The organism is Pseudomonas cichorii, assembly GCF_018343775.1.
In the GTDB taxonomy this organism is placed as follows: Bacteria; Pseudomonadota; Gammaproteobacteria; order Pseudomonadales; family Pseudomonadaceae; genus Aquipseudomonas; species Aquipseudomonas cichorii.
On record NZ_CP074349.1, the window covers coordinates 1260055 to 1317725 of the forward strand.

Annotated in this window: 47 protein-coding genes (1 of these 47 running past the window's edge); 33 read left to right on the plus strand and 14 right to left on the minus strand. The window is 58.2% G+C overall.

Translation table 11 applies throughout. The features are described 5' to 3' along the window. From hscB to KGD89_RS05725, 16 genes are all read left to right on the plus strand, one after another. A protein-coding gene (gene hscB, locus KGD89_RS05650) for a co-chaperone HscB (RefSeq protein ID WP_025258835.1) crosses the window boundary here: on the plus strand, positions 1 to 492 show its 3' portion. Its footprint begins 30 nt before the window's first position; 492 of the gene's 522 nt are visible here — the last part of the coding sequence; the start codon falls outside the window, past its left edge; the stop codon is at positions 490 to 492. A gap of 44 nt (positions 493 to 536) precedes the next feature. Further along, positions 537 to 2399: a Fe-S protein assembly chaperone HscA gene (hscA, locus tag KGD89_RS05655; RefSeq protein ID WP_025258836.1), complete on the plus strand. Its 1863-nt coding sequence runs from the start codon at positions 537 to 539 to the stop codon at positions 2397 to 2399. 3 nt (positions 2400 to 2402) lie between these two features. Beyond that, on the plus strand, positions 2403 to 2744 hold the full coding sequence (gene fdx, locus KGD89_RS05660) for an ISC system 2Fe-2S type ferredoxin (protein ID WP_025258837.1): 342 nt from the start codon (positions 2403 to 2405) through the stop codon (positions 2742 to 2744). 14 nt (positions 2745 to 2758) lie between these two features. Next, positions 2759 to 2959, plus strand: a complete 201-nt coding sequence (iscX, locus tag KGD89_RS05665; RefSeq protein WP_025258838.1) for a Fe-S cluster assembly protein IscX — start codon at positions 2759 to 2761, stop codon at positions 2957 to 2959. A gap of 93 nt (positions 2960 to 3052) precedes the next feature. Then, positions 3053 to 3478: a nucleoside-diphosphate kinase gene (gene ndk, locus KGD89_RS05670; RefSeq protein ID WP_025258839.1), complete on the plus strand. Its 426-nt coding sequence runs from the start codon at positions 3053 to 3055 to the stop codon at positions 3476 to 3478. Positions 3479 to 3510: 32 nt separating this feature from the next. Then, positions 3511 to 4659 (plus strand): 23S rRNA (adenine(2503)-C(2))-methyltransferase RlmN, encoded by a 1149-nt coding sequence (rlmN, locus tag KGD89_RS05675; protein ID WP_025258840.1) that lies wholly within the window; start codon positions 3511 to 3513, stop codon positions 4657 to 4659. Positions 4660 to 4673: 14 nt separating this feature from the next. Beyond that, positions 4674 to 5432, plus strand: coding sequence for a type IV pilus biogenesis/stability protein PilW (gene pilW, locus KGD89_RS05680; RefSeq protein ID WP_025258841.1), 759 nt, complete (start codon positions 4674 to 4676; stop codon positions 5430 to 5432). Then, positions 5432 to 6451: a RodZ domain-containing protein gene (locus KGD89_RS05685; RefSeq protein ID WP_025258842.1), complete on the plus strand. Its 1020-nt coding sequence runs from the start codon at positions 5432 to 5434 to the stop codon at positions 6449 to 6451. Before pilW ends, KGD89_RS05685 begins: the two co-directional genes overlap by 1 nt. Positions 6452 to 6454: 3 nt before the next feature. Beyond that, the gene (gene ispG / locus KGD89_RS05690) at positions 6455 to 7564 is read left to right on the plus strand and encodes a flavodoxin-dependent (E)-4-hydroxy-3-methylbut-2-enyl-diphosphate synthase (RefSeq protein ID WP_025258843.1); all 1110 of its coding nucleotides are present in this window, start codon (positions 6455 to 6457) and stop codon (positions 7562 to 7564) included. 22 nt (positions 7565 to 7586) lie between these two features. Next, entirely contained in the window at positions 7587 to 8876 is a 1290-nt protein-coding gene (hisS, locus tag KGD89_RS05695; protein WP_025258844.1) for a histidine--tRNA ligase, read from the plus strand. A 39-nt stretch (positions 8877 to 8915) separates the two neighbouring features. Continuing rightward, a complete protein-coding gene (locus tag KGD89_RS05700) occupies positions 8916 to 9557 on the plus strand; it encodes a YfgM family protein (protein WP_025258845.1) in 642 nt (213 codons plus the stop codon). Then, positions 9550 to 10701: an outer membrane protein assembly factor BamB gene (bamB, locus tag KGD89_RS05705; RefSeq protein ID WP_025258846.1), complete on the plus strand. Its 1152-nt coding sequence runs from the start codon at positions 9550 to 9552 to the stop codon at positions 10699 to 10701. The genes KGD89_RS05700 and bamB overlap by 8 nt, the downstream gene beginning before the upstream one ends. 139 nt (positions 10702 to 10840) lie before the next feature. Next, positions 10841 to 12310 carry a ribosome biogenesis GTPase Der gene (der, locus tag KGD89_RS05710; RefSeq protein WP_025258847.1) on the plus strand — a complete coding sequence of 490 codons (1470 nt, stop codon included), beginning with the start codon at positions 10841 to 10843 and terminating at the stop codon, positions 12308 to 12310. A 125-nt stretch (positions 12311 to 12435) separates the two neighbouring features. Next, on the plus strand, positions 12436 to 13584 hold the full coding sequence (locus tag KGD89_RS05715; RefSeq protein ID WP_025258848.1) for a pyridoxal phosphate-dependent aminotransferase: 1149 nt from the start codon (positions 12436 to 12438) through the stop codon (positions 13582 to 13584). After that, positions 13572 to 14363, plus strand: coding sequence for an amidohydrolase (locus KGD89_RS05720; RefSeq protein ID WP_025258849.1), 792 nt, complete (start codon positions 13572 to 13574; stop codon positions 14361 to 14363). The genes KGD89_RS05715 and KGD89_RS05720 overlap by 13 nt, the downstream gene beginning before the upstream one ends. 58 nt (positions 14364 to 14421) lie before the next feature. Beyond that, entirely contained in the window at positions 14422 to 14856 is a 435-nt protein-coding gene (locus tag KGD89_RS05725) for a hypothetical protein (RefSeq protein WP_025258850.1), read from the plus strand. A gap of 64 nt (positions 14857 to 14920) precedes the next feature. On the opposite strand, the gene KGD89_RS05730 is transcribed toward KGD89_RS05725, so the two are convergent. The 4 genes from KGD89_RS05730 to xseA form a co-directional block, all read right to left on the minus strand. Further along, positions 14921 to 15790: an isocitrate lyase/PEP mutase family protein gene (locus KGD89_RS05730; RefSeq protein WP_025258851.1), complete on the minus strand. Its 870-nt coding sequence runs from the start codon at positions 15788 to 15790 to the stop codon at positions 14921 to 14923. A gap of 360 nt (positions 15791 to 16150) precedes the next feature. Beyond that, positions 16151 to 17821, minus strand: coding sequence for a 2-isopropylmalate synthase (gene leuA / locus KGD89_RS05735; RefSeq protein WP_025258852.1), 1671 nt, complete (start codon positions 17819 to 17821; stop codon positions 16151 to 16153). Between the two features lie 371 nt (positions 17822 to 18192). Then, entirely contained in the window at positions 18193 to 19017 is an 825-nt protein-coding gene (locus KGD89_RS05740; protein ID WP_025258853.1) for a M23 family metallopeptidase, read from the minus strand. A gap of 7 nt (positions 19018 to 19024) precedes the next feature. Beyond that, entirely contained in the window at positions 19025 to 20404 is a 1380-nt protein-coding gene (xseA, locus tag KGD89_RS05745) for an exodeoxyribonuclease VII large subunit (RefSeq protein WP_025258854.1), read from the minus strand. Positions 20405 to 20570: 166 nt separating this feature from the next. Here xseA and KGD89_RS05750 point away from each other — a divergent pair, with 166 nt between their 5' ends. The 6 genes from KGD89_RS05750 to KGD89_RS05775 all read left to right on the plus strand — a co-directional run bounded on the left by KGD89_RS05750 (position 20571) and on the right by KGD89_RS05775 (position 30345). Next, a complete protein-coding gene (locus KGD89_RS05750) occupies positions 20571 to 21269 on the plus strand; it encodes a sulfite exporter TauE/SafE family protein (protein WP_074569097.1) in 699 nt (232 codons plus the stop codon). 66 nt (positions 21270 to 21335) lie between these two features. Continuing rightward, positions 21336 to 21884 carry a hypothetical protein gene (locus KGD89_RS05755; protein ID WP_025258856.1) on the plus strand — a complete coding sequence of 183 codons (549 nt, stop codon included), beginning with the start codon at positions 21336 to 21338 and terminating at the stop codon, positions 21882 to 21884. A 95-nt stretch (positions 21885 to 21979) separates the two neighbouring features. Next, positions 21980 to 23449 (plus strand): IMP dehydrogenase, encoded by a 1470-nt coding sequence (guaB, locus tag KGD89_RS05760; protein ID WP_025258857.1) that lies wholly within the window; start codon positions 21980 to 21982, stop codon positions 23447 to 23449. A gap of 120 nt (positions 23450 to 23569) precedes the next feature. Further along, entirely contained in the window at positions 23570 to 25147 is a 1578-nt protein-coding gene (gene guaA / locus KGD89_RS05765; protein WP_025258858.1) for a glutamine-hydrolyzing GMP synthase, read from the plus strand. A 143-nt stretch (positions 25148 to 25290) separates the two neighbouring features. Continuing rightward, positions 25291 to 29154, plus strand: a complete 3864-nt coding sequence (locus KGD89_RS05770) for an ATP-binding protein (RefSeq protein WP_025258859.1) — start codon at positions 25291 to 25293, stop codon at positions 29152 to 29154. A 40-nt stretch (positions 29155 to 29194) separates the two neighbouring features. After that, positions 29195 to 30345, plus strand: a protein-coding gene (locus KGD89_RS05775; protein ID WP_117148206.1) for an IS3 family transposase whose coding sequence is annotated in 2 segments (ribosomal slippage) — positions 29195 to 29429 and positions 29429 to 30345 — 1152 coding nt in all. Because the reading frame shifts where the segments join, the coding sequence is not laid out codon by codon here. Between the two features lie 202 nt (positions 30346 to 30547). On the opposite strand, the gene KGD89_RS05780 is transcribed toward KGD89_RS05775, so the two are convergent. Then, positions 30548 to 32494 (minus strand): putative bifunctional diguanylate cyclase/phosphodiesterase, encoded by a 1947-nt coding sequence (locus KGD89_RS05780; protein WP_038399758.1) that lies wholly within the window; start codon positions 32492 to 32494, stop codon positions 30548 to 30550. Between the two features lie 341 nt (positions 32495 to 32835). Next, a complete protein-coding gene (locus tag KGD89_RS05785) occupies positions 32836 to 33213 on the minus strand; it encodes a winged helix-turn-helix transcriptional regulator (RefSeq protein ID WP_025258861.1) in 378 nt (125 codons plus the stop codon). 101 nt (positions 33214 to 33314) lie between these two features. On the opposite strand from KGD89_RS05785, the gene KGD89_RS05790 reads away from it, so the two are divergent. Beyond that, on the plus strand, positions 33315 to 34439 hold the full coding sequence (locus tag KGD89_RS05790; protein WP_025258862.1) for an NADH:flavin oxidoreductase: 1125 nt from the start codon (positions 33315 to 33317) through the stop codon (positions 34437 to 34439). 195 nt (positions 34440 to 34634) lie between these two features. Continuing rightward, a complete protein-coding gene (locus KGD89_RS05795) occupies positions 34635 to 36455 on the plus strand; it encodes an amidohydrolase (protein ID WP_025258863.1) in 1821 nt (606 codons plus the stop codon). A 71-nt stretch (positions 36456 to 36526) separates the two neighbouring features. On the opposite strand, the gene KGD89_RS05800 is transcribed toward KGD89_RS05795, so the two are convergent. The 4 genes from KGD89_RS05800 to KGD89_RS05815 all read right to left on the minus strand — a co-directional run bounded on the left by KGD89_RS05800 (position 36527) and on the right by KGD89_RS05815 (position 43663). Further along, complete coding sequence (locus KGD89_RS05800) at positions 36527 to 38947, minus strand: TonB-dependent siderophore receptor (protein WP_025258864.1); 2421 nt, start codon at positions 38945 to 38947, stop codon at positions 36527 to 36529. Between the two features lie 112 nt (positions 38948 to 39059). After that, positions 39060 to 40025: a FecR family protein gene (locus KGD89_RS05805; protein ID WP_025258865.1), complete on the minus strand. Its 966-nt coding sequence runs from the start codon at positions 40023 to 40025 to the stop codon at positions 39060 to 39062. Between the two features lie 47 nt (positions 40026 to 40072). Further along, positions 40073 to 40570, minus strand: a complete 498-nt coding sequence (locus tag KGD89_RS05810) for an RNA polymerase sigma factor (protein ID WP_025258866.1) — start codon at positions 40568 to 40570, stop codon at positions 40073 to 40075. A gap of 201 nt (positions 40571 to 40771) precedes the next feature. Further along, positions 40772 to 43663: a membrane-targeted effector domain-containing toxin gene (locus tag KGD89_RS05815; protein ID WP_143008709.1), complete on the minus strand. Its 2892-nt coding sequence runs from the start codon at positions 43661 to 43663 to the stop codon at positions 40772 to 40774. Between the two features lie 177 nt (positions 43664 to 43840). On the opposite strand from KGD89_RS05815, the gene KGD89_RS05820 reads away from it, so the two are divergent. Further along, positions 43841 to 45214, plus strand: coding sequence for a multicopper oxidase family protein (locus KGD89_RS05820; RefSeq protein WP_025258868.1), 1374 nt, complete (start codon positions 43841 to 43843; stop codon positions 45212 to 45214). Continuing rightward, entirely contained in the window at positions 45214 to 45702 is a 489-nt protein-coding gene (tadA, locus tag KGD89_RS05825) for a tRNA adenosine(34) deaminase TadA (RefSeq protein WP_025258869.1), read from the plus strand. Before KGD89_RS05820 ends, tadA begins: the two co-directional genes overlap by 1 nt. A gap of 6 nt (positions 45703 to 45708) precedes the next feature. On the opposite strand, the gene mltF is transcribed toward tadA, so the two are convergent. After that, a complete protein-coding gene (gene mltF, locus KGD89_RS05830) occupies positions 45709 to 47193 on the minus strand; it encodes a membrane-bound lytic murein transglycosylase MltF (protein WP_074569039.1) in 1485 nt (494 codons plus the stop codon). Between the two features lie 213 nt (positions 47194 to 47406). Between mltF and purL the strand changes: the two genes are divergently transcribed. Then, positions 47407 to 51303, plus strand: coding sequence for a phosphoribosylformylglycinamidine synthase (gene purL / locus KGD89_RS05835; protein ID WP_025258871.1), 3897 nt, complete (start codon positions 47407 to 47409; stop codon positions 51301 to 51303). A 6-nt stretch (positions 51304 to 51309) separates the two neighbouring features. Then, positions 51310 to 51621, plus strand: a complete 312-nt coding sequence (locus tag KGD89_RS05840; RefSeq protein ID WP_025258872.1) for a Nif3-like dinuclear metal center hexameric protein — start codon at positions 51310 to 51312, stop codon at positions 51619 to 51621. Positions 51622 to 51737: 116 nt separating this feature from the next. On the opposite strand, the gene KGD89_RS05845 is transcribed toward KGD89_RS05840, so the two are convergent. Both KGD89_RS05845 and KGD89_RS05850 read right to left on the minus strand, forming a co-directional pair. Beyond that, positions 51738 to 52301, minus strand: coding sequence for a L,D-transpeptidase family protein (locus KGD89_RS05845; RefSeq protein WP_025258873.1), 564 nt, complete (start codon positions 52299 to 52301; stop codon positions 51738 to 51740). Positions 52302 to 52337: 36 nt separating this feature from the next. Next, positions 52338 to 52889: an NUDIX hydrolase gene (locus KGD89_RS05850; protein WP_025258874.1), complete on the minus strand. Its 552-nt coding sequence runs from the start codon at positions 52887 to 52889 to the stop codon at positions 52338 to 52340. Positions 52890 to 53039: 150 nt separating this feature from the next. Between KGD89_RS05850 and KGD89_RS05855 the strand changes: the two genes are divergently transcribed. The 5 genes from KGD89_RS05855 (at position 53040) to purT (ending at position 56290) form a co-directional block, all read left to right on the plus strand. Further along, a complete protein-coding gene (locus KGD89_RS05855) occupies positions 53040 to 53636 on the plus strand; it encodes a CoA pyrophosphatase (protein ID WP_025258875.1) in 597 nt (198 codons plus the stop codon). 57 nt (positions 53637 to 53693) lie between these two features. Beyond that, positions 53694 to 54218 (plus strand): gamma carbonic anhydrase family protein, encoded by a 525-nt coding sequence (locus KGD89_RS05860; RefSeq protein ID WP_025258876.1) that lies wholly within the window; start codon positions 53694 to 53696, stop codon positions 54216 to 54218. Beyond that, a complete protein-coding gene (locus KGD89_RS05865) occupies positions 54218 to 54433 on the plus strand; it encodes a DUF1289 domain-containing protein (protein ID WP_025258877.1) in 216 nt (71 codons plus the stop codon). Before KGD89_RS05860 ends, KGD89_RS05865 begins: the two co-directional genes overlap by 1 nt. Before the next feature lie 105 nt (positions 54434 to 54538). Continuing rightward, positions 54539 to 55006 (plus strand): VUT family protein, encoded by a 468-nt coding sequence (locus KGD89_RS05870; protein WP_025258878.1) that lies wholly within the window; start codon positions 54539 to 54541, stop codon positions 55004 to 55006. A gap of 102 nt (positions 55007 to 55108) precedes the next feature. Next, entirely contained in the window at positions 55109 to 56290 is a 1182-nt protein-coding gene (gene purT / locus KGD89_RS05875) for a formate-dependent phosphoribosylglycinamide formyltransferase (protein WP_025258879.1), read from the plus strand. Between the two features lie 66 nt (positions 56291 to 56356). Here purT and KGD89_RS05880 read toward each other — a convergent pair whose 3' ends face one another. Next, positions 56357 to 57667, minus strand: a complete 1311-nt coding sequence (locus KGD89_RS05880) for an MFS transporter (protein WP_025258880.1) — start codon at positions 57665 to 57667, stop codon at positions 56357 to 56359. Positions 57668 to 57671: the final 4 nt, after the last annotated feature.

The window sequence follows — 57671 nt, forward strand, 5'->3', positions numbered from 1 at the left end:
GACCTCAAGCCCGATTTTCGTCTTGATCTCGACCAGTTGGCGACGCGCTATCGTGAGCTGGCGCGCAGCGTACATCCAGACCGTTTTGCTGACGCCGACGAGCGTGAGCAGCGTCTGGCGCTTGAGCATTCCGCCCGCCTCAACGAGGCCTATCAGACCCTCAAGAGCGCCCCGAAACGAGCGCGTTACCTGTTGGTCATGAAAGGCGATGAGGTGCCGCTGGAAGTCACTGTCCACGATCCTGATTTTCTTCTGCAGCAGATGCAATGGCGCGAAGAGCTGGAGGATCTGCAGGATGAGGCTGATCTGGCGGGTGTCGCGGTCTTCAAGCGCCGCCTCAAAAGCGCTCAGGATGAACTGAACGAAAGCTTCGCCGCCTGTTGGGACGATGCTGCACAGCGCGAGCACGCCGAACGGCTGATGCGGCGTATGCAGTTCCTCGACAAGCTTTCCTACGAAGTGCGCCAGCTGGAAGAGCGCCTCGACGATTAACCCCGTGCCGCCCCGGCCGCACGCCTGTGATTATTCAGAAAAGCATGGCCTTACTGCAGATCGCTGAACCCGGGCAAAGTCCTAAACCGCACCAGCGTCGTCTGGCTGTCGGTATTGACCTGGGCACTACCAATTCGCTGGTGGCTGCATTGCGCAGCGGCCTTTCCGAGCCCCTTGCCGATGCCGACGGGCAGGTCATTCTGCCGTCTGCGGTGCGCTATCACGCCGATCGCGTCGAGGTCGGGCTGTCGGCCAAGGCGGCTGCCTCTGTCGATCCGTTCAATACCGTGCTGTCGGTCAAGCGTCTCATGGGGCGCGGCCTCAGTGACGTGAAGCAACTGGGCGAGCAATTGCCTTACCGCTTTGTCGAGGGTGAGTCGCACATGCCGTTCATTGACACCATTCAGGGGCCGAAAAGCCCGGTGGAAGTGTCGGCGGATATTCTCAAGGTGCTGCGTCAGCGTGCCGAAGCTACGTTGGGTGGCGATCTGGTGGGGGCGGTCATTACCGTGCCGGCCTATTTCGACGATGCCCAGCGCCAGGCCACCAAGGATGCCGCCAGACTGGCCGGCCTCAATGTGCTGCGCCTGCTCAACGAGCCGACGGCTGCTGCGGTTGCCTATGGTCTGGACCAGAAAGCCGAAGGCGTAGTCGCCATTTACGACCTGGGCGGCGGTACGTTCGATATTTCCATTCTGCGCCTGACCGGCGGTGTCTTTGAAGTGCTGGCCACTGGTGGCGATACTGCATTGGGTGGCGATGATTTCGACCACGCGATTGCCAGCTGGATTGTTGCTGATGCCGGCCTGTCCGCCAGCCTTGATCCTTCCGTGCAGCGCAGCCTGTTGCAGACCGCCTGTGCGGCGAAAGAAGCCCTGACCGATGCTGAATCGGTCGAAGTGGCTCACGGCGACTGGCGTGGCGTGCTGACGCGTGATGCTTTCAATGCGCTGATTGAGCCGATGGTTGCTCGCAGCCTCAAGGCTTGCCGTCGTGCGGTGCGTGATTCAAACGTCGAGATTGAAGAAGTCGAAGCCGTGGTCATGGTCGGTGGTTCGACCCGTGTGCCGCGTGTTCGCGAAGCCGTGGCCGAGCTGTTCGGTCGCCAGCCGTTGACCCAGATCGATCCTGATCAGGTGGTTGCTATTGGCGCTGCGGTCCAGGCCGATACCCTGGCTGGCAACAAGACAGATGGCGAAGCCCTGTTATTGCTGGACGTGATTCCGCTTTCCCTTGGGCTTGAAACCATGGGCGGCCTGATGGAGAAGGTGATTCCGCGCAACACCACCATTCCCGTGGCCCGCGCTCAGGATTTCACCACGTACAAGGATGGCCAGTCGGCCATGATGATTCATGTCCTGCAGGGCGAGCGTGAGCTGATCAGCGACTGCCGCTCTCTGGCTCGCTTCGAGCTGCGCGGTATTCCGCCGATGGTGGCCGGTGCTGCGAAAATTCGTGTCACCTTCCAGGTGGATGCGGATGGTCTGCTCAGCGTGTCTGCCCGTGAACTGGGCTCGGGGATCGAGTCGAGCATTCAGGTCAAGCCGTCCTATGGCCTGACGGATGGCGAGATTACCCGGATGCTCAAGGATTCGTTCGAGTACGCCGGTGACGACAAGGTCGCCCGGGTACTGCGTGAACAGCAGGTTGACGCCCGACGCCTTGTCGAGGCGGTCGAGGCCGCGCTTGAAGTCGATGGCGATCGTCTGCTCGATGCCGAAGAGCGGATGGTGATCGATCTGCAACTGACAGAATTGCGTGAATTGATGCAAGGCACCGATGGTCCGGCCATCGAGCAGCAGACCCGGCGTCTGTCGCAGGTGACCGATGCATTTGCTGCCCGACGCATGAATTCGACGGTGAAAGCCGCACTCGCGGGGCGCAACCTGAATGATATTGAGGAATAACTGATGCCGCAGGTGATTTTTCTGCCCCATGCCGAGCATTGCCCGGACGGGTTGGTTGTAGAGGTGGAGCCCGGTACGTCTATTCTTGAAATCGCTCACGATAACCATATCGAGATCGAGAGTGCGTGCGGCGGCGTCTGTGCCTGCACGACGTGTCACTGCATCATTCGCGAGGGTTTCAACTCGCTGAACGAGGCGGATGAGCTGGAAGAAGATATGCTGGACAAGGCCTGGGGGCTGGAAGTGCATTCGCGCCTGTCCTGTCAGGCAATCGTCGGAAATGAAGACCTCACCGTTGAAATTCCGAAGTATTCGCTCAACCATGCTGCCGAAGCGCCGCATTGATTCAAGGAACGCTCATGAGTCTCAAATGGGTCGATGTGCTGGAAATCGCGATTCAGTTGTCTGAAACCAGGCCTGATGTCGATCCGCGCTATGTGAATTTCGTCGATCTTCGCAACTGGGTAGCCGAGCTGCCAGGGTTCGACGACGAGCTCAATCGTGGCGGGGAAAAGGTCCTGGAAGCCATTCAGGCGGCCTGGATCGAAGAAGCTGACTGAACCTGTAACGCAAGCAGTTAGGCAATACACCAGAACCCGCGTATAATTCGCGGGTTTAATTTTTCGCTTTAATCATTGTTTCTGGAGTTTCACATGGCTGTTCAACGTACTTTCTCCATCATCAAGCCTGACGCCGTTGCTAAAAACGTAATCGGCGAGATCACCACTCGTTTCGAAAAAGCCGGTCTGCGCGTTGTTGCTTCCAAGCTGAAGCAACTGTCCAAGGCTGAAGCTGAAGGTTTCTACGCTGAGCACAGCGCTCGTGGTTTCTTCGGCGACCTGGTTGCTTTCATGATCTCCGGTCCTGTCGTTGTTCAGGTTCTGGAAGGCGAGAACGCTATCGCTCTGAACCGTGAGCTGATGGGCGCTACCAACCCTAAAGAAGCTGCTCCAGGCACCATCCGCGCTGACTTCGCTGATTCCATCGACGCCAACGCTGTTCACGGCTCGGACTCCGAAGCTGCTGCCGCTCGCGAAATCTCGTACTTTTTCGCAGCTACAGAAGTAACCGCTCGCTAAGTCCTGCCGACTGACGAGTGAAGGGTGAATTCATGATTGCAACGACTGGTAAAACCAACCTCCTGGGCCTTACTCAGCAGGAAATGGAGAAATTCTTCGACTCTATCGGGGAGAAGCGCTTCCGTGCCGGTCAGGTCATGAAGTGGATTCACCACTTTGGCGTCGATGATTTCGACGCCATGACCAACGTCAGCAAGGCATTGCGCGAAAAGCTCAAGGCCTGTTCCGAAATACGAGGTCCTGAAGTCGTCAGCGAGGACATCTCCAGCGATGGCACCCGTAAATGGGTGGTGCGCGTAGAGTCCGGCAGCTGCGTCGAAACCGTTTATATCCCCCAGGGCAAGCGCGGCACCTTGTGTGTTTCGTCCCAGGCGGGCTGTGCCCTGGATTGCAGTTTCTGCTCCACCGGCAAACAAGGCTTCAACAGCAACCTGACCGCCGCCGAAGTGATCGGCCAGGTCTGGATTGCCAACAAATCCTTTGGCAGTGTCCCGGCAACCGTCGACCGTGCCATCACCAACGTGGTGATGATGGGCATGGGTGAGCCACTGCTGAACTTCGATAATGTCATTGCCGCCATGCATCTGATGATGGATGACCTGGGGTATGGCATTTCCAAGCGCCGCGTGACGTTGTCCACGTCTGGCGTGGTACCGATGATCGACGAGCTGTCCAAGCACATCGACGTCTCGCTGGCCCTTTCGCTGCATGCGCCCAACGACGCACTGCGCAACCAGTTGGTGCCGCTGAACAAGAAGTATCCCCTGAGCGTCCTGCTCGACTCCTGCCGCCGCTACATGTCCAGTCTGGGCGAGAAGCGCGTGCTGACGATCGAGTACACCCTGCTCAAGGACGTCAACGACAAGGTCGAGCACGCCATCGAGATGATCGAGCTGCTCAAGGACACCCCTTGCAAGATCAACCTGATCCCGTTCAACCCGTTCCCGCATTCCGGTTACGAGCGTCCGAGCAACAATGCGATCCGTCGTTTCCAGGATCTGTTGCATCAGGCTGGCTATAACGTCACTGTGCGTACCACGCGTGGCGAGGACATCGATGCTGCTTGCGGCCAGTTGGTCGGGCAGGTGATGGACCGCACGCGCCGCAGTGAACGCTATATTGCAGTGCGTGAGCTCAATGCCGAGGCCGATGCGGCTCCAAACGCTGGCGCTCGAAACTGACCGAGAGGGACTCCATGTCTGTGCGTGCCTTGCTGTTGTCATGCTTTGTTATGTTGCTGGTAGGGTGCGTTTCGACAGGGCATGTCGATCCACTCAAGACACCGCAAGGGCGTGATGAAGCTCGCAAGGCATACGTGCAGCTCGGGCTGGGTTATTTCCAGCAGGGTCAGACCGAGCGCGCCAAGGTACCGCTGAAGAAGGCGCTGGAACTCGACAGTTCCGACCCTGACGCCAATGCCGCGCTGGCGCTGGTGTTCCAGGCCGAGATGGAGCCTGAACTGGCTGACCAGCACTTTCGCAAGGCATTGTCTTCAAGCAACAACGATGCTCGAATCGTCAATAACTACGGCAGTTTCCTTTACGAGCAGAAGCGCTACCAGGAAGCTTACGAACGTTTCCAGCAGGCTGCCGCAGACAACCTGTATCCTGAGCGGTCACGGGTCTTTGAAAGCCTGGGCATGACCGCCCTGAAGCTGAACAAGCGCGAGGAAGCTCGCGAGCATTTCACCAAGGCACTGCGTCTTGACCGTCAACAGCCACGTTCCTTGCTGGAAATGGCTGAGTTGTCTTACGAAGACGGGCATTATGTGCCGTCGCGTGACTACTACGACCGTTTCAGCCAACTCAGCGAGCAGAATGCGCGTAGCCTGCTGCTCGGCATTCGATTGGCCAAGGTCTATGACGACCGTAACAAGGCGGCCAGTTTTGGCCTGCAACTCAAAAGACTCTATCCCGGTACGCCGGAATATCAGCAATACCTGTCGGAGCAATGATGAAAGCGGCGCATCCCGAAGTTGTAGCAACCACTCGCTCTAACCCTGGTGAGACCTTGCGTCAGGCCCGTGAGAGCAAAAACTGGTCGCTGCCAGATGTGGCTTTGAGGCTGAACCTCACCGTGTCTTCCCTGACTCATCTCGAGAACGGGAATTTTGACAAGCTACCCGGGCATACCTTCGCCCGTGGGTATGTGCGTGCCTACGCCAAACTGCTGGAGCTGGATCAGGCCGCGCTGGTCGATCAGTTCGATCAGTACACCGGCACCGATGGCAAGGGCAGTTCTGTCCATGCGCTGGGCCGTATCGAAGAGCCTGTGCGCCTTTCCCACAATATCCTGCGCATCGTCAGCCTGTTATTGCTGATGGTTCTTGTCGGTGGCGGCTTTTTCTGGTGGCAGGATCAGACGTCCATGCGTGGCAAGGATCAGACCGGCCTGAGCATGGAGCATGTCGAGGTCGAAAGCGCTGATGGCACCACCCAGATTCATCCACTGGACGAGTCAGAGGAGCAGGCCGCTGCCGAAAGCAGCAAGGCTGGCAATGAGTCGCCACTGCCTCTGACCCCGAGCGCTCCGACCGAAGTGCCTGCCACTGCACCTGTGGCACCTGCTCCGGTTGTGACTGCGCCGGCTGCTGCACCGACCGCTCCGGCAGCGGCTCCAGCGCCTACTGCACCTGCCGTTGCCGCGACGCACACTCCGTCTGTCGCGCCGGTTGCGCCTGCCGTGCCTTCTACGCCTGCCGAGCCCGTCGAATCTGCACCGATCCCTGCAGGTTCGGGCCAGATCAAGCTGCAATTTACCGCCGATTGCTGGACTCAGGTCACCGATGGCAATGGCAAGGTTTTGATGAGCGGCCTCAAGCGCAAGGGTGATAGTCTGGACGTCACTGGCAGGCCGCCTTTGACCCTGCGTCTTGGTTACGCTCGTGGTGCGCAGGTCAGTTATAACGGTGAGCCTGTAGACGTAGCTCCCTTTACCAGCGGCGAAACTGCTCGCCTGAAACTAGGGCAATAAGTCATGCACGGCGAATCTCCAATCAAGCGTCGCGAATCCCGCAAGATATGGGTCGGCTCCGTTCCGGTCGGCGGTGATGCGCCGATCGCTGTCCAGAGCATGACCAACAGCGACACCAACGATGTCGCGGCCACTGTTGCCCAGATCAACCGTCTTGAAGCGGCTGGCGTCGATATCGTGCGGGTTTCGGTTCCCGATATGGATGCGGCCGAGGCGTTTGGCCGGATCAAGCAACTGGTCAAGGTGCCACTGGTCGCCGATATTCATTTCGACTACCGGATCGCGCTGCGCGTAGCCGAGCTGGGTGTCGACTGCCTGCGCATCAACCCCGGCAACATCGGTCGCGAAGACCGTGTGCGTGCGGTGGTCGATGCCGCCCGTGATCGTGGTATTCCGATCCGTATCGGCGTCAACGCCGGTTCCCTGGAAAAAGACCTGCAGAAGAAATATGGCGAGCCGACCCCCGAGGCGCTGGTCGAGTCGGCCCTGCGTCATGTGGAACATCTGGATCGTCTGGATTTCCATGACTTCAAGGTCAGCGTCAAGGCTTCGGACGTGTTCATGGCCGTCGCAGCCTATCGCCTGCTGGCCAAGCAGATTGTCCAGCCGTTGCACCTGGGTATCACTGAAGCGGGCGGTTTACGCTCAGGCACGGTGAAATCCGCTGTCGGCCTCGGTATGCTGCTCGCCGAAGGGATTGGCGATACTATCCGCATCTCGTTGGCCGCTGATCCGGTTGAAGAAGTGAAAGTCGGCTACGACATTCTCAAGTCCTTGCGCCTTCGTTCCCGTGGCATCAACTTCATCGCCTGCCCGAGCTGCTCGCGGCAGAACTTCGATGTGGTCAAGACCATGAACGAGCTGGAAGGGCGTCTCGAAGATTTGCTGGTGCCGCTGGACGTTGCGGTCATCGGGTGTGTGGTCAACGGTCCTGGTGAAGCCAAGGAGGCGCATATCGGCCTCACGGGCGGTACGCCGAACCTGATCTACATCGACGGCAAGCCTGCGCAGAAACTGACCAACGACAATCTTGTGAACGAGCTTGAACGCTTGATTCGCGAGAAAGCGGCCGAAAAAGCTGAAGCCGACGCATCCGTCATCGTGCGTGGCTAATCAAGATTGCTAAGGATTTTTTGTGAGTAAGTCTCTGCAAGCCATTCGTGGCATGAACGACATCCTGCCCGAGCAGACCCCGCTGTGGCGTCACTTTGAAGGCACTGTTGCGCGTTTGCTGGATAACTACGGTTATCGGCAGATTCGCATGCCAATCGTCGAGTTCACCGACCTGTTCAAGCGTTCCATCGGCGAAGTCACCGATATCGTCGAAAAAGAGATGTACACCTTTGCCGACCGCAACGGTGACTCCCTGACCCTGCGCCCGGAAGGCACTGCCGCTTGCGTGCGTGCGGTACTCGAACACGGGATTACCGGTGGCGGTCAGGTGCAGAAACTGTGGTACATCGGCCCGATGTTCCGCCACGAGCGTCCTCAGAAAGGCCGTTATCGCCAGTTTCACCAGATCGGTGTCGAAGTCTTCAACCTCGACGGTCCCGATATCGATGCCGAGCTGATTGTCCTGACCTGGCGCCTGTGGGGCCTGCTTGGCATCCGCAATGCCGTCAAGCTCGAACTCAACAGCCTGGGCACCAGCGAAGCCCGTGCGCGTTATCGTGATGCACTGGTGGAGTTCCTGTCGGCGCGTCTGGATCAACTGGACGAAGACAGCCAGCGTCGCCTCAAGACCAACCCGCTGCGGGTTCTGGACACCAAGCATCCTGACACCCAGGCCGTGCTGGTCGATGCGCCGAAGCTGGCGGATTACCTGGACGAAGAGTCGCGTGTCCACTTCGAAGGCCTCAAGGCGCGTCTGGATGCTGCTGGCATTCCGTACGTCATCAACCCCAAGCTGGTGCGTGGCCTGGATTACTACAGCAAGACCGTGTTCGAGTGGGTCACCGATCAACTGGGTGCCCAGGGAACCGTATGCGCCGGTGGCCGTTACGACGGTCTGGTCGAGCAGATGGGCGGCAAGCCTACGGCGGGCGTCGGTTTCGCCATGGGCATCGAGCGTCTGGTGCTGCTGCTGGAAACCCTTGAAAAGGTCCCGGAAGAAATCTCGCGTCAGGTGGATGTCTACCTGTGCGCCTTCGGCGAAGCGGCCGAGCTGGCTGCACTGACCCTCACCGAGCGTGTGCGTGACCAGTTGCCGAATCTGCGTTTGCAGGTCAACGCCGGTGCTGGCAGCTTCAAGAGCCAGTTCAAGAAGGCCGACAAGAGCGGTGCGCTGTATGCGCTGATCCTTGGCGATGAAGAACTTGCCCGCCAGGAGATAGGCGTCAAGCCTCTGCGCGGTCAGGGCGAACAACAAAATATTGCCTGGGATGCTCTGTCCGAGCACCTGGCCTCCTGCGTCGTGCAGGGTTGAAGCTGATTAACAGCCGATTTAGCGAATAGGAGTATTGGGGTGTCGCGTACCGAAGATGAAGAGCTGGCGGTAATGAAGGACTGGTGGCAGCGCAACGGCAAACCCCTGGTAACTGGCGGTCTGCTGGCGTTGGTTGTGGTCTTTGGCTGGTACACATGGCAGAACTACAACAGCAAGCAGTCGCAAGGCGCCTCGATGCTTTATCAGCAACTGCTGGAAACTTCGCTGACGCCAAGCGGCCAGGCCGATACCGCCCGCGTTGCGGAAATCGCTGGCAAGCTCAAGAGCGAATTTGGTGGCACTGCCTATGCCCAGTTCGGTAGCCTGTTCGTCGCCAAGGTTGCAGTCGATGCCGGCAAGCTCGACGATGCCGCGGCAGAACTGAAAACCGTAGCCGACAAGCCGGCCAGCGTGACGCTGGGTGAAATCGCTCGTCAGCGTCTTGCTCGTGTGCTGGCTGCGCAGAACAAGGCTGATGATGCACTGAAACTGCTTGCTGGCGATGCCGACAAGGCGTTCCTGGCCAGCCGTGAAGAACTCAAGGGTGACCTGCTGGTGCAACTGGGTCGTACCGACGAGGCGCATGCTGCATACCAAAAGGCCAAGTCCGCTCTGTCTGAAGACGCTGCGGTGGGTGGCCTGCAAATGAAGCTCGACGATCTGGCGAAAGGGGATGCGTGACGTGATTCGTTGGAAACATGCAGCATTGCTGGCTCTGGCCATTCTGGCCGCGGGTTGCAGCAGCAACAGTAAAAAGGAATTGCCTCCTGCCGAGCTGACCGACTTCAAAGAAGAAGTGGTCCTGCAAAAGCAGTGGAGCCGCTCGATCGGTGACGGTCAGGGCAAAACCTACAACATGCTGGTTCCGGCTATCGATGGCGACCGCATCTACGCTTCGGACGTGACCGGGGTCATCATGTCCCTGGATCGCATGAACGGTGACGTGATCTGGAAGAAAGATCTCGAACTGCCTGTTTCCGGTGCTGTCGGTGTGGCCTATGGTCTGGTCACCATCGGTACTGAAAAAGGCGAGATCGTTGCTCTTGACGCTTCTTCCGGTGAAGAGAAATGGCGTGCCCGTGTGACCAGCGAAGTGTTGGCGCCACCTGCGAACAACGGCGATGTAGTCGTGGTTCAGACTCAGGATGACCGTGTGATCGGTCTGGACGCTGTCACAGGTTCCCAGCGCTGGATCTACGAAAGCACTCCTGCGGTACTGACCCTGCGTGGTACTGGCGCACCGCTGGTCACCAACCGACTGGCTGTTGCCGGTCTGTCCACCGGCAAGGTCGTGGCGCTGGATATCAGCAACGGCGTACCGGTCTGGGAGCAGCGTGTTGCCATTCCGCAAGGCCGTTCCGAGCTGGATCGTGTTGTCGACATCGACGGTGGCCTGCTGCTGTCGGGTGGTACTCTGTACGTTGCCAGTTATCAGGGCCGGGTTGCCGGTCTGGATCTGGAAAGCGGTCGTGTGCTCTGGCAGCGTGATGCTTCCAGCTACTCGGGCGTAGCTCAGGGCTTTGGTAGCGTTTACGCGACCCTGGCCTCCGGCACCGTCGAAGGTATCGACGAGCGTTCTTCCACTGCACTGTGGAGCAACGAATCGCTGGCTCGCCGTCAACTGGGCGCGCCGGAAGTGTTTTCCAGCTATGTAGCGGTTGGCGACCTGGAAGGTTATCTGCACCTGTTGAGCCAGGTAGATGGCCGTTTCGTAGGGCGTGAGCGTATCGACAGCGATGGTCTTCGTGCGCGTCCGCTGGTGGTTGGTGACATGATTTATGTGTTTGGTAACAGCGGCAAGCTGGAAGCTCTGACCATCAAGTGATGATTGTCCATGTCCGGGGCCAAGGCCCCGGACGACCTTGCTTCGGCAAGGCTGCGGCGCCTGCGGGCGCTGCTCCGAACTCCGGCCGCTGCCCTGCAGCGGCTTTTGTATTTTCTGAAATAACGAAGTGGAGAGCCGCATGGTTCCCGTAATTGCCCTGGTGGGTCGACCGAACGTCGGCAAATCCACCATGTTCAACCGCCTGACCAGGACCCGCGACGCCATTGTCGGCGATCTGTCCGGTCTGACCCGTGATCGCCAATACGGAGAGGCGAAGTGGCAGGGGCGCTCTTATATCCTGATCGACACCGGTGGTATTTCCGGCGACGAGCATGGCATGGACGAAAAGATGGCCGAGCAGTCGCTGCTGGCTATCGAAGAAGCCGATGTCGTGTTGTTCCTGGTGGATGCCAAGGCGGGTTACACCGCGGCTGACCAGATGATCGGCGAGCACCTGCGCAAGCGCAACAAGCGTTCTTACGTGGTTGCCAACAAGATCGACAACATCGATGAAAACCTGGCGCGTGCCGAGTTCAGCCCGATGGGCCTGGGCGATGCGATCCCGGTTGCCGGTGCTCATGGTCGCGGCATTTCCCAGATGCTGGAAATCGCCCTGAAGGATTTCCCCAAGGACGAAGACGAGATCGAAGAAGGTGAGGTCGAGGACGTCGCTGAAGGTGAGGAAGCCAAGCGCATTCCTGGCCCGAGCGAAAAAGACGGCATCAAGATCGCCATCATCGGTCGTCCCAACGTCGGCAAGTCGACCCTGGTCAACCGCATGCTCGGTGAAGACCGGGTTATCGTCTATGACCAGCCGGGCACTACGCGCGACAGTATCTACATTCCGTTCGAGCGTAACGAAGAGAAGTACACGCTGATCGACACCGCGGGTGTGCGCAAGCGCGGCAAGATCCACGAGGAAGTCGAGAAGTTCTCCGTGGTCAAGACGTTGCAGGCCATCAAGGACGCCAACGTTGTGATCTTCGTGATGGATGCCCGCGAAGGTGTGGTCGATCACGACCTCAACCTGCTGGGCTTCGCACTTGAGTCTGGGCGCGCAATCGTCATCGCACTGAACAAGTGGGATGGCATGACGCCGGGCGAGCGCGACTACGTGAAGACCGAGCTGGAGCGCCGGCTGTTCTTCGTCGACTTTGCCGACATCCACTTCATCTCTGCCTTGCACGGCACGGGCGTGGGTAACCTGTATCAGTCGGTTCAGAACTCCTTCAAGTCTGCCGTCACCCGCTGGCCAACCAGCCGCCTGACCCAGATTCTTGAAGACGCCGTCAGCGAGCACGCGCCGCCAATGGTCGGCAGCCGCCGTATCAAGCTGCGTTATGCCCACCTGGGTGGTGCCAACCCGCCACTGATCGTGATCCACGGTAACCAGGTCGAGAAAGTACCGAAGTCCTATGTCCGTTACCTGGAAAACACCTATCGCCGTGTTCTGAAACTGGTTGGTACGCCGATCCGTATCGAGTTCAAGGGCGGCGAGAACCCGTACGAAGGCAACAAGAACACGCTCACCGACCGCCAGGTCAACAAGAAGCGTCGTTTGATGTCGCACCACAAGAAGGCAGACAAGAAGCGCCGCGACAAGCGCTGAGTCTTTCTCCTGAAAAGGCACCCTGCAGTCAGTCTGCACGGTGCCTTTTTTTATGCGCGCCTGATGGGCTATCCTGCCTGACCCGTGCCACCGTGATGCCGGGGGTATTGCAGGGAAGGGCCCTAATGATCGACAGCAAGTTGCCTAATGTTGGCACCACCATCTTCACCGTCATGTCCCAGCTCGCCGCCGAAACCGGCGCGATCAATCTGTCCCAGGGCTTTCCCGATTTCGACGGGCCACAGGCCCTGCGCGATGCCTTGAGCCTTCACGTCGCTCAAGGCCACAACCAGTATTCACCGATGACCGGCCTGCCAGCCCTGCGCCAGCAGGTTGCAGCCAAGATCGCCCGCAGTTACGGGCGCGAGGTCAACCCGGACAGCGAAGTCACCATCACGCCGGGCGCGACCCAGGCCATCTTCTGCGCCGTCCAGGCCGTCATTCGTCCCGGCGATGAAGTGATCGTTTTCGATCCTTGCTACGACAGCTACGAGCCTGCCGTGGAACTGGCCGGTGGCCGTTGCGTGCATGTGCAGCTCGGGCTGGGCGACTTCTCCATCGACTGGCAGAAGCTGGGCGATGCCTTGAGCCCGCGCACGCGCATGATCATCCTCAATAGCCCGCACAACCCCAGCGGTGCCTTGATCAGTCGTGCCGAACTGGACCAGTTGGCTGCTCTTATTGCCAATCGCGACATTTATCTGGTCAGCGACGAGGTGTACGAGCATCTGGTGTTCGATGGCGTCCAGCATGTCAGCGTACTGGCCCATGAAGAGCTGTATCAGCGCGCCTTTGTGGTCAGCTCGTTCGGCAAGACCTACCACGTGACCGGCTGGAAGACCGGCTATGTGGTTGCGCCACCGGCCTTGTCCGCCGAGCTGCGCAAGGTTCATCAATACGTGAGCTTCTGTGGCGTTACACCGTTGCAGTGGGCGCTGGCTGATTTCATGGCGGCGCATCCCGAGCATGTAGAAGAACTGCCGGCGTTCTATCAGGCCAAGCGTGATTTCTTCTGCGACCAGCTAGCGTCTTCGCGCTTCAGTTTCGAGCGGGTGGGTGGTACATATTTCCAGTTGGTGGATTACTCTCAGATCCGTCCGGACCTCAACGATGTCGACATGTCGTTGTGGATGACCCGTGAACACGGTGTGGCCAGCATTCCGGTATCGGTCTTCTACCAAACGCCGCCTGAAGGCCAGCGCCTGATACGCCTGTGCTTTGCCAAGCGAGAGGAGACGTTGCTTCAGGCAGCGGAAAAACTATGCGCGATTTGAGTCAGTTGCAGGACCTTAACCTGGCCTTGATCCAGACCACTCTGGTCTGGCATGACCGGCAGGCCAATCTCGATCACTTCAGCGGCTTGCTGGAACAGGTGAAAGACGTCGATCTGGTGATCCTGCCGGAAATGTTCACCACCGGGTTTTCCATGGACTCCGAAACCCTGGCGGAACCCGAAGGCGGTCCGACATCCCAGTGGCTGCTGGAGCAGGCCAAGCGTATCCAGGCAGTGATTACCGGCAGCGTGATCATTCGTGATGCCGAGGGCAATCATCGCAACCGGCTGTTGTGGGCGCGCCCCGATGGCGAGTTGTTGTATTACGACAAGCGTCACCTGTTTCGCATGGCCGGTGAGCACGAGCACTACAGCCCTGGTGAGCGTCAGGTGATGTTCGAGTTGAACGGCTGGCGCATTCGGCCATTGATTTGCTACGACCTGCGCTTCCCGGTCTGGAGCCGTGATGCTCAGGACACCGACCTGTTGCTCTATACCGCGAACTGGCCCGGCGCTCGTCGCCTGCACTGGAATCGTCTGCTACCGGCCAGAGCCATCGAAAACCTGTGTTACGTCGCGGCGGTCAACCGGGTCGGCAACGATGGCAAAGGTTTTACGTACACAGGTGATAGCCAGGTGCTGGATTTTCAGGGTGACAGCCTCGTCGATATCGGTGAGGGGGATGGCGTCTTTAAGGCAACCCTGAATGCTGCGGCGCTGCGGGACTACCGCACGCGCTTCCCGGCCAATCTGGACGCCGATACATTCGAGATACAATGATTCATTCAAGTTGTGTGTAAATGTGTCGATAGCTTTCGCATACAACCAGGAGTTCGTCATGACTACTATCAATACTTCATCGCTGAGTGCCTATTCAAGCGCGCTGTCGCTGACCGTCAAAAACAAGGACGCAGACACCGCGACCACGACCGCAACCGACAGCACGGAAAAAAGTGGTGTAAGTGTTTCGCTTGACGGTGCCAAGGCTGGTGGTAGTGCTGCGGCGGGTGGTGCAGGCGGTGCTTCCGCTAGAGCGGGTGTCGAAGAAACCATCGAAAAAATCAAAGAGCAGATCAAGCAGGCTCAAAAACAACTGGTTCAGCAGCAGGCTCAGTTGGCTGCCGCTCAGAACAGCAAAGGTTCGGAAGATGAAAAGGCTGCGCGTATTCTGGCCATTCAAGGGCAGATCGCCCAGACCTCCTCAACCATACAGACTCTGCAAGGCACATTGCTGCAACTGACAACCAGCGGTGGCGTCAAGACCACTGCCTGATTGCAAAAAAGCCTCCTTTTACGGAGGCTTTTTTTCATCGCTTCAGTCGATAAGTACGGCGTACTTACTCGTTCACATTCATGAACTTCTTGGCCCACTCAACATAGTCTTCAGGCTGTGTGTAAGTGTGGGTAAGTTCAGTCGCGTTCATGTCGCTGGTGCTGCTCAGAATCTGGCGCTGTTCTCTCAGGCAGTCATAGGTTGCCTTGATCGATGCGAAATAGGCCGCATGGCCGTGTACACAGATCCTGACGCCCATCTCTGCAAGACGCTTGTTGTCATGCAGCGCAGGATTTCCGTAAGTGACCAGCATCAGGGGAATGGTCACACCTTCCGAGATCTGTTCAAGGTGCTCGAAGTCCCGCACGCCTACGATGGTAATGCCGTCGGCGCCTGCACTCTGATACTGCTGAATCCGGCTGATTGCTTCCTGCACGGGAATGATCGCGGCATTGGTGCGGGCAAAGATCGACAGTTCCGGATCGACACGGGCTTCCAGCGCTGCGCGGATCTTGCCGACGCCTTCTGCGGTGGAAATCAGGTCGGTGGACTTGCGGCCAAACTGGGCGGGCAGCAGAGTGTCTTCGATGGTCAGCGCCGCAACGCCTGCACGCTCGAGTTCGATGACGGTGCGCATGACATTGAGCGCGTTGCCATAACCGTGGTCGGCATCGGCGATGAACGGAAGCTCTGCGACGCGGCCGATGCGAGTGGCCTGCTCGACGAATTCGCTCAGGGTGATCAGTGCGAAGTCGGGCGCTGCCAGTACTTGCAGGGATGCAACCGAGCCGCCGAGGATACCCACTTCAAAGCCCAGGTCGGCTGCGATGCGCGCAGACATTGGATCGAAGACCGAGGCTGTGTGATAGCAGGAATCTGAAGAGGTGAGTGCGCGAAAGTTGCGGCGCAGATCTTGATGGGAAGCCTTAGGCATAATCGCTCCAAATGTGATTGGATCAGCTCAGCGTTACCGAGGCCGATGGTTTTTTCAATGCACGGTTGGTCTGCCCGTGCATTCTTTTCGTCCGAAAATCAATGCAATAGTCATCGTGGCTTTTGGGAAAGGGTGCAGCTTCAAACAGGCAAGTTGAACCTGGCGCCGGTAGCTGAAAAAGGTGCTATCAGCAGGCCAAATCCATTAAAGGCAGCATGCTACCACAGCATAAATGAAAAGATTATGCCGAATATGCGCATGGTTATGCGGATTCTGAAACGAGGGTTTTAGATCGAAAAGCCCGTGTTAGAGCCTGTTGGAGGATGACGAACGGGCGTCCGTCATCCTCGCTATTCCGACTCAGGCAGCCTTGGCTTGTGCCTGGCTCAGGGAGCGGTTCAGGGCACTGAATAATGCACGGAAGCTGGCAGTGGTGATGTTCTCGTCGATACCCACGCCATGCACGGCACGGTCACCGTTCACGCGCAGTTCGATGTAGGCAGCGGCCTTGGCCGTGGTGCCGGAGCCGATGGCGTGCTCGTTGTAGTCCATGATTTCCACGTTGACCGGCAGGCCGGCAACCAGTGCTTCCAGAGCGCCTTTGCCCTTACCGCGCCAGTGCTGGGTTTCGCCGTCGACATGCACTTCTGCATCCACCGAGCTGTTGCCGTTTTCTTCCTGCAGCTTGTGGCTGATCAGGGCGTAAGGCGTGTTGGCTTGCAGGTACTCGCGGCGCAGCAGTGAGTGGATCTGCTCGGCAGTCATTTCCAGGCCCAGACGGTCGGTCTCGCCCTGAACCACCTGGCTGAACTCGATCTGCATGCGACGTGGCAGGGAGATGCCGTATTCCTGTTCCAGCAGGTAAGTGATGCCGCCTTTGCCCGATTGGCTGTTGACGCGAATCACTGCCTCGTAGCTGCGACCGATATCGGCCGGGTCGATTGGCAGGTAAGGCACTTCCCACAGAGCGTCGTCTTTCTGCTGGGCGAAGCCCTTGCGGATAGCGTCCTGGTGCGAGCCGGAGAACGCGGTGTGAACCAGGTCGCCGACATAAGGAGCGCGTGGGTGAACCGGAATCTGGTTACACTCTTCAACGACCTTGCGCACGCCGTCGATGTCCGAAAAGTCCAGGCCAGGATTGATGCCCTGGGTGTAGAGGTTCAAGGCGACGGTGACCAGGTCCACGTTGCCGGTACGCTCGCCGTTGCCGAACAGGCAGCCTTCGACACGGTCTGCACCGGCCATCAGACCCAGTTCGGTGGCGGCAACGCCAGTGCCACGGTCGTTGTGGGTGTGCAGGCTGATGAGAACGCTGTCACGGCGGGTGATGTTGCGACCGAACCACTCGATCTGGTCGGCGTAGACGTTCGGGGTCGCAACTTCCACGGTAGCCGGCAGGTTGAGGATCACCTTGTTCTCAGGCGTCGGGTTCCAGACCTCGATCACGGCATCACAGACTTCCTTGGCGAACTCCAGTTCGGTGGCGCTGAAGGTCTCTGGCGAGTACTCAAAGGTCCACTGGGTTTCCGGCTGTTGGGCGGCGTATTTGACGAACAGCTTGGCGGCGTTCACGGCAATTTCTTTCACGCCGGCCTTGTCCTGGTTGAAGACAATGCGGCGGAAGGAAGGGCTGGTGGCGTTGTACAGGTGAACAATGGCCTTTTTCGCGCCGCGCAGGGATTCAAAAGTACGGGCGATCAGATCTTCACGGGCCTGGGTCAGCACCTGAATGGTGGTGTCATCCGGGATATGGCCGTCTTCGATCAGGGTGCGCACGAAGTCGAAGTCGGTTTGCGAGGCAGCCGGGAACGACGCTTCGATTTCCTTGACGCCGACCTTGACCAGCGTTTTCCAGAAACGCAGTTTCTTGACCGAATCCATTGGCTCGATCAGCGATTGGTTACCGTCGCGCAGGTCTGAACTGCACCAGATCGGCGCCGAGGTAATGGCTTTGGAAGGCCAGGTACGATCGGGCAGGTCGATGGTCGGAAACGCACGGTACTTCTTCGATGGATCTTTGAGCATGGTCATTTGATAAGTCCTTTGTACGGAATAGGCCGAAAAGAGGCGGCCAGCCATTGACGCGCAAGACAGGGGCGAGGCACCGCAATCTAGCCTGGCAGTCGGGAACTGACCAGGCGCAGACACCGATGTTGGCGCAACAGAATGAGGGTTTGAGCAGTTTTCATGAGGCCAACCGTAACCATTGAGGTGAAAGTTGGCAAGCACCTGGAAAAAATTGAGATAAGTTCTCGAATTTCGGTTCGTGGCGAGTTTTTATCGCTGTTTAAAGGCGTTTATTGCTTGGTTATTGTGCGAGTTGAAAAACGTGTGCAAACACCTTCGTGAATGAATTCGTTTCCACGTGGTTTGTGTGGAGCGAATTCATTCACGAAAGGAGATTACGGCTGAAACGCGCCAATGAATATCGCCGGGTCTACCCGCGCATCGTTCAGGCTGACGTTCCAGTGCAGGTGTGGGCCGGTGGCGCGGCCGGTAGAACCGACTTTGCCGAGCAAGCCGCCTCGTGGCACCTGATCGCCGGTTTTCACGTCGATCTTCGACAAGTGACAGAACATGCTGATAAAGCCCTGACCGTGATCGACATACACCGTGTTGCCATTGAAGAAGAAATTACCGGTCAGGATGACCTTGCCAGCCGCCGGGGATTTGATCGGTGTGCCTGTCGGGACCGCGAAATCCAGGCCTGAGTGGGGATTGCGCTCTTCGCCATTGAAGAAGCGACGCACACCAAACTTGCTCGACAGCGGCCCGTTTACCGGTTTGTCGAGGATCAGGTTGCTTGGCGTACCAGGGCTGAATACCGCATAGCCACCCAGCAGTTTTGGCGTTTCACTGTTGATGCGTTTGGTGTCCTCGGGGTTCGGGTTGACCTGACGCTTGTTCTGCAGGGTGATGTGCTGTTCCGGGTACTTTTTGCTGCCCACCGTAAAACTCAGGTTGCGACCACCCGATGCCAGTTGTTGCGTGCCGGGCTTGATCGTCAACGGCAGGCCGACAATGGCCAGCCAGCGAGTACCTTGTTCCTTGACCACCAGTACCGGTTTGCCCTGGAAGGTGGCTTTAGGCGGCTGGTTGCTGGTGCCCAGATCAATCACTGCGACACCGCCGGGCACCGGCTTGTTGAGAGCGCGAGTGATGTAGCTGTCGGCATGGGCGGGAAGGCACAAGAGGAGGGCGAGCAGCGGTGCGATAAAACGTAGCATCGATAGGTCAGTCCAGAAGAGAGAGGGTCACGGGCGTCAGGTGGTTATCCTCGACGCGCACTTGCAATTCGCCTTCGCCCAGTCTGGCCGTAAGGCGCTGGCCGGGTCGTGTTTGCGCGGCGTTGCGGATGGCATTGCCGCGTTCGTCGAGCAGGATACTGTAGCCACGGCCCAGTGTTGCCAGCGGACTTACGACATGAAGTGTCTGAATCTGGCTTTGCAATTGTAGTTTTCGGGTCTTGATCTGCTCGCGCATGGCGCGTGGCAGGCGTTCGGCCAGAACATCCAGCCGCTGGCGCAGGAAGGCCAGGGTGCGTCCCGGATGCTGGGCGGCGAGACGGCTTTCCATGTGCGCCAGGCGCACCTTCTGCTTATGCATGCCTTGTTCGAAGGCGCGGCGCAGGCGCATGTCCAGGTCATCCAGGCGCTGGGCTTGCTGGCGCAGGCGTTCACCGGGATGGCGCAGGCGGCGGGAAATACCGTCCAGACGCAAGCGCTCACGCATGAGTCGATCCTGCATGCGGCTGATCAGACGGCGATTGAGGTTTTCTACCCGGCGATGCAGGTCGCTGGAGTCCGGTGCCAGCAATTCCGCAGCGGCAGAGGGCGTAGGCGCCCGCACATCGGCCACGAAGTCGCTGATGGAAACATCGGTTTCATGCCCGACCGCACTGACAATCGGGGTCACGCAGGCATCGATGGCTCGGGCCACGGCTTCTTCGTTGAAGCACCACAGGTCTTCCAGCGAACCGCCGCCTCGGGCGAGGATCAAGGCATCGAAGCCTCTGGAGTCGGCCAGCTTGAGTGCCCGGACAATCTGCGCAATCGCTTCGCGGCCCTGGACCGCCGTCGGAATCAGGGTCAGCTCGACTTGCGGCGCACGACGGCGGAACACGCTGATGATGTCGCGGATCACCGCGCCTGTAGGCGAGCTGATAATGCCGATACGTTGCGGGTGCAGCGGCAGCGCGACCTTGCGTTCGGCGCTGAACAGGCCTTCGTCGCTGAGCTTGGCTTTCAGGGCATCGAAAGCCAGTCGCAATGCGCCATCGCCCGCCGGTTCGACGGTATCAAGAATCAGCTGATAGTCGCCGCGGCCCTCGAACAGCGAGACTTTGCCGCGAACCTTGACCTGCAAGCCATCCTTGAGCGCCTGCCGGACACGCGCCGCGCTCTGGCGAAACAGGGCGCAACGCACCTGGGCGCCGGAGTCCTTGAGCGTGAAGTACACATGGCCGGAGGCCGGGCGCGACAGGTTGGATATCTCGCCCTCGACCCAGATGCTGCTGAACACATCTTCCAGCAACACCCGTGCACGGCCGTTAAGCTGGCTGACAGTGAGGACTTCCCGGTCCAGGCCGAGTCTTGCAAAGGGATCTTTAATCATGGCGGCATCATAAAGGGATTTGCCCGGCCACCACCACTGGCGGTTTTCGGGTGGCGCAGCTATATAAGCAGCGCGTGGTCAATTCAGGGAGAGTCGTGTGGCGGTCGAATGGTTCAACCAGTTGGGCTTTGCACCGTTGGATCTGCTGTGGATCGAACTGGCCGTGATGGCGGCCTATATAGTGTTTGGCGTCGCCGGTTTCGGTACGGCGCTGGTGGCCGGGCCTGTCCTGATTCATTTCATGCCGCTGTCGCGGATCATTCCCTTGCTGGTGATGCTGGATTTCCTGGCGGCTTTCGGCAACCTGCTGCCTTCCCGGCAATCGGTGGTCCGCTCGGAGTTGCTTCGCCTGCTACCTTGCATGGCGGTGGGCTGCACCTTGGGCGTGCTGTTTCTGCTCAATCTCAAGTCCGATGTACTGCTCCTGATGATGGGGCTGTTCGTGACGGCGTATGCGCTTTACAGCCTGGCAGTCAACGTACGACCGACCCAGCTGGCGGCGGGCTGGGCGATCCCCATGGGCACGATCGGTGGCTTGTTCGGTGCCTTGTTTGGCAGTGGCGGTTTTCTCTACGCGATCTATCTCAACAGTCGCCTGACTTCCAAGGAGCAGGCGCGGGCCACGCAAAGCGCCCTGATCAGTTGCAGCACTATCGTGCGCCTCGGGCTGTTCTTGCTGGCCGGGGTCTATGCCGAAATGCCCTTGCTGCTTCTGGCGGTCTGCCTGTTGCCTGCGATGTTGCTGGGTTCATGGATCGGTCGATCACTGGTGACGAAACTGTCCCGTGAAGCCTTTGTGCGGCTGGTAACCTGGCTGGTGCTGGTCAGCGGTCTGGCGTTGATCGGTCGTTACATTGCCGGTTGATGGGGCGGCGTTCCGGGCTGACCTGTTAAACTGCCGCCCCCGATCAGCCTTCAGCGACACATTGCCATGAACACCCAGAGCATCATCGTCCCGCAAATCTCCAGTTTTCCCGGACATGAGGCACGGGCGCGCCTGATTCTGCGCTGGCTGGTGAAGCTCAATGTGGTCGAGCCGGAACTGAGCACCTGCGGGCGAACCTACAACAAAATGGCCTATGCCATTGCGCCGGGCGCGAAAAGGGTGGTGCAGCACCCCGACGCCTTGCCGTTCGGGCAGGTCGTCAACGGGCTGGAAATCGTGACCAGGCGCTGCATCTTCACGCCGCTGAACAATTTTGCCGAAGAGGCCGGTTGCCCCGAGTGCCGCCGGGAAATCGGTGAGGCGCTGTTCGATAGCCTGGAAGACTGGATGCCCGGCCATACCGATAACTTCATCTGCCCCGAATGCCGCCATGAAGACGATATCAACGGTTTTCTGTTCCTGGACGCCTGCGGTTTCTCCAACCTGGGTTTCATCTTCAATAACTGGCTCGATGCATCCTTCACACAGAGCTTCCTCGACGACTTCGCGGAACGCCTGGATCGCCCGGTTTCCTTCGTCAAAGTCCGACTATAAGTTCGTTTGATATTAGGCTGAGGTTTGCATTGAGCCTGCGCAGGTGTGTAGGTATAATGGCGCGCTTCCAATTTTCCCGCCCGGGAGCCCCCGCGATGCTGCGTATCAGTCAAGAAGCCCTAACATTCGACGACATTCTCCTTGTGCCCGGTTATTCCGAGGTACTGCCTAACGAAGTCAGTCTGAAAACCCGTTTGACCCGTGGCATTGAACTGAATATCCCTTTGGTTTCCGCTGCAATGGATACCGTCACTGAAGCCCGTCTGGCCATCGCCATGGCTCAGGAAGGTGGTATCGGTATCATCCACAAGAACATGACTATCGAACAACAGGCTGCTGAAGTTCGCAAGGTCAAGAAGTTCGAGGCCGGTGTCGTCAAGGACCCGATCACCATCGAGGCTGACGCCACGGTACGTGACCTGTTCGAGCTGACCCGCCTGCACAACATCTCCGGTGTACCTGTCCTGCATGATGGCGACCTGGTCGGCATCGTGACTTCCCGTGACGTGCGCTTTGAAAACCGTCTGGATATCCCTGTTCGCGAAGTGATGACGCCCAAAGAGCGTCTGGTCACCGTACGCGAAGGCGCAGACAAGAACGAAGTGCGCGATCTGCTGCACAAGCACCGTCTTGAAAAGGTCCTGATCGTCGACGCCAAGTTCGCGCTCAAGGGCATGATGACCGTCAAGGACATCGAAAAGGCCAAAGCCTACCCGCTGGCGAGCAAGGACGACCAGGGTCGTCTGCGTGTCGGCGCTGCTGTCGGTACTGGCAAGGACACTGGCGATCGTGTTTCGGCGCTGGTAGCTGCCGGTGTTGACGTGGTGGTAGTCGATACCGCTCATGGTCACTCCAAAGGCGTGATCGACCGCGTTCGCTGGGTCAAGGAAAACTTCCCTGAAGTGCAGGTCATCGGCGGCAACATCGCCACTGGCGAAGCGGCCAAGGCTCTGGCTGCGGCTGGTGCTGACGCGGTCAAGGTCGGTATCGGCCCAGGTTCGATCTGCACCACCCGTATCGTTGCAGGCGTGGGCGTACCGCAAATCAGCGCCATCGCCAACGTTGCCGCTGCCCTTGAAGGCACTGGCGTTCCCCTGATCGCCGACGGCGGCATCCGTTTCTCGGGTGACCTGTCCAAGGCCATCGTTGCCGGCGCAAGCTGCGTGATGATGGGGTCGATGTTTGCCGGTACTGAAGAAGCGCCGGGCGAAATCGAACTGTTCCAGGGCCGCTCCTACAAGGCTTATCGCGGCATGGGCTCGCTGGGCGCCATGTCCCAGGCGCAAGGTTCTTCGGACCGTTACTTCCAGGATTCGTCCGCAGGTGCCGAGAAGCTGGTGCCGGAAGGTATCGAAGGCCGTGTGGCCTACAAGGGTTCGTTGTCGGCCATCATCCATCAACTGATGGGCGGCCTGCGTTCTTCCATGGGCTACACCGGTAGCGCCGATATCGAAGAAATGCGCACCAAGCCCGAGTTCGTACGCATCACCGGCGCTGGCATGGCTGAGTCCCACGTCCATGACGTGCAGATCACCAAGGAAGCACCTAACTATCGTGTCGGCTAAGGCCGACGATAGCTTCAAGCTTTAAGCTACAAGCGGTGGTTGCGGTGACGCAACTACCGCGACTCCGACAACTTGCAGCTTGCAGCTTAAAGCTCGCAACTGCTCATCAGAGCTCCTTCCATGGCCCTCGATATTCACGCCCACCGTATCCTGATCCTCGATTTCGGCTCCCAATACACCCAACTGATTGCCCGCCGTGTGCGTGAAATCGGTGTGTACTGCGAACTGCATCCGTTCGACATGGACGATGAAGCGATTCGCGAATTCGCTCCACGCGGGATCATCCTCGCTGGCGGCCCCGAGTCCGTCCACGAAGCCAACAGCCCGCGTGCTCCGCAAGCCGTGTTCGACCTGGGCGTGCCGGTCTTCGGTATCTGCTACGGCATGCAGACCATGGCCGAGCAGTTGGGTGGCCGCGTTGAAGGCTCGGACCTGCGCGAGTTCGGTTACGCCCGTGTCGACGTGGTCGGCAAGAGCCGCATACTCGACGGCATCGAAGACCATGTCGATGCCGATGGCGTCCTGGGCCTCGATGTCTGGATGAGCCACGGCGACAAGGTCACCGAAATCCCGGACGGCTTCCACGTCCTGGCCAGCACACCAAGCTGCCCTATCGCCGGCATGGCTGACGATACCCGTGGCTACTACGGCGTGCAGTTCCACCCGGAAGTGACCCACACCAAGCAGGGCGGTCGCATCCTGTCGCGTTTCATCCTCGATATCTGTGGTTGTGAAGCGCTGTGGACCCCGTCGCACATTGCTGAAGACGCGATTGCCAGCATCCGCGCCCAGGTCGGTACCGACAACGTCCTGCTGGGCCTGTCTGGCGGCGTCGATTCTTCCGTGGTCGCAGCTTTGCTGCACAAAGCCATTGGCGATCAACTGACCTGCGTCTTCGTCGACAACGGCTTGCTGCGTCTGCACGAAGGCGAGCAGGTCATGGCCATGTTCGCCGAGAACATGGGCGTCAAGGTCATCCGCGCCAACGCCGAAGAGCAGTTCCTGAACAACCTGGCTGGCGAAAGCGACCCGGAGAAAAAGCGCAAGATCATCGGCCGCACCTTTATTGACGTGTTCGATGCCGAATCCTGCAAGCTCGACAACATCAAGTACCTGGCGCAAGGCACCATCTACCCGGACGTCATCGAGTCGGCTGGCGCGAAAAGCGGCAAGGCTCACGTCATCAAGTCGCACCACAACGTGGGCGGCCTGCCGGAAGAAATGAACCTCAAACTGGTCGAACCCCTGCGCGAGCTGTTCAAAGACGAAGTCCGCCGCCTCGGCCTGGAACTCGGCCTGCCGTACGACATGGTCTACCGCCACCCATTCCCTGGCCCGGGCCTGGGCGTGCGTATCCTGGGTGAAGTGAAAAAGGAATACGCCGACCTGCTGCGTCGCGCCGACCACATCTTCATCGAAGAACTGCGCAAGGCCGACTGGTACCACAAAGTCAGCCAGGCATTCGTTGTCTTCCAGCCAGTCAAATCGGTTGGCGTCGTAGGCGATGGCCGCCGCTACGCCTGGGTCGTTGCCCTGCGCGCCGTAGAAACCATCGACTTCATGACCGCACGTTGGGCACACCTGCCTTACGAACTGCTGGAAACCGTCAGCGGGCGGATCATCAACGAGATCGAGGGGATTTCGCGGGTGACTTACGATGTTTCGAGCAAGCCGCCGGCTACGATTGAGTGGGAATGATCCTACGGTGCAGCATGAAAGAACCGGCTTTTGCCGGTTTTTTCATGCCCGAACGAATGGTTTACTCTCGCTATTGAAAGTTCCGCATTATTGGTAGCAGTTCTCTGTCAGTAGCTGGATATCGTCAAACACGGAAGATCAGAATGAAATTCCTCACAGATGATGAGATTAAAGTTGCGTACGCTCACGTCGGAGCCGTAGACGAAGGGAGTGTTGGGCCAGATAGAGCAAATTATCTTGCGTTAACGGACGCTGATTTTGAACTCCTTCTGTACAGCATCTATAGAGAGTGTACGTCTGATTTTCCGTGGTACAGCAATGCTCGTTTGATGGTCACGGGAGCAGACCAAGGGCGGGATGTTTGGCTTACGAAGGATGAGCGGCCGGTTGGGCTTATTCAGTGCAAAAAAGTTAAAGCTGGTTTTACTCGGCCGGACACGCTCCGTGAGGTAATCAAGTTCCTTCTAAATGTCGTGCTTGAGCCGGCGCTTATGCCGGACCCGACCGATTTCCGCTTTATTCTTGCCCTTGCTTCGGATCCTGCAAGTACAACAGCCGATTTTTTTGACACGTCACAGACTTGGCTAACTGCCAATGAAGCAAAGCTTTTAGGTCTGGTTACCGACGTCATTAAAAAGTATGAGGCATTCTCGACACTTAAGATCGAGGCTGTTATGCCAGGCATCAGTACGGCTCTCAAAAGTTTGAAATATGAGCTTCTTAGGCCAGTCGACCTCGATGCGTTACTGGAGCGCATTCCTGCTGTCCGTCAACGGTTTTTCAAAGTTCAACTTGTCATGTCTCTGAAGGATGCCGATGCCATGATTGAGGCTCGGTTCGCTGCAGTCGGCTTGGTTTCAAAGAGCACAACGACATTCACCAGAGATGATGTTGAAGAAGACATTACGCGCGGGTCACGCGGTCTGGCTGATTGGCCTCAAATGATTTGGGGACAGCATATAGAACGACCAGAGTTCGACGAACTGATCCAGCGGATCAGTCGGCATCCTGCAGGCTCCACGCTGGTCGTCGGAGGAGCAGGGACTGGGAAGTCAGCACTGCTCGCTGAGCTGTATTGTGCCCTCAAAGCCCGCGGCCAGATTGTGCTAGCGATAAAGGCCGACATGCTTAGCCCTGATATTGTGAATTTCGCCGACCTCGCCCGCGATCTTGGTATGTCAGGTGATATCGAACAGGAGCTTCTCTCGCTGGCGGTTGAAGCGCCGGTTGTGCTGATCATTGATCAGCTTGACGCTGTCAGTGAAGTGATGGACCAAAGTTCACAGCGCATGCAGGTTTTACTTCGCCTTGCGTCTCGGCTACAGGAGGCAGAGAGTCAAGAGGGCAATAAACTTCCCATTCACGTAATCGTTTCTTCGCGACCATTTGAGGCGAAGTTCGACGCTCGATTTAGGTTACTTGATGCGGATGAGTTACTACTTGCTCTGCCTCCGTTCGAGCGGATATCCACACTGCTTGGTGAGCTCGGTATCGACTCCACGGTCGTGCCAGATAGTCTCAAAGAGGCGCTGCGTACACCTTTTGCTCTCGCTATATACGTTGATCTTGCCAAGTCTGGCTTGAATCCTGCGGATTTTACAGCAGCAAACTTACTTGATCGATGGCTCGACAAAAAATTACCTGTAGGGACCGCGCGTGCTTCGTGTCTGGCGTTCTTGCGCCAACTCGCAACTGACATGACGCAGTATGAGAGCCTCTGGCGGCCGGCCGCTCACTATGATCCTGATTACAGCGAGATGCTGCGTTGGGCCGAGTCAATTGGCATCGTCATCCGCGAAGACGTCAGTATCGGATTCAGTCATCAGTCATGGCTAGATGATTTCCAAGCTAAGACACTCCGAACCGCACAAGAGCTGGCTGATTATGCATGGAGTCGCCAAGAAGGGTTATTTGCGCGGGGAACAGTCTTGCGTGGCCTTGAGCATATGCGAAGGGTTGATAGGGCTTCCTATGAGGTTGCTATTCGCTTGTTGCTACCAAACCCCAAGACACGCAGACATTTGCGCCATCTTGTGGCCGATTATTTGGCGAGTGTTGATGATCCGAGCGCAAGTGATATTGCTTGGGTCGATTGGATGGCGCGTAACGATCATGCACTTGCGAATCGGGCATTCAGGCAGCTAGCGACAAGATGGCCGTACTGGAGGTCAGGGGTGCTGCCGCTCCTTCCTTTTCTTCTACAGGACGAAAAGCATCGCTGGAATGCGACCATGTTGCTCGTTCGAGAAGTTGCTGAGGACTCGAGCCAAGTTATGGATCTGGTCGACCGCTATTGGTCTGATACTTCACATGACGGAGATGTGTTTAGTCTCTTTGAGCGTTCTGGTATTGCGACCGACCGTGCAATCGCCCATGTCCGTACGATCTTTAATCGAACGACGTTGGCAGATTGGGCGATATCCCATTACGCCAAGACTTTATATGAGAACGGTAATACTCACGTTGCTTTGGATCTCATTTCATTTTGGGCTGAGTTGCAGCCTGCGGATCGGCACAATGACATCAGCGTTTATGGTGTTGAAAAGATTGCGGCAGCCGCACCGCTCTATTGTGCCGAACGGCTCCTGCCTTGGTTTGTTGGGGTGGCATCGCGAGAGGTTGGTGATGGACGGCCAGGGCATCGGTATCCGCAATCGATATCTGTTCCATACGATTGGAAAAATGACTCTGGCCAAGGGCATTTGACGCAGCTTCTGCGAAGTGTGCTCGAAGAGTCAGCAGTTTCTGACCCGCTGGGTGTGCGCACCTTGCTTGTTACTGTTGTTGCTGTAGAAATTGATGAGGTCCAGTCGCTAGTGGCCGATACCCTGGCGGCGAACTCGGCTGTATTTGCTGAGTATGCGCTCGCGTTTCTCCTGGCCGATCAGCGGCGTCTTCATCTAGGTAGCGACATGTTCGACGATGAAAGAAGTGTCGGCCACATGATCTGTGGTTGGTCGTCAAGCACACTGATTGCCCAGATCACTCCCTACCTCTCTCTCGCTGATATTGAGCGGATGCGCGATTACATCGAGGCTTGGGAGCCTTGGGGGAAAGAATTACAGGAAGAGCGAGATCCTGCCCATCGAAGGCAATTGCTCCGTTGGTCTGATGAGCGGAGGTTGCGTTTACTTGCCGAACTACCTGTGCAAGTACTGACGCCCCGTCGTCGTAGGCAAGTTGAGGAGTGGCAGGTCGAACAGCCCACGCTACAAGCAAAGCGTGGCGGTCGGAGGATGGCGCAGTTCGTTGGATCACCCATGAGTCACGATCAGATGGCGAAAGCCAGTGACGATGCGATTATCAAAATGTTCGATGCAGTAAATGACCACACTGGGCGTCATGAGCACCCGAAACACTGGTTGAAGGGTGGTATTACTGAGTTGTCTCGGGCTTTTGCCGCGTTTGCGAAGTCGTTTCCAGACCGTGTTCTTCGTATCATTCCGCGTTTACAACCGGGTCTGCACGAGCAGGTTACAGGCGCCGCGATTAGGGAGTTGTCGGCGGTTGAGGCAGTTGACGCTCAGACACAAAAAGCTTTGATTTTGGATGCCCAGTCCCGTGGCTTTTCGTCGACTAGCTTTCGCCACGATGTTGCCAGCGCCATGGAGGTACTCGCTAAACGCCTGAAAGGTCTTGAGGGTCGTGACATCGAGTTGCTCAAGGGCTGGCTGCAGCGCGACCCCAATGTGTTGGCCGCAGAAACACTACGTCACGCCAAGTTAAACAAATCCAATCGTGAGAGGAATGAAAAACCAGATCAACGCCCTGAGGCCATGCTATTTGGCCGGGGCGGGGGGATGCATTTTCTCCCTCAGCGCAATTTCACGCTGCTGTCTGCGATCGCGGCGGGATATCTTTATCGTAACGGCGTGGATTTTGATGGTTGGCTCGCGGAGTTGGAACTACACGTTACTTATCCTGAAGATCCCGAGGTTTGGAGTGCGATCCTAATATTCAGGTCGTATGAACTTTGGTGGGCAGATGAATCGCCCCGGGTTTCGTAGACACCTCCATGCCTTAAAATGAGGCCAATCAGGAGGTGCCATGAGCAACCCGCGTTATCCCGAAGAATTCAAAACCCAAGCGGTCAATCAAGTGACCGAAAAGAAGCTTCCCGTCGCTGACGTAGCGGCCCGTCTTGGTGTGTCGACGCATAGCCTCTATGCGTGGATAAAGCGCTACAGCAAACCTCAAGAAGAACGGCAGCAAGACGATGACCAGCACGCTGAACTGCGTCGACTGCGAGCGGAACTCAAGCGGGTCACTGAAGAGCGAGACATCTTAAAAAAGGCCGCCGCGTACTTTGCCAAGGAGTGCGGCTGAAGTACGCCTTTATCAAGCAGCGCGCGGGCGACTATTCCATTCGACGGCTTTGCCTGACGCTGAAAGTCCATCCCAGTGGTTATTACGCCTGGTTGTCTGAGCCGCAATCTGCACGCGCTAAAGATGATCAGCGATTGCTGGGTTTGATTAAGCATTCATGGCTGGAGAGTGGCGGAGTGTATGGCTATCGCAAAATCCATGATGATCTTCGCGAGGTCGGTGAAGATTGTGGTCGGCATCGTGTGGCGAGGCTGATGCGTCTTGAGGGGCTGCGCTCTCAGACAGGGTATCGACGACGCCCTGGAAAGTACGGAGGTAAGCCAGCAGTCGCCTCACCCAATTTACTGAAGCGCCAGTTCGATGTCGTAGAACCCAACAAAGTGTGGGTCACCGACATCACCTACATTCGCACGTACGAAGGCTGGCTGTATTTGGCTGTGGTGCTGGATCTGTTTTCTCGTCAGGTCGTTGGCTGGTCAATGAAGTCGCAGATGACCAGTGATCTAGCCATTGATGCGTTATTGATGGCGGTTTGGAGGCGTAAGCCGAAACAGGAGGTGATGGTTCACTCCGACCAAGGCAGCCAGTACAGCAGCACCGATTGGCGCAGTTTTTTGAAGGCGAATAATTTGGTTGCCAGCATGAGTCGCCGAGGCAACTGTCATGACAACGCCGTAGCCGAGAGCTTTTTCCAGCTTCTAAAGCGGGAGCGTATCAAGCGGAGAATCTACACCACGCGGCAAGATGCTCGTAGCGATGTGTTCGACTACATCGAGATGTTCTACAACGCAAAACGCCGGCATGGTTTCAACAATCAGCTGTCACCGGTAGAGTTTGAAAAGCGTTACGCAATGAGCTTGCAAGGTGTCTAGAGAATCCGGGGCGATTCAATGCCTATTGATAATAGAGTGGGAGTTATCCTGCGTCCGGTGTAGGCTGGCAGTGATTGGATTGGCAAGAAACACCCAAAAGCCCGCATAACTGCGGGCTTTTCGCTTTTGGGGCTGGCAAATTCAGATAGCGGGGCTTGCTACCGTGGCACGAGCGCCAGCTGCGCCTTGCCCCATCAGCAAATTAAACCGCCTGCACCCTGGCCAGTTGCTCGCCTTCAAGCCAGGTGCTGATGTCGCTGGCGCGCATGGGTTTGGAGAACAGGTAGCCCTGGGCCCAGGCGCAGCCGAGGTTTTTCAGGGCGTCGAGTTCTGCGGCGGTTTCCACGCCCTCGACGATACATTCCAGCTTCATGTCCTGGCACAGGGCAATCAGTGACTTGACGATCTTGAAGCTGGCCGGGTTTAGGTGGATGTTGGTGACGAAGGTGCGGTCCACCTTCAGTTTGGTCAGCGACAGCGCGTGGATCTGGCTCAGGCTGGAATAGCCGGTGCCGAAGTCGTCGAGGGAAATGCCGCAGCCCAGTTCGCGAAACCGGCTGATCGCTCGCTGGGTCTGCGGCAGGTCCTGGATGACCGCGGTTTCGGTGATTTCCAGATCGAGACAGGCCGGGTCGAAACGGCTGCTTTTGATCAGCTCGACGATCTGCTGGGCGGCGTCCTCCGAACCACAGTCGTGGGCGGACAGGTTGAATGACAGGCGGATACCCTCAGGCCAGCTCGCGGCCGTGTCCAGCGCCTTGCTCAGCAACGGCACTGTGAGGCGATTGACCATGCCGACGCGCTCGGCAATCGGGATGAACTCACTGGGCGGTACGTTACCCAACTCCGGACTTTCCCAGCGTGCCAGGGCCTCGAACGCGACGGTTTGCTGGCTGTGAACATCCACGATGGGCTGGAACACCACGTGAAACTCATCATCCAGATCGGCCCTGCGCAGGGCTTGTTCGGTCAGCCCTTCGCGATTGAGCTGCTGGCGATGGGCTGCGCTGAACAGGCAGACCGTGCCGGGGCGGTGGCGCTTGCTCTGATACAGGGCATAGTCGGCGTATTCATACACTTGCGTGGCGTCGGATGCCTGATCCGGGAAGGTCGCGATGCCCAGTGACGCACTGATCTGGATAGGGATATCCACCAGCAGGAACGGCTCGCGCATGCTGGCGCAGATTTTCTCGCCAAACGTCCGCAACTGGTCGTCGCTCATGGCCTGAGTGATGATCAGGCCAAACTCGTCGCCTCCCAGCCGGGCCAAGTGTACATCTTCGTCGAGCAGCCCGGTCAGGCGCTGGCCAACCTGACAGAGCAGTTTGTCACCAATGCTATGGCCATAAAGATCGTTGACCGGCTTGAAGCCATCCAGGTCGATCAGTCCCACGGCCAGGCGAATCTCCTGCTCGCGGGCGCGGGACAGCAGCGTATCGAGGCGGGAAAAGAACTGCCGCCGATTGGCCAGTCCGGTCAGGCTGTCCTGATTGGCCAGATGAAGGTTTTCCTCGCTGAGTTTTGCCGTCTGCGCCTGCATGTTCACCAGCCGGGTGAAGTCGGCGTACTGCGCCTTGAGAATGATCAGCATGGCGATGGACACCAGCAGGACGTCAATCGCAGTGGCAATAAAAGTAATGATATTGGTGGACGCGAAGAACACCACGAACGCGGTGTTGACCACTGCTGTGGTGGCCAGGGCTGCTGGCAGCAGGTGCATCATGCAAAAAATGCAGCCAATGACGGTGATCGCCATATAAAAGGCGACATGCGCCTGGGCATAGCTGTCGCCATAGGGAAACAGCGCCAGCGACCAGGCGGTGAACGCTACGGCGACAAACGGCGCGAGCATATTGGTACGCTTCAGCGCCGCCAGCATCTGCTCCGGGGTGCGTGTCCGCCCGCGCGTGCGCATCCATTCCGCGGCACGAATCACTCCGAACAACGTCATGATCAACGGGCAATACACCACCAGCCAGCGCGGCGCGACCGCAAAGTGGGTGCCCGCCAGCATCAGGGTGTTGATCAGCAGGATGAAATACATCATGGGCAATTGGCGAGACAGCGCGATGTATTGCGCCTTGACCAGCCCAGGATTGTCCTTGGGCACAGACATCAACGCTCGCACGCCGAGCAGTGTTTTCTTCATCAGACGACGCTCTGAAAATACAACCAGATAAATAACCGAACGGATTATCCTTTCCAGACCGGATCGAGCAGGGCTAGAAACTGCTCTCATGGGATCGTGTCGGCCAATCCTCTGGTTTCTACAATTTTTACGACTAGTGGCACTTTGATTTCGTTCCGTCGAGCGGTCGTAATAGTTGTAAGCGAGGCAGGCACCGTCGAACGGCATCGACAATTAATGGCCAATGGGCTGTCATCCGCGACGATTGGCGCTTTTCCGGAGGTGAGACGGTTTTTTAACTTTTGGCTTAAGACGGTGTTTATAGGTCAAAAACTTCAATCTCAACAATACATGGGCCCCCCCTAAATCTCCCTCCCAGCCGCACTATCAAACTGTAACCTGGCCTCTTCAACCTCCGGCAATTTCACCAGTGTCCATTTGTGCAGCTCACGAAATGGCTGTTGCAGGCTTTGGCCCAGCGGGGTGATTTCGTATTGCACTGCCACGGGCGACAGCGAAATGACGTGCCGAGAGACCAGTCCATTGCGTTCCAGTCGTCTCAGGCATTGTGTCAGTGCCTTTTGTGTTACGCCTTCCAGTCGGCGTTTGATGGCATTGAAGCGGTGTGGCTCTTCATCCAGAACAGCCAGAACCATCATGGACCACTTGTCTGCGATCTGATCAAACAGTGCGCGGCTGGGGCAGTCCGACGAAAAACATTGTGGCTGTATTTCGAGCATCAGGTTTCCTCAGGTATACCTAGGCGATTCAAGGTGCCTAATTGACATTTAGTTTACAAAATATACTTATATGCCTTCCGAAATCAATGGATTCAACTTCGATGTCAAACCTTGATACCAGCGTTTTATTCCGTCCTTTTTCCATCGGCTCTCTGGAATTGAAAAACAGGATTGTCATGGCCCCGATGACGCGCCTCTTCGCTCCGGAGGGCATACCGGGTGAGGCGAGTGCTGCCTATTATCGCCGTCGGGTGGAGGGGGGCGTTGGGTTGGTTCTGTCGGAAGGCACGGTCATTGATCGCCCGGCGTCACGTAATGAGGCCAGCATTCCTTTTTTCCATGGTGACGCGGCGTTGGCCGGATGGAAGAACGTGATCGATTCGGTTCAAGGTGCTGGTGGTCGCATGGGGCCGCAACTCTGGCACACCGGTGCAGTACGTAGCGACAGGGGCTGGGAGCCGGATGCGCCCGTTGAAAGCCCGTCTGGCCTCAATACGCCAAGTGATCCGCGCGGTATAGCGATGAGCGAAGAGGATATTGCCGATACGGTGGCTGCGTATGCCAAGGCCGCTGCAAATGCCAAACGCCTGGGCTTCGACACCGTCGAGATTCATGGGGCTCATGGTTACCTGATCGATCAGTTCTTCTGGGCGGGCACCAATCAGCGCACCGACCGTTATGGCGGCCCGACTATCAAAGAGCGCTCACGCTTTGCCAGCGAGATCGTTGCTGCCGTTCGTGATGCGGTCGGCCCCGAATTCCCGATCATCATGCGCGTCAGCCAGTGGAAACAGCAGGATTTTGGCGTGCGTGTCGCCGAGACACCAGCGTTGATGGAAGACTGGCTGCTTCCGCTGGTCGAGGCCGGTGTCGACGTTCTGCACTGTTCGCAACGCCGTTTCTGGGAGCCTGAGTTCCCCGAGATCGATGGCGAAAACGGATTGAACTGCGCGGGCTGGGCCAAGAAGGTGACCGGGGCCGCGAGCATCAGTGTGGGTTCGGTTGGTCTGGACAACGATGTAACCAATGCCTTTGCCGGCAAGGGTTCGGCCCCTGCGCTTGCGAGTCTGGACCGGCTTGTCGAGCGCATGGAGCGCGACGAATTTGACCTGATCGCAGTAGGTCGCGTGCTGCTGAGTGACCCGGACTGGGCGTCGAAGGTAGAAAGTGGAGAACTCGCAACGTTGGGCGGATTCAACCCCGCTTCTTTAGCCGAGTTGGTTTAAGCGTCTTGTGATGCAGCTCCCGTGTTACGGGAGTTGCTCTGCAATCGTTCGATACTCGTGAATAGGAAATGTCGGCATGCTCAAGCTCGCTTGAATACGGGCTTTTTTTCACCCCGAATTATCTGGAAAGTCCCTGTGCTGGCACGTTAATCTCAGCCACCACCCTCACACAGTAATCCCCTGAAAGGAATCACCATGTCTGAACGCCTCCAGTTCGGTTGTGCATGTTGTACTCCCCATATGTTGCCGACTTATCAGCACGATCATGAAAAATGGCAAGCCTTGCTCGCGCAGCAGCAGGGGAGCAGAGAGTTGCCGCAGGCCGTAATTTTTCATGGTGGGCACATCTATCCGGACCCCCAAAATCCCGAGCGGTTAGTGGAGGCCATCGGCATTGCCCAAGGCAAGGTGATTGCAATTGGCAGTTATGCTTTTGTGTCCGCCGAAATGGCTCAGTACAGTCCTCTCGAACGGCTGCTCACGGCCGACGAGACCCTGCTGCCCGGTCTGATCGATCCGCATGCGCACCTTGTGTCGAGTGCGCTCATGACCACCTGGGCGGATTTATCGCCGTTTACCGGGCAGAACCTGAACACGGATTACGACAAGCAGTACATAGAGACTCAGCTTCGGGCTGCCATTGATAAGGTTCCGGCGGATGGATGGGTGACGGGGTACGGCGTCGATCCGTCGTTGATGACGGTCTGGGAGGATATTGGAGCCAGTTTCCTCGACCCTATCAGTACCAAGGTCAAGATTTTCCTGCTCAACGCATCCGGGCATATCAGTTATGCCAACACGCCTGCACTGAAAGCGGCCGGGCTCGACAAGGAATTCTCGGCAGGGGTTCTGACCGAGCAGCAATCCCAGCTTATGATCAAGGCCATGCCGAGATTCAACCAGGAGCAGATCCTTACCGGTCTGGCGAAAGTGTTCCGGCAAGCGAACGAGCGTGGTATCACGACCGTGTTTGATGCGAGCGTCGGGCTGATTGCGGGGACTATTGAAGTCGACATCATGAGAGGGCTGGCGCAGACCTCGGCTATGACTGTCCGAGTGGGTGGAGCCCTGTACGGCAACAGCAACGACCTGATGACCTGGATCAACTGTTACAAGCCCGAGTTGTCGAGCGATGGGGACAGCCTGTTCACCTTGCGTGCAATCAAGCTGATCGCCGATGGCTCAAACCAGGGTCTGACCGGGCTGCAGAGTCAGCCATACGAGTGTTGCGAAACGCATTCGGTGCCCGGTGTCGGCGCTTACGGTCTGTTCAACTACGATCCGGTACGAAAACTGGCGGAGGTAATGGCTACGGTGAGCAGCGCAGGCTGGCCGATTTTGACCCATGCCAACGGCGACGAAGGCATCGCCAACGTGCTGGCTGCCTATCAGATGGCTCTCAGCAAGGTGCCGCCTCCGCCAGTACCCAAGCGGCCTTTCCCGACTGAGCCGGCCTGGGCCGGGCAGCGCCACCGGATCGAACACGCTTCATTGCTTCACGATGATGCCATCGGCCTGATGAAGCGGATGGCGATCTCGCCAAGTTTTCTGATCGGTCACGTCGGCTACTGGGGCAAGGCGTTCAGGGACACGATTCTCGGTGCCGAGCGTGCGCTGCTGCTGGACCGCTGTGCCTCTGCGTTGAAAGCGGGTCTGCGGATCAGCCTGCATAGCGACCATTTTGTCACGCCACTTGGTCCTCTGCGCTGCATGGAGCAGGCTATCGGGCGCGTGATGGAGGCTTTGACGGATGAGCGGGACGAGGACAAAAGGGTTCTGAACAAGGATGAACGCCTTGACGTGAATCAGGCTCTACGCGCTGTGACTATCGACGCGGCCTGGCAATGCCATCTCGATCATCAGATCGGCTCGCTGCTAACGGGTAAGCAGGCCGACCTAGTGATCCTGGAGAAGAACCCATTGCAGTTGCCGGAATCTTACAGCGCCGGCATGCGCGACATTGAGGTGCGTGAAACCTGGGTGAACGGAATCAAGGTGTTTGCCGCCGGCCAGTAATGCCGTGGCGCCAATTACCGAGCGACCAAAAGAAAGCCCCTGAACTCAGGGGCTTTCCTGCATCTGGCAGATCAATACTTCCACGTCACCGAAGCCGTCAAATTCCGTGGTGCGCCATAGTTGGTAGACCCTGCCGACTGATACAGCGACAGCAAGTATTTACGGTCGGTGATGTTGTTCATGTTGAGCGATGTGTTCCAGTGTTCGTCGATGTCGTAGCTGGCCATCAGGTCCACCAGGGCGTAGGCCTCCTGGCTGACATTACTGTTGGTGTCCAGCTCGGTTGAGCTTTGCCATTGAAGGCGGGTGCCGACTTTGGCTTTGGGCAGGCCGGGCAGGCGATAAGTCAGGCTGCCGCGTAAGGTATGAGTGGGGATGTACTTGCGAGCTTCCTCGCCATCGTCGTCTTCGATCCGCACAAAGTTATAGCCGCCAGCCAGTTCGAGGCCGGTCAGCACTTCGCCGGAGGCTCCCAGTTCGATGCCCCTGCTTTTTACGTTGGTGCCGCGATAAACGTATTGGCCTCCCACGATTTCCCCGGTGAGTTCGGCGACGTTTTGCTGGTCTGTCTTGAATACTGCAGCGGTCACGGTCAGCCGTTCATCAAGCAGACGACCTTTCACACCGGCTTCCATACTTTTGCCTTCAAGTGGCAGGATCACTCCACCGCTGGTGCTACGCACGTATTGGGGTTTGAAGATTTCTGTCCAACTGGTGTAAAGGCTCCACTGTGGCGTGAGGTCATACACCAGGCCGGTGTAGGGCGTGACCTTGCCGTGTACTCGTGTGTTGTGCGGCGATCCGTAGCCCGCACCTTCACCGTCGGCGCTGAGCATGCGTGCCCCGGCGATCCAGTGCAGGTCGTCTGCAAGGCTGAAACGCGCCCCGGCGAACAGGCTTTTCTGGCGGTCGGTGAACCGTTGGGTGTTGAGGTCGTCGGTGTAGTTCAGTGCCGGTTGCACCACGTTACCGGCCAGTGCATCCGAGAGGCTGACAAGCTGGTTGCCCGATGCGTCTCTGTAGTGCCCGCGCTCGTCATGATGAGTGCGCCCGTAATTGGCACCCACGGTCAATTCGTGTTCTCGACCAAAGAGTTTGAAAGGGCCAGACAGTCGAGCTTCCCCTGTCACTTGATGTTCAGTGCTGGTGGTGCGGTTGATATAGGCATAAGCATCGGTAGCCGTTGCCGGGATGGCGTACAGCATTTTGGTATCGGAATCCTGGTTCATCCCGGCCAGGGTGACAGTGCTTGCCCAGCCATTGTCGAAAGCGTGTGTCAGTTCGACGAACGCACGTTGGGTGTGGACGTCCCAGTAGGTCCACGGCTGGCCGACGCTGGAACTGCGGCTGCTGTAGTGAATACGGTTGCCCGCGTAATCGGCGATAGGCAAGGCTCCCCAGGTACTGCCATTGGAGTAGCTGTTCTGTTGGGTAAAGCCCACGGTCAGGGTGTCGGCATCGGACAGGTCAAATGCCAGCAAACCCGCTGCCACGTTGACTTCGTGGCTGTACTGATCGAGGTAGGAGTTGCCTTTGTCATGGGAGGTGATGAAGCGTCCACGAACCTTGCCGCTGTCGGTCAGAGGGCCAGACAGATCCACACCCAGTCGGCGGTTGTCCCATGAGCCGATGCTGCTGTCGACTCTGGCCTGAAACGTGTCGGTAGGCCGTTTGCGCACGAGGTTGACGGTGGCCGACGGATCACCGGTACCGCTCATGAGCCCGTTTGCGCCATGCAGCACGTCAACCTGCTCGAACTCGGTCATGTCCTGATCGCCCACCAGCACACCGCCCGAGAAGGGCAGGCTCATGCCATCGTATTCGAAGTTTTCGATCTTGAAGCCACGGGAGGTAAAGGCCGTGCGATCGGTTTCAAACTGTTCGACGGTGACTGACGGCGCATTGCGCAGCGCCTCTTTCACGCTGTTGAGTTTGAAGTCGTCCATTTGCTCGCGGGTGACCACGGTGATCGCCTGTGGCGTGTCCTTGTCGCTCAGGCCCAGGCGTGTTGTGCTGGAAACCGGCCTGCCTTGGTAGCCTTGGCTCAGGCCACCGTCTTGCATGGCCTGATACTGAATCCGGGTCGGGCCAAGGATGACTTCGTTGCCAGCGCTGTTGCGGTCTGTCGGGACAAGGTAAACCGTGACCGCGTCAGTGCGAGAGAAGCTGTACCCACTGCCTTGCAGTAGTTTCACCAAGGCTTCTTCGGCTGAGTAACTGCCGATGACTGCACTGCTGCGCAGGCTGGCATCCAGGTCGCCATCGAGCAGCACGTTCTGCCCGGATTGTCGGCTGAAGCTCAGCAGGGCCTGACGCAGTTGTTGCGCAGGGATATTGAGCGACAGTTTTTCTACCGTGCTTGCAGCGGCCTGACCTGGAGCTCCATGAGCCTGAACGGTTCCGACGAGTAAGGTGCAGGCGAGCGCTGCACTCAGGGCATTACGCTGCCAGCGGGTATCGTTTTTCAGGCACGGGGTGGATTTTTTGGCCATTCAGGTCGCTTCCTGTGAAGTATGCGCGGATATGCGAGTAGCAATCAGTCCCGTTAAGACGGATGAGCAATTGCGATTCCTGACGGTGTCTTGAATTATTTATGCGCAAGTTTCAGGCGGGGTAGATCAGCGTGACCAGATCGGTATAGCGAGCCGTGCGCACCGACAGAGCCCTGGAAAGGACATCCAGCATCTGATCGGGTCGGTTCAGGTTGAGGATCAGGCTGACCCTGCGTGCAGCGAGGCGCTTGTCCATAATGAAGATTTTCCCTTCTCGCCATCGCTGCAACTCATCGACAACGGTGAACAGCGGGGTGTCGAAGAATGCCAGGCGACCATTGCGCCAGGCGAGAATCTGCTCCAGTTCCGCGTGCTGAATGGCACCGGTCTGGTTGGCACTGAAGCGCAGGGAAAGGCCTTCTTCAAGGTCCGTCTGCTGAGTGGCGGTGACGACGCGCACGGTTTTGCGACTGACAGCCACACGTGCGGTTGCCTGATCGCATGTCAGGCAGAATTCGCTGTCATTGGCGATCACCACGCCTTCTTCAGTGCTGACCCGGAACTCGCCGGCAGCGGCGGGCACCACGTTGAAAAACGCTTCGCCTTGAAGCAGCGTCACTGAGCGTCGGGTCGCGGAGAAGTCCAGGTTCAGGGCAGTGTTGCCAGCAAGGTCGACTGTCGATCCATCCGGCAGGCTCACCTTGCGCCGCTCGCCCACGGCAGTGCGCTCGTCGGCAAACGGTGATCCTGACCCCTTGAGCCAGAAGGACGTTGCGCCCGCCGTGACCGCCACGGCGCTGGCGGCGATCCCGAGCCCGACAAAACGGCGTCGCGATAGTTGAGGGCGAGCGGCGGGGCGCGCAGGTTGCAGCAGGAGTGCCGAGGCGTCCCACAGACTTTCCAGTTCGGCATAGGCCTGTGCATGCCGAGGGTCAGCCGCGATCCACCTGGCCAGATCCTCGCGCTCAGCCTCTGTCGGTGATCCTCCCTGTACCAAGGCAAACCAGGCGCTGGCCTGATGACTGATGTCATCATCCTGATGTACAGGCGAGTCGTGGATCGGCGGTTCGGGATTCATGGGGTAATCGATTCGGCTGGAATGAGTACTGGCGGGCGATTGTACATTCACCGGGACATGCCGAGCTTCAATAAATCCAGAGCCTTGACCATGCGGCTGTAGGCGGTCTTCGGGGAGATTCCGAGGCGTTCGCCAATCTCGGCATAGGTCATGCCTTCGACCCGCACCATCAGGAACACTTCGCGGCAAGGTTCAGGCATGCCTTGAATCACGTCGTTCAGGGTTGCCAGTTGCTGGTTGGCAATGGCCGCCTGTTCGAGCGTCGGGGTTCTTTGCCCCAGGCTGACCATCTCCTGCTGTTCCAGAGGCTCGCCTTTGCGGTGTTCCTGGCGACGGGTGTGATCGATAAACAGGTTGCGGGCGCTGGAAAACAGGTACGCACGGAAGTTTTCTATGCGCGTACGGCCCATCTGTTCTGAGAGGCGAATGAAGGTGTCTTGAGTCAGGTCCGCAGCGGTCTCTTTGCAACGCAAGCGGCGATCCAGGTATTCCTGGATTTCTGCGCGATGGGCGAGATAGAGCGCCTTGAGATCTGAACCGGACATAAAGCCACCTTGGCTGGCATGCAAGCGAGCGCGGGAAAATATCACAAACGAGAATCGTTTGTGTTGGGGCTTGGTGTCAAAGTGCACTTCTGGCCGATAGAGATGATGAGTGGCGATCAGGATTGAGTCATGGCAACTCCAAAAGAGCGGATGTAACCCTCAGCGTTCTATCCGCCCTTTGTGCATTTACCTCAGGGGCTTTCAGGTCACATCCTTCATCCCCATCAATTTCAGCGCATCGATCAGTTGCCCCTGGTTGTCAAAGCGGCGCCCACTGATTGCCTGCCATCTGGGGCGTTCGATAAAGAATTTGCCGCGGCTGGTCTTGATGGCCGTTCGCACGATAGCGCCATCGGAGGCGCGGTGAATCAATAGCGGGCTGCCTGTATTTCTATTGATGACAAACATTCCCGGAATGATCAGGCGACTTTCTATCGTTGGTTGTGGATACACCTTGTTGATTGCCATCTGCATTCTGAAATCGCTTTTGACGAAAGTGGGCAGTCTGCCGATCTCGCCATTCATGACCCGGCCCGGGTCAATCGAAAAGCCTTCAGGCTGACCCAGGCTGACGTCCTCGGCTCTTATGCCTATGACCCCTTCCAGTTCGCTGATGCCGGGCACCCCTTCATAGGTATTGGCGTGAGCATTGCCGACCAGCGCCAGCCATTTGCCTTTAGGGCCAAGGTTCGGTGCATCGGCCTGGAGGGTGGTGTGGGCGAAGTAGTTCATCATTTTGATACGCAGCAGCCCATCGGGATCATTCATGCCGACAAGTCGATAACTGGCCATGCAGTCGAGGGGCTGAATCCGTATGTGGTTTTCATTGGCGGCATTCACCAGTTCGAGAAAGGTGTACTGCCCCATGGGGTCTGTGTGATGACCTGTGTCCAGGTTTCGCAGGTAGGTTTTCAGATTGCCCGGCATGTTCCCCGATTCGGCAAACGTTTTCAGGTCCTGCAAATGGAAGTCGTTGAGCAGATGCTCCATATACAGCGTTCTGACATTAAGTTTTCTCAACAGGCGCATGTTATCGATCAGGAATTTCTTGCTGCCTAATTCGGCGTGGCTTTCCCCGATAACCAGGCCAGGGGCATTGGCCAGGATTTTCTGCAGTGTGGATTTGCAGGTGTCGGTGGCTTCAAGCCGTGGCATCTCAGGTCTTTGCGGCAATTTTGTCTGCTTGAAGAACTGGAATGCATCCGTACGCAATTGCTCTCTCAAGGCCCTGAAATCAATGTAAGGGTCTGTCCATGAATGAGGCCTGGCCCAATCCCCCTGCAAGACCTTGCGGTCTCCACCATTGGCTGCAACGACGAGCTCCTGCTTCATGCTTTCGGGGACGTCGTAGGCGCTGGCCCTGATTGGGTAATTGACTCGCGATGACTTCAGGCTTGATGCCATGGGGCCTCCGCCTCTAAGGCCATGGGGCTTGAGCGTTTCCCACTGGCCGGCCGCATTGATGCGTATCGGGACATTGCGGTAAAACGAGAAAGGAGTGTTCGGGTCGATAATGGCCCAGCCGTTCATCTCGTTAATGAAGCGAACGCGGTAAACCTCGCCCTTGATCGAAACGTAGGTGCTGCCGTCAATCAATTGATAAATACCCTGCATCCGGCCACTTTGTGCCACGGGAGAACCGACGAGTTTTACGGTGGTCTTGAAGTGCTCGGGCAGTTGCGAAGCCTCTTGCGGTATGACTTCTGAAGCCTCAGTGATCGCAGGACCAATGCCGGGCTCGACGTCAGACGTAACAGGCAGCGTTGTTTCGTGATCGATAACCGGAGGTTCTGTTTCTGGAAAGCCGCTGATCAGGAAGAGGCTATTGAACAGCACGTCCACGGCGCTGGTGATTGCCCCGATGACACCTGCTTTGCGCTCGGCAGTGGTGTGGCCGTTGACCGCCTGATCGATATTCAGCCCCATGTCCGCCAGCCCTGCACCGACCACAGCCAGCGCAACAGGCCAGTCAATAGCCGCCAGTGGGCCGATGACATGGGAGAACGCATTGAGATAGCCGATCCACATCTGCTTGCGCAGGTCCGCATTGGAGCGCATGGACAGATTGGCATCGGCATTCATGCGTTTTCGTGCGCTGTCCCGAAGCCAGGTGAAGGCATCCATGCCCAGATCACGGTCATTCTGGTTGATCAATGAGGCGTTGGCGGCGGGCAGCAGGTCCATCAGGTGATTGAGGCCCACGTCGTTGCTGATTTCATGGCGCATTGAAAGCGAGAAGTGCGAAAGGAATCGCGCCCGGTCGGCGACTTTCGCTGTTTCGCTGACGAGCCAGGCTTTCACCTGCTCCTGCGTATCGAAAGCACGAATCGGGGTGATTTCCCCGGGGATGTAGATGATTTGCCGGCCCTGGGGTGTCACGATGCGCAGGATATCGCTGGCTTCATGGCCGCCTATATCAAAGGCCGTGACGCGCATTCCGGCGGGTGCGCTGGTTGTCGCGGTCAGCATCGACAACTGAATCGGCGCATGAACATTGCTCGCAACCGCCTGAATGAGCGACTGAAAGTCCTGGGCGGACAAATGACCGCTGTGTCGATCCTCCAGTGCCTTGGACAGAAAGTTGGCTTTGCTGAGGGTGCGAAAATCCTCTGCGCACTGCTGCCAGAAGCTGGCAAGTCTTGTCTTGTACTGCGCGCTGAAATCTAAGGCCCACAAGTCGTTCATGACATCTGAAACGAGCATTTTCACTTCAGTGTGTTCATCGTAGGTACCGGCCTGCAGCCCGGCTGTGTAAAAGCCGCTCATTGTCTGCAGTTCATCTGCATAGTCCTGATCCTCGGCGTTGAATCGGTGAAGGATCAGTTGCGGCAGGGTCATTGACTCGATTGGCGAGCCATAATGCTGCCACCCATTGAAGGTGGTGTTGCTGCTCACCGCTGTGGGGAAGCGGTACCAGTAGACAGTGTCCGGAGAGAGCGTCAGGCCGGTGTGTTTGCGCAGGATATCCCTTGCTTTTTCCAGTGCCTGTTGCCGCATGTCGGGACAGCTTTCAGTCACACGCCGAGCGATGATTTTCAGTGTCATCTGGTCTTGGGAAAAGGGCGGCGCGGTTGTTGTGTGGTTCTGGCTCACAGGATTTACCTCGTGTGTGGAATCCCCCAAGCGTGTCGTTAATCCTCAGAGCGCAAGCACTAAATAGTTAGTGCGATCTTGCCGCCCTTATCTTTCCCCAAATGCAGGTGTATCGTATTCGCCCCTCGCATCTGCTCTCAGGTGCATCCCGCAGTCGTTCTTGAGGTGTTTGCCCTTATGTCCTTTACCCGTCGACAAATTCTCGGAGGTCTGGCCGGTCTTGCCGTAGTGGGTCTGGGCGCAGGTGGTGCATCGCGTTACTGGCTGGGGCGCAGCGGGCCGGGCGAAGGGCATGACTTCGAACTGATTGCTGCGCCGCTGGATGTCGAACTGGTGCCTGGTTACAAGACGCCGGCCTGGGCGTTCGGCGGCTCTGCGCCGGGCACCGAATTGCGGGTGCGTCAGGGCGAGTGGCTGCGGTTGCGCTTTATCAATCAGTTGCCGGTGGAAACCACCATTCACTGGCATGGCATCCGTTTGCCGCTGGAAATGGACGGCGTGCCTTACGTTTCGCAACTGCCGGTCAAGCCGGGCGAGTATTTCGACTACAAGTTTCGGGTCACCGACGCGGGCAGTTTCTGGTATCACCCCCATGTAAGCAGCAGTGAAGAACTGGGGCGCGGGCTGGTGGGGCCGCTGATTGTCGAAGAGCGTGAGCCGACGGGGTTTCTGCATGAACGTACGGTCAGCCTGAAAAGCTGGCATGTGGACGAGCAGGGCGCATTCACTGACTTCAGCGTGACCCGCGAGGCGGCCCGTGAAGGGACTGCCGGGCGGTTGCAGACCATCAATGGCGTTCCCCTGGGCGTGATCGATTTGCCTGCCGGGCAGATCACGCGGGTACGTTTGCTCAATCTGGACAACACCTGGACGTACCGCCTCAACCTGCCCGATGCCGAGGCGATGATCTATGCCCTGGATGGCAACCCGATAGAGCCGCGTCCGATGGGCGAGGATTACTGGCTCGGGCCGGGAATGCGGATCTGTCTGGCGATCAAGGCACCGCCTGCCGGTGAGGAAATCTCGCTGCGCAATGGGCCGGTGCGCCTGGGCACTTTCCGCTCGGTGGCGAATAACGACGCGCCGGGCCAATGGCCAGCCGCCTTGCCGCCCAACCCGATCCCCGAACCGGATCTGGAGAATGCCGAAAAGATCAATTTCAACTTCGAGTGGGTCGGCTCCATGTCGGTCAACACCGATAATGGCAAGCCGCCAAGCCTCTGGCAGATCAATGGCGAGGCCTGGGACATCACCGACAAGACCTGTGCAGACCGGCCCATCGCCAAATTGCAGTTGGGTAAGAGTTACATCTTCGAGCTGAAGAACATGACTCAGTACCAGCACCCGATCCATTTGCATGGCATGAGTTTCAAGGTGATCGGCTCCAATCGGCGCAAGATCATTCCGTATTTCACCGATACCTTTCTGCTGGGCCGAAATGAGCGGGCGCGGGTGGCGTTGGTCGCGGATAATCCCGGCGTGTGGATGTTCCACTGCCATGTGATCGATCACATGGAAACCGGGCTCATGGCAGCAATAGAGGTTTCTTGATGCGGCAGCCGCAAATCATCGATCGCAGTCGCGATCAGGACTTCATGCGCGAAGCGCTGGCACTGGCCGCACAGGGCGCGCTACTGGGCGAAGTGCCGGTGGGCGCTGTGCTGGTACAGGATGGCCAGATCATCGGTCGCGGTTACAACTGCCCGATCAGCGGCAGCGATCCGAGTGCCCATGCCGAAATGGTCGCCATTCGCGATGCGGCCAAAGCGGTGAGCAACTACCGTCTGCCGGGCAGTACGCTGTACGTGACGCTGGAGCCCTGCAGCATGTGTGCGGGCCTGATCGTGCATTCTCGTGTGGCTCGCGTGGTTTATGGCGCGCTGGAGCCCAAGGCCGGGATTGTGCAGAGCCAGGGGCAGTTTTTCACTCAGGGGTTTCTCAACCATCGCGTGCTGTTCGAGGGGGGGGTGCTGGGGGAGGAGTGCGGGACGATGTTGAGCGAATTCTTCAGGATGCGTCGGGCTGCCAGCAAGGCTTAAGCCTGTTCAGAGCGCCGGGTTCTCCTGGGGGGCATCCGGTTGTGGCGTTGAGGCGGGTTTGGTCTTGTCTACGGCAGGGACGTGCAGATTGCCTTCAGCCACCTGATTGCCTTCCAGCTGTGGCTGCGTCACCCACGTCAGAATGTCGTAGTAACGACGAATGTTGGCGACGAAGTGCACCGGCTCGCCGCCTCGGGCATAGCCATAGCGGGTCTTGCTGTACCACTTCTTCTGGGAGAGGCGGGGCAGCATCTTTTTCACGTCCAGCCACTTGTTGGGGTCCAGCCCCTCGTTTTCGGCCAGTTTGCGTGCATCTTCCAGGTGCCCGCTGCCGACGTTATAGGACGCCAGCGCCAGCCAGGTCCGATCCGGCTCTTGTATCTTCTCGTCCAGTTGATCCTTTACGTAGGCAAAGTACTTGGCTCCGCCCTGAATGCTTTGCTTGGCGTCGAGCCGGTTGGTAACGCCCATGGCTTGTGCGGTGTTCTGGGTCAGCATCATCAGGCCGCGAACCCCGGTCTTGGAGGTGACGGTGGGTTGCCACAGTGATTCCTGATAACCGATGGCGGCCAGCAGCCTCCAGTCGACCTGTTCCTTCTTGGCCGAGGCCTGGAAGTGTTTTTCGTATTTGGGCAGGCGTTCCTGCAGGTGCTGGGCAAAGGTGTAGGCACCCACATAGCCCAATACATCGACGTGGCCGTAGTAGCGGTCCTTGAGTCGTTGCAGGGTGCCGTTCTTTTCAACCTTGTCCAGGTAGGCGTTGATTTCGTTCAACAGGCTGTTGTCTTCACCCGGCGCCACGGCCCAGCGCTGTTCCCGGGCTTCACCCAGATCGAAGGCTACGCGTACGTTGGGGAAGTAGACCTGGTTCATGGCCAGTTCGTTGGAGTCCACCAGCGTCAGGTCGATCTGGCCTTCATCGACCATGCGAAGCAGGTCGACCACTTCCACCGCGTCCGATTCTTCATATTCGAGGCCGGGGTTCTGGGCCTTGAGGGCGGCCAGTTGTTCGGCATGGCTGCTGCCCTTGAGCACCATGATGCGCTTGCCCGTCAGATCGCCTGCGTCGGTCGGTCGTGACTGGCCGTTGCGGTAGACCACCTGGGGTGTGACTTCAAGGTACGGATGAGAGAAACGCGCCTGCTGCTTGCGCTCCTGGGTGTCGATCAGGCCGGCAGCCGCCAGAACCGGGCCCCCTGGCTTGTTGATCTGCTCGAACAGATCGTCGAGGTTATCGGCCGTTTCGATCTTGAGTTCTACCCCCAGATCCTCGGCAAAACGCTTGACCAGCTCGTACTCGAAGCCGGTTTCACCGTTGCGATCCTGGAAATAAGTGGCGGGGCTGTTACGGGTTACAACGCGCAGGACGCCATCCTCCTTGACTCGCTCCAGTGTGCTGGGTTTATCCACACAGGCGCTGAGCATCAGGAAGAGTCCGGTTGCGACGAGCCATTTGGCGCAACGAGGGCGGAAATCTGCTAGGGAGAACATCGGTGCAGTATACGCAAAGCACCGGTGCCGCCATATCTCGACAGCAAGGCTCGCGTCTGATAGGCGATGGCTTTTTGGCAAAAAAGAAGGTGTTTTCTGCAAAGAAACGACATTCGGGCGTATTCCTTGTCGCCGTTTTGGGTGCTCAAAGGGTCGGTTTAGGCTAGAATGCGTGGCCTCAAAGCACACCCCCTTCCCGAGGCTGTCCCGAAGATGTTGATCCTGCGCGGTGCTCCTGCCCTTTCTGCCTTCCGCCACAGCAAATTACTAGAACAACTGAAACAAAAGGTTTCAGCTGTCAGTGGCTTGTACGCTGAATTCGCTCACTTCGCTGAAATCACTGGCGCTCTGTCCAGTGAAGAGCAGCAGGTTCTCGACCGCCTTCTGAAATACGGCCCGAGTGTGCCGGTTCAAGAGCCGAACGGTCGTCTGTTCCTGGTGCTGCCACGTTTCGGCACGATTTCGCCGTGGTCGAGCAAGGCCAGCGATATTGCCCGTAACTGTGGCCTGGCAAAGATCCAGCGTCTGGAACGCGGTATTGCCTTCTATGTAGAAGGCCAGTTCAGCGATGTCGAGGCTCAGGCCATTGCCGACAGCCTGCATGACCGCATGACCCAACTGGTTCTGGACAACCACGAGCAGGCCGCCGGTCTGTTCAGCCATGCCGAACCCAAGCCGCTGACTGCCGTGGATATCCTCGGTGGCGGTCGCGCAGCACTGGAAATAGCCAACGTCGACCTGGGCCTGGCCCTGGCTGAAGACGAAATCGATTATCTGGTCACCAGCTTCAACGGTCTGGGGCGCAACCCTCACGACATCGAACTGATGATGTTCGCCCAGGCCAACTCCGAGCACTGCCGTCACAAGATCTTCAACGCCAGTTGGGATATCGACGGCGAAAGCCAGGAAAAAAGCCTGTTCGGCATGATCAAGAACACCTACCAGATGCACAGCGAAGGCGTTCTGTCCGCTTACAAGGACAATGCTTCGGTGATCGTCGGTAATGTTGCCGGTCGTTTCTTCCCGGATCCTGAAACCCGTCAGTACGGTGCGGTGCAGGAGCCTGTTCACATTCTGATGAAGGTCGAGACTCACAACCACCCGACTGCGATTGCTCCGTTCCCTGGCGCATCGACCGGTTCCGGCGGCGAGATTCGCGACGAAGGTGCAACTGGCCGTGGTGCCAAGCCAAAGGCCGGCCTGACCGGTTTCACCGTATCGAACCTGCAGATCCCCGGTTTCGTGCAGCCATGGGAAGTGCCTTACGGCAAGCCCGAGCGCATCGTGACTGCGCTGGACATCATGATTGAAGGCCCGCTGGGTGGCGCGGCGTTCAACAACGAATTCGGTCGTCCGGCCCTGACCGGTTACTTCCGTACCTTCGAGCAGTCGATCACGACTCCCCACGGTGACGAAGTTCGCGGTTACCACAAGCCGATCATGCTGGCTGGCGGTATGGGCAACATCCGCGAAGATCACGTCCAGAAGGGCGAAATCACGGTCGGCGCCAAGCTGATCGTGCTGGGTGGCCCGGCCATGCTGATCGGCCTGGGTGGCGGCGCAGCTTCCTCCATGGCCACCGGCACCAGCTCCGCCGATCTGGATTTTGCTTCCGTTCAGCGTGAAAACCCTGAAATGGAGCGTCGTTGCCAGGAAGTCATCGACCGTTGCTGGCAACTGGGTGACAAGAACCCGATCAGCTTCATCCACGACGTGGGTGCCGGTGGTCTGTCCAACGCTTTCCCCGAGCTGGTCAACGATGGCGGTCGTGGCGGTCGTTTCGAACTGCGTAACGTGCCTAACGACGAGCCGGGCATGGCCCCGCTGGAAATCTGGAGCAACGAGTCTCAGGAACGTTACGTCCTGGCCGTTTCTGCCGAAGATTTCGAGCGTTTCAAGGCGATCTGTGAGCGCGAGCGTTGCCCGTTCGCGGTCGTGGGTGAAGCCACTGCCGAGCCTCAACTGACCGTTACCGACAGCCACTTCGGCAACAATCCTGTGGACATGCCGCTGGAAGTACTGTTGGGCAAGGCGCCGCGCATGCACCGTTCGGTCGAGCGCGAAGCTGAGCTGGGCGACGACTTCGATCCGAGCACGCTGAACATTGACGAAAGCGTGGAGCGTGTTCTGCGTCACCCGGCAGTAGCCAGCAAGAACTTCCTGATCACCATCGGTGACCGCAGCATCACCGGCCTGGTGGCTCGCGATCAGATGGTCGGCCCATGGCAAGTGCCAGTGGCTGACTGCGCCGTGACGGCAACCAGCTTCGACGTCAACACTGGCGAAGCCATGGCAATGGGCGAGCGCACTCCGCTGGCTCTGCTGGACGCTCCGGCTTCCGGTCGCATGGCCATTGGTGAAACCCTCACCAACATCGCCGCTTCGCGTATTGAAAAGCTGTCCGACATCAAACTGTCGGCCAACTGGATGTCGGCTGCTGGCCATCCGGGTGAAGACGCGCGTCTGTACGACACCGTCAAGGCGGTGGGCATGGAACTGTGTCCTGAGCTGGGCCTGACCATTCCGGTGGGCAAGGACTCCATGTCCATGAAAACCCGCTGGAGCGATGACGGCACCGAGAAGAGCGTGACCTCGCCGCTGTCGCTGATCGTGACCGGCTTCGCGCCTGTCAGCGATATCCGCAAGACCCTCACTCCAGAGCTGCGCATGGACAAGGGCGAAACCGACCTGATCCTGATCGACCTGGGTCGTGGCCAGAACCGTATGGGCGCTTCGATTCTTGCCCAGGTTTACGGCAAGCTCGGCAGCTCCGCGCCGGACGTCGATGACGCTGAAGACCTCAAGGCCTTCTTTGCCGTTATCCAGGGTCTGAATGCTGATGGCCACCTGTTGGCTTACCACGACCGTTCCGATGGTGGCCTGCTGACCACCGTGTTGGAAATGGCGTTCGCCGGTCATTGCGGTCTGAACCTGTACCTCGACAGCCTGGCTGAAACCTCGGCCGAACTGGCTTCGATCTTGTTCAACGAAGAGCTGGGTGCGGTCATCCAGGTTCGTCAGGATGCAACCCCGCTGGTGCTGGCCCAGTTCAGCGCTGCCGGCCTTGAAGACTGCGTTTCGGTCATCGGCAAGCCGGTGAACAACGATGAAGTGGTCATCAGCTTCGCGGGCGAGTCGGTATTCACTGGCCAGCGCCGTCTGCTGCAGCGTCAGTGGGCTGAAACCAGCTACCAGATCCAGCGTCTGCGTGATAACGCCGAATGCGCCGATCAGGAATTCGATGCACTGCTGGAAGAAGACAACCCTGGCCTGACCGTCAAGCTGGGCTTCGACGTCAACGATGACATCGCAGCGCCTTACATCAAGAAAGGTGTCCGTCCTCAGGTTGCGGTTCTGCGCGAGCAGGGCGTCAACGGTCAGGTCGAGATGGCGGCTGCGTTCGATCGCGCCGGTTTCAATGCCATCGACGTGCACATGAGCGACATCCTGGCCGGTCGTGTCGACCTGAACGACTTCAAGGGCATGGTTGCGTGCGGCGGCTTCTCCTACGGCGACGTACTGGGTGCCGGTGAAGGCTGGGCCAAGTCGGCGCTGTTCAACAGCCGTGCCCGCGATGCGTTCCAAGGCTTCTTCGAGCGTACCGACAGCTTCACCCTGGGTGTGTGCAACGGTTGCCAGATGTTGTCCAACCTGCACGAGCTGATTCCGGGCAGCGAGTTCTGGCCGCACTTCGTGCGTAACCGTTCCGAGCAGTTCGAAGCGCGTGTCGCGATGGTCCAGATCCAGGAGTCGCCATCGATCTTCCTGCAAGGCATGGCCGGTTCGCGTATGCCGATCGCCATCGCTCACGGTGAAGGGCATGCCGAGTTCGCCCACGACGACGCCCTGCTCGAAGCCGATATCTCCGGCACCGTAGCGCTGCGTTATGTGGACAACCATGGCAAGGTGACAGAAACCTATCCGGCCAACCCGAACGGCTCGCCGCGCGGTATTGGCGGCATGACCACCCGCGACGGTCGCGTCACCATCATGATGCCGCACCCTGAGCGTGTATTCCGTGCCGTGCAGAACTCCTGGCGTCCGGAAGAGTGGAACGAAGACGGCGCCTGGATGCGCATGTTCCGCAACGCTCGCGTCTGGGTTAACTAAACCCCGATGTACAAGCTTGCCTTCTTCGTGCCCGCAAGCCATGTGGAGCAGGTCAAGAACGCCGTATTCGCCGCTGGTGCAGGGCGAATCGGTGCTTACGATCACTGCTCATGGCAAGTGCTCGGCCAGGGCCAGTTCCGCCCGCTGGATGGCAGTCAGCCATTTATCGGGCACGGTGGCGTGGTCGAGACGGTCGAGGAATGGAAAGTCGAGATGGTCGTGGCCGATGAGTTCATTCATCAGGCAGTGATGGCTCTCAAGCAGAGCCATCCGTACGAAACGCCAGCTTATGAAGTCTGGCGGCTGGAAGCGTTTTAAAATGCTGTCGCGGGCAAGCCTCTTCCCACGGGATTGAGTGTTTCAGGAAGTCGGACGTTAATCCAATTCTTGAGGCCGTCCATAACCAAGTGGGAGGGGGCTTGCCCGCGACGCGTTTACGGCCGGATCTCGATCATCGTGCCGTCCTTCACCAGATCCCAGACCTCGCGCATATCGTTGTTCTTCAGCGCGATGCAGCCATTGGTCCAGTCCAGGGTATGGAAATACCACTCCGGATATTCTTCGTCCACGGGCGTGCCATGCAGCATGATCATGCTGCCGGGCTTGACGCCTTCACGGCGTGCGCGTGCCGCATCTGAAATGTTCGGGTAGGAAATGTGCATCGACAGGTTGTAATTGTTGCTGGGCTTGCGCCAGTCGATCCAGTAGAAACCTTCCGGTGTGCGCTGGTCGCCTTCCTGCAGCTTGGTGCCCTTGGGGTTTCTGCCCAGGGAAATGCGATAGGTCTTGAGCGCTTCGCCGCCGCTGATCAATTGCAACTGACGTGCGGATTTGAGCACCAGCACCTTGTCGATTTTCTTGTCGGCAAGGCTCTGGGTATTGATGACCTTGTGATCGATGATTTTCTGTTCGCTGCCCTTGGGCACGATGGTCTGGGTAAAGGCCGCTTGCGACAGCGGAACGAACGACATGCAGAAGAAAGCGAACAGCCAACGCATTGCGGTATCCCTGAAGGCACCTGAGTGCCGGATTGTTTATGTGTCCTGGATCGGGCGCGAAGCTGGCAGGGCGCTGGTGTGTACCGGGTAAACCTGCTGGCGTCTGTCCGCGAAGAAGTATTCTAGGGTACGCCTGACTGTCATGAAAGCCAGGTCCTGCCATGGAATGTCGGCTTCGTCGAATAATTGCACCTCAAGGCTTTCGACCCCGGCGGCGAATTCTGGAGTCGCCAGTTCGGCGCGGTAGAACACATGCACCTGATTGATGTGCGGCACGTCGATCAGTGCATACAGATGCAGATCGGTCAGCGTGGCGCAGGCCTCCTCGATGGTTTCACGTCGCGCTGCCTGCTCGATGGTTTCGCCGTTCTCCATGAAGCCGGCCGGCAAGGTCCAGAAACCCAGGCGCGGTTCGATGGCGCGGCGGCACAGCAGGACCTTTTCACCTTGTGTCACAAGGCAGCCGGCCACGATATTCGGGTTCTGATAATGGATGGTGTGGCAATGCTCGCAGACATGACGCAGGCGGCTATCGCCTTCGGGAATGCGCAAGATGACCGGGTTACCGCACTGGCTGCAGAATTTCATGGGTTCGTTCGATCCGTTAAAGCAGACGCTATCCTGGCTTGCGGCAGGGCGGATCTGCAAGTCTCGCGATTGTATGACCGTCCTGCAAGGGGTTGGGCAGTTCGTCGCTTTGGTGCATGATGCCAAGAGTGCAACAGATCGAGATTTCCCATGCTGGATGAGCTACTTCTGCGTGTCAGCAGTCATACGCCAGATATTCTTGAGTCGGATCGACGTTTCCCCGAGGCGGCGGTGTTGGTGCCGGTCACGCGCAGTGACGAGCCCGAGTTGATCCTGACCTTGCGTGCCAGCGGGCTTTCCACCCACAGCGGGGAGGTGGCGTTTCCGGGCGGGCGACGCGATCCGGAAGATCCCGATCTGGTATTCACGGCCCTGCGCGAGGCGGAGGAAGAAATCGGCCTGCCGCCCGGTCTTGTCGAGATTGTCGGCCCTCTGAGCCCGCTGATCTCCAAACATGGCATCAAGGTCACGCCTTATGTCGGCGTGATTCCCGATTTTGTCGAATACCGTCCCAATGATGCCGAAATCGCTGCGGTGTTCAGCGTGCCTCTGGAGTTCTTCCGCCAGGACACCCGTGAGCACACGCACCGGATCGATTATGACGGTCGCAGTTGGTACGTACCCAGCTATCGTTATGGCGGATACAAGATCTGGGGGCTGACGGCGATCATGATCGTCGAGCTGGTGAATGTGTTGTATGACGCGAAAATCAGCCTGCACCATCCGCCCGAGCGATCCACCACCTGAGCCGTCATTCATAACGAACTGCACCCGTGAGTGCGGTCATCAGCCTGAGGAAACACCATGAAATATCGCCTGGGAGACTCCTGTGTCCAGACCGATCCACACAGCTGGATCGCGCCCAATGCGGTCCTGATCGGCAAGGTCAAGCTGGAGGCCGGCTCGAGCGTCTGGTTCAACGCGGTGCTGCGGGGCGATAACGAACTGATTCATATCGGCGAGAACAGCAACGTGCAGGATGGCACGGTGATGCACACCGATATGGGGTCGCCGCTGAACATCGGCAAAGGTGTCACCATTGGTCATAACGTCATGCTGCACGGTTGCAGCGTTGACGATTACAGCCTGATCGGCATCAACTCGGTGATTCTCAACGGCGCAAAGATCGGCAAATACTGCATCATCGGCGCCAACTCGCTGATCGGCGAAGGCAAGGTCATCCCCGATGGCTCTCTGGTGATGGGGTCGCCGGGCAAGGTGGTACGCGAGCTCACCGACGTGCAGAAGAAAATGCTTGAAGCCAGCGCCGCGCATTATGTCCACAATGCCCAGCGTTACGCCCGCGACCTGGCCGTGCAGGAAGATTGATGAGCACTGAATCCATTCCGGAAAAACCCGTCCGCTCGCCCTGCGTCAGCATCTGTGCGCTGGACGAAGATGATATCTGCACTGGCTGTCAGCGAACGGTCGCCGAGATCACTGGCTGGAGCCGCATGAGCAATGACGAGCGGCGGGCGGTGCTGGGCTTGTGCCATGAGCGGGCCAAGGCGAGCGGGGTGGTGTGGGCTGTTTTTCGCGAATGAATTCGCTTTTGTCAGCCCTGTCGCCGGCAAGCCGCCTCCCGCATGCGTAGCGAATTCCTCATTCTGCTACCATTGCAACCCCGTTTTTCCCAAGACACCTTTCCCATGCTGTTTCTGATCGCCTACATCAGCAGTGTCGTGCTGATCAACTTCGCCTTTTCCACGGCGCCACATCTGGACATCATCTGGTCAGCGTGGGGCGGGCTGGTGTTTGTGCTGCGCGATATGGTGCAGACCCGTTTCGGCCACGGCGCGATTCTGGCCATGCTGGTGGCATTGCTGCTGTCTTATGTCACCAGCGAGCCGGCCATCGCGCTGGCCAGCGCCACGGCGTTCGCGGTTTCCGAGTGCATCGACTGGCTGGTGTTCAGCATCACCAGGCGCCCGTTGCATGACCGGCTGTGGATCAGTTCGGCCCTGAGTATTCCGCTGGACACCTTTATCTTTTTCGGCCTGATCGATGCCTTGACGGCGCCGGTCATCCTGACAGCCCTGGGCTCCAAGTTCGCGGGCGTGACGGCTGTCTGGCTGATCATGGCCTGGCGTATCCGCAAGAACGCTTGTCCGGGTTGAGCCCCTATTTGCAGGGCTTCGTGGTAAATTGCGCGCCTTTCTTCAAAGCGGTCGCTCGCATACGGCGGGTTACCATCGATATCTGCTTCACGAGGACCTGAGATGACTCAAATCGGAACTCCACTGTCGCCTACCGCGACTCGCGTATTGTTCTGCGGCAGTGGCGAGCTGGGCAAGGAAGTAGTGATCGAGCTGCAACGCCTGGGCGTCGAAGTGATCGCTGTTGACCGTTATGCCGATGCGCCTGCCATGCAGGTCGCCCATCGCAGCCATGTGATCAACATGCTGGACGGTGCTGCGCTGCGTGCGGTGGTTGAGGCCGAGAAGCCGCACTTCATCGTTCCGGAAATCGAAGCCATCGCGACCGCTACCCTGGTCGAGCTTGAGTCCGAAGGTTTCACCGTCATCCCGACGGCCCGTGCTGCGCAACTGACCATGAACCGTGAAGGCATTCGTCGTCTGGCTGCCGAAGAACTCAAGCTGCCGACGTCGCCGTACCACTTTGCCGATACCTTCGAGGACTACAGCAACGCGGTCCTGGACCTGGGCTTCCCTTGCGTGGTCAAGCCGGTCATGAGTTCGTCGGGCAAGGGTCAGAGCCTGCTCAAGACCGCCGATGATATCCAGAAGGCCTGGGACTACGCGCAGGAAGGCGGTCGTGCCGGCAAGGGCCGCGTGATCGTGGAAGGTTTTATCGATTTCGATTACGAAATCACACTACTGACCGTACGCCATGTGGGCGGCACCACGTTCTGTGCGCCGGTTGGTCATCGCCAGGAGAAGGGCGACTATCAGGAGTCCTGGCAGCCACAGGCCATGAGCCCGGTTGCACTGGCCGAGTCCGAGCGCGTTGCCAAGGCGGTGACCGAGGCGTTGGGCGGTCGCGGTATCTTTGGTGTCGAGTTGTTCATCAAGGGTGATCAGGTATGGTTCAGCGAAGTGTCGCCGCGCCCGCATGACACTGGTCTGGTAACCCTGATTTCCCAGGACCTGTCTCAGTTCGCACTGCATGCCCGCGCTATTCTGGGCCTGCCTGTACCGTTGATCCGTCAGTTCGGGCCATCGGCTTCGTCGGTGATTCTGGTTGAAGGTCAGTCCACACAAACCGCTTTCGCCAACCTGGGTGCTGCACTGGCCGAGCCGGATACGGCTTTGCGTCTGTTTGGCAAGCCTGAAGTCAACGGCCAGCGACGCATGGGCGTAGCCCTGGCCCGTGATGAGTCCATCGAAGCCGCCCGCGCCAAGGCGACCCGTGCTTCGGCGGCGGTAAACGTCATCCTGTAACTGCTCTGTGTGGGAGCGAATTCATTCGCGAAGACTTCGCGAATAAATTCGCTCCTACTGCTTTCTTCAGAGTTCTCTGTCTCTCGTCTCTTTCAGGCACAGCACAGCCAGCAGGCTGATCAGTGCTGCTGCCGACACATACCCGCCAACCCAGCTCAAGCCGCCCATCGCCACCAGTTTCTGTGCAAAGAACGGGGCGACGGATGCGCCGACGATTCCGCCCAGGTTATAGGCTGCCGATGCGCCGGTGTAACGTACCTGGGTCGGGAACAGTTCCGGCAACAGTGCGCCCATGGGGGCGAAGGTCACGCCCATCAGGAACAGCTCGATACACAGGAACAGCGCAACACCCCAGGTCGTGCCGTGGGTGAGCAGCGGTTCCATGAGAAAGCCCGAGAGAATCGCCAGTACACCGCCGACAATCAGCACCGGCTTGCGCCCGAAGCGATCGCTTGCCCAGGCCGAAAGAGGCGTGGCCGCCGCCATGAACAGCACCGCAAAGCACAGCAGGCCCAGAAAGGTTTCCCGGCTATAGCCCAGGGTCGACACCCCATAACTCAGGGAGAAGACCGTCGAGATATAGAACAGCGCGTAGCACACGACCATTGAGGCGGCACCCAGCAGCATCGGTTTCCAGTGCTGGCTGAAGGTTTCCACGATCGGCATCTTGACCCGTTCATGGCGTGCGACGGCTTTGGCGAAGACCGGTGTTTCTTCCAGTTTCAGGCGTACATACAGGCCGACCATGACCAGCGCGGCGCTGAGCAGGAAGGGAATCCGCCAGCCCCACGAGCGGAATTGCTCGTCGCTGAGTGTCAGCGCCAGTGCCAGAAACAGGCCGTTGGCTGCCAGAAAACCAATGGATGGCCCCAGTTGCGGGAACATGCCGAACCAGGCTCGTTTGCCTTTGGGCGCATTTTCAGTCGCCAGCAGCGCGGCGCCACCCCATTCGCCGCCAAGCCCCAGGCCCTGGCCGAAGCGTAGCAGGCAGAGAATGATCGGTGCCCAGGCTCCGATGGTCGCGTAGCCGGGCAGCACGCCAATCAAGGTGGTGCAGACACCCATCAGCAGTAATGAGGCGACCAGCGTCGACTTGCGTCCGATACGGTCGCCGAAATGGCCGAACAGTGCCGACCCCAGCGGACGAGCGAGGAAGGCGATGCCGAAGGTCAGAAATGACGACAGCATCTGGGCGGTGCCGGAGGTCTGCGGAAAAAACACCGGGCCGATCACCAGTGCCGCAGCCGTGGCGTAGACGTAAAAGTCGTAGAACTCGATGGCGGTGCCAATGAAACTGGCGGTTGCAACGCGGGTTGGCGAGTTGGTGGGGGGTGTTTGGGTGTCGTCGTTTTCGCTGAGAGTAGCGGTGCTGGTCATGCGG

Excerpts from the sequence above, each read along its gene's own strand:
- hscA (WP_025258836.1), top strand. The coding sequence starts at position 537 with ATGGCCTTACTGCAGATCGCTGAACCCGGGCAAAGTCCTAAACCGCAC.
- fdx (WP_025258837.1), top strand. The coding sequence starts at position 2,403 with ATGCCGCAGGTGATTTTTCTGCCCCATGCCGAGCATTGCCCGGACGGG.
- iscX (WP_025258838.1), top strand. The coding sequence starts at position 2,759 with ATGAGTCTCAAATGGGTCGATGTGCTGGAAATCGCGATTCAGTTGTCT.
- ndk (WP_025258839.1), top strand. The coding sequence starts at position 3,053 with ATGGCTGTTCAACGTACTTTCTCCATCATCAAGCCTGACGCCGTTGCT.
- rlmN (WP_025258840.1), top strand. The coding sequence starts at position 3,511 with ATGATTGCAACGACTGGTAAAACCAACCTCCTGGGCCTTACTCAGCAG.
- pilW (WP_025258841.1), top strand. The coding sequence starts at position 4,674 with ATGTCTGTGCGTGCCTTGCTGTTGTCATGCTTTGTTATGTTGCTGGTA.
- KGD89_RS05685 (WP_025258842.1), top strand. The coding sequence starts at position 5,432 with ATGAAAGCGGCGCATCCCGAAGTTGTAGCAACCACTCGCTCTAACCCT.
- ispG (WP_025258843.1), top strand. The coding sequence starts at position 6,455 with ATGCACGGCGAATCTCCAATCAAGCGTCGCGAATCCCGCAAGATATGG.
- bamB (WP_025258846.1), top strand. The coding sequence starts at position 9,550 with ATGCGTGACGTGATTCGTTGGAAACATGCAGCATTGCTGGCTCTGGCC.
- der (WP_025258847.1), top strand. The coding sequence starts at position 10,841 with ATGGTTCCCGTAATTGCCCTGGTGGGTCGACCGAACGTCGGCAAATCC.
- KGD89_RS05715 (WP_025258848.1), top strand. The coding sequence starts at position 12,436 with ATGATCGACAGCAAGTTGCCTAATGTTGGCACCACCATCTTCACCGTC.
- KGD89_RS05720 (WP_025258849.1), top strand. The coding sequence starts at position 13,572 with ATGCGCGATTTGAGTCAGTTGCAGGACCTTAACCTGGCCTTGATCCAG.
- KGD89_RS05725 (WP_025258850.1), top strand. The coding sequence starts at position 14,422 with ATGACTACTATCAATACTTCATCGCTGAGTGCCTATTCAAGCGCGCTG.
- KGD89_RS05730 (WP_025258851.1), bottom strand. The coding sequence starts at position 15,790 with ATGCCTAAGGCTTCCCATCAAGATCTGCGCCGCAACTTTCGCGCACTC.
- leuA (WP_025258852.1), bottom strand. The coding sequence starts at position 17,821 with ATGACCATGCTCAAAGATCCATCGAAGAAGTACCGTGCGTTTCCGACC.
- KGD89_RS05740 (WP_025258853.1), bottom strand. The coding sequence starts at position 19,017 with ATGCTACGTTTTATCGCACCGCTGCTCGCCCTCCTCTTGTGCCTTCCC.
- xseA (WP_025258854.1), bottom strand. The coding sequence starts at position 20,404 with ATGATTAAAGATCCCTTTGCAAGACTCGGCCTGGACCGGGAAGTCCTC.
- KGD89_RS05750 (WP_074569097.1), top strand. The coding sequence starts at position 20,571 with ATGGCGGCCTATATAGTGTTTGGCGTCGCCGGTTTCGGTACGGCGCTG.
- KGD89_RS05755 (WP_025258856.1), top strand. The coding sequence starts at position 21,336 with ATGAACACCCAGAGCATCATCGTCCCGCAAATCTCCAGTTTTCCCGGA.
- guaB (WP_025258857.1), top strand. The coding sequence starts at position 21,980 with ATGCTGCGTATCAGTCAAGAAGCCCTAACATTCGACGACATTCTCCTT.
- guaA (WP_025258858.1), top strand. The coding sequence starts at position 23,570 with ATGGCCCTCGATATTCACGCCCACCGTATCCTGATCCTCGATTTCGGC.
- KGD89_RS05770 (WP_025258859.1), top strand. The coding sequence starts at position 25,291 with ATGAAATTCCTCACAGATGATGAGATTAAAGTTGCGTACGCTCACGTC.
- KGD89_RS05780 (WP_038399758.1), bottom strand. The coding sequence starts at position 32,494 with ATGAAGAAAACACTGCTCGGCGTGCGAGCGTTGATGTCTGTGCCCAAG.
- KGD89_RS05785 (WP_025258861.1), bottom strand. The coding sequence starts at position 33,213 with ATGCTCGAAATACAGCCACAATGTTTTTCGTCGGACTGCCCCAGCCGC.
- KGD89_RS05790 (WP_025258862.1), top strand. The coding sequence starts at position 33,315 with ATGTCAAACCTTGATACCAGCGTTTTATTCCGTCCTTTTTCCATCGGC.
- KGD89_RS05795 (WP_025258863.1), top strand. The coding sequence starts at position 34,635 with ATGTCTGAACGCCTCCAGTTCGGTTGTGCATGTTGTACTCCCCATATG.
- KGD89_RS05800 (WP_025258864.1), bottom strand. The coding sequence starts at position 38,947 with ATGGCCAAAAAATCCACCCCGTGCCTGAAAAACGATACCCGCTGGCAG.
- KGD89_RS05805 (WP_025258865.1), bottom strand. The coding sequence starts at position 40,025 with ATGAATCCCGAACCGCCGATCCACGACTCGCCTGTACATCAGGATGAT.
- KGD89_RS05810 (WP_025258866.1), bottom strand. The coding sequence starts at position 40,570 with ATGTCCGGTTCAGATCTCAAGGCGCTCTATCTCGCCCATCGCGCAGAA.
- KGD89_RS05820 (WP_025258868.1), top strand. The coding sequence starts at position 43,841 with ATGTCCTTTACCCGTCGACAAATTCTCGGAGGTCTGGCCGGTCTTGCC.
- tadA (WP_025258869.1), top strand. The coding sequence starts at position 45,214 with ATGCGGCAGCCGCAAATCATCGATCGCAGTCGCGATCAGGACTTCATG.
- mltF (WP_074569039.1), bottom strand. The coding sequence starts at position 47,193 with ATGTTCTCCCTAGCAGATTTCCGCCCTCGTTGCGCCAAATGGCTCGTC.
- purL (WP_025258871.1), top strand. The coding sequence starts at position 47,407 with ATGTTGATCCTGCGCGGTGCTCCTGCCCTTTCTGCCTTCCGCCACAGC.
- KGD89_RS05840 (WP_025258872.1), top strand. The coding sequence starts at position 51,310 with ATGTACAAGCTTGCCTTCTTCGTGCCCGCAAGCCATGTGGAGCAGGTC.
- KGD89_RS05845 (WP_025258873.1), bottom strand. The coding sequence starts at position 52,301 with ATGCGTTGGCTGTTCGCTTTCTTCTGCATGTCGTTCGTTCCGCTGTCG.
- KGD89_RS05850 (WP_025258874.1), bottom strand. The coding sequence starts at position 52,889 with ATGAAATTCTGCAGCCAGTGCGGTAACCCGGTCATCTTGCGCATTCCC.
- KGD89_RS05855 (WP_025258875.1), top strand. The coding sequence starts at position 53,040 with ATGCTGGATGAGCTACTTCTGCGTGTCAGCAGTCATACGCCAGATATT.
- KGD89_RS05860 (WP_025258876.1), top strand. The coding sequence starts at position 53,694 with ATGAAATATCGCCTGGGAGACTCCTGTGTCCAGACCGATCCACACAGC.
- KGD89_RS05865 (WP_025258877.1), top strand. The coding sequence starts at position 54,218 with ATGAGCACTGAATCCATTCCGGAAAAACCCGTCCGCTCGCCCTGCGTC.
- KGD89_RS05870 (WP_025258878.1), top strand. The coding sequence starts at position 54,539 with ATGCTGTTTCTGATCGCCTACATCAGCAGTGTCGTGCTGATCAACTTC.
- purT (WP_025258879.1), top strand. The coding sequence starts at position 55,109 with ATGACTCAAATCGGAACTCCACTGTCGCCTACCGCGACTCGCGTATTG.
- KGD89_RS05880 (WP_025258880.1), bottom strand. The coding sequence starts at position 57,667 with ATGACCAGCACCGCTACTCTCAGCGAAAACGACGACACCCAAACACCC.